A 55,512-nucleotide genomic window follows, 5' to 3' on the forward strand; every position below is an offset into this window, starting at 1 on the left:
TTTTTATATAAAAAAAGGGAGATTTATATTTTTTGTAGGTGATGAAATCCTTGAGGTAAATGAAAACGAGTACGTTTTTGCTCCTAAAGGAATTCCACATCGATTTGAGGCCGGAATTGACGGTGGAGAAATGATTGTCACAGCATCACCAGCCAAATTTGACAGCTTTGTAAAAGAATTAGGCTTACAAGTTCCAAAAGATTCTGGGCTACCAGATTTCCAAGGTCCAACTCCAGAGCAGATGCAACAATTAGTTAATGTTGCGGAAAAATATAATTATAAATTCATCTTAGAATAAGCTTATATGCAAGTGAATTTCAGTTGATTTTCCTTTATATAAAAAATAGATGCGAAGTCTAAAAACACCTGATCCAACCTATAAAGCAAACGAAACAAAGGTAGGTACGAACTTAAGTAGTTCCCTGCATTGAAGTCAATCATCCAATGAATAAGAAGGTGAGGAACTTGTTATGAAAATGAAACGCTTACTGGCACTTCCGTTTTTAACACTAGGATTTTTGGCAGGCTGTGGGGAAGGTGCGCAAACATCTCAAGAAAATCAATCAAATACTGCAAAAAAAGAAATTACGTCATCTGACCAAACAGAGAGAGAGAGAAAGTTAAAAAAGAAGAAACAACCAACAATAAAACTAATTCAACTCATGTAGCGGAGCAGTCTCCAACGTATAAACAAGAGACACCTTCATCAAAAGAAGGAAACACTCCTGCAGGTAATGCCCATGGGTCCGCAACAGAACACCCTAAAAGTAATTCAGTAGAAAAGGAACAATCAAAGAGCTATCATTATTCTTCAGAATCCTCCCTACAAGGAGAAGACAAGACTGTTCCCTCTGAAGAAGAAGCACCATTGTGGGAAGATTCAGCAGCTATCGCGAAACATGCAGAAGAGGAGCAAGAACGAACTAGAAAAGCGGAAGAAAAAAGTGAACGTGATCGTGCCGAAGGTGAAGAAAAGTCTATTGCCGAAGATGGGTTATTCATTAAAGTAACACCCGTCATGGTAGAAGAAGAAAAAGCAGCGGCTTATCTTATTCCAAAATTACCTACTGAAACACAGAAAAAAGTGGCAGAGGAAAAGAAGGAAAACCCTTCTGGATTTAGTAGAACTTTATGGAAGTGTTCACAAGTTCGGTACGCGCTAGATAATGGTATGCAGGAAGTGGATGATTCAGGTTTTTGCGGATTAACGAAATAATTAAAAATAGCACATGGTGTTCTGGTTACACCATGTGCTATTTTCCACTTAATGTTCAATCAGTTTGTATTCTTAATGAATTACCATTGTTTACTTACAAAAGAAATAAATTTGGGCTATTTGATAAAATTCATGACTACGATTAGGAAACGTACCTTAGTGAGTGAAGCCTTGAAACTAGTAACTCGAAAAGTTTGTATGACAAGCGGATGGAGGGGAAGAAGTTGTTCTTTTTCCTTTTTTTCGCTTCTACATTAAATCAACTAATATCACACTGATTCATAGCTACTTTAAACTTGGGATGCAAAATTGTAAAGTTCTAGGATAAAGCATAAGGCATTACTTAATTACATATAAAATGATACGTACTGGCGTATTCAGGAGATTGCGATTAAGTGAGCGGTCATTTTAACCATTTCTAAGATATAATCTATCCATAGCTTGTACATAATTTAATTCATTTGACCTTAAGCGCGTCATTCAGGCGATCTTTGAGAGTTCTGTTCACAACCCAAAAATTAAAATTCCGAAAGCAAAAACAGCTGATTTAAAAGAAACCTACACATTTTAAAGGAAAAGCAAAGTATTCCAAGGATCTAAGAGCAAGGGAGACCCTAACGATTTTATTTCTTTTTCTAGTTTACATAATATATATTCTAGGAACCAATTGATAAAACACAAATTTCGTCTCATTATAAAAGTATACTTATTATAGTGAGACGAAATTTAAAAATGAGATAGGGTTCGTATTTATATGATCTAACTCACTAAACTAATTAACATCAATATTTGTTCTAATTGAACAATTGCAGATATGATTTTATAGAAATACATATGAATTTCACCAGTTTATTTTTAGGATTGATCAGTTCGATTGATATTTAGATTATATTTAGAGAGTTTGAAAAATGAATGACTTATATAAATTAAATTTTACACTCATTCATTTTTTCTCATCGTATTCTCAATGAACCTTTTGCAAAACGATGAAATCTGTTTGTAATTAATATATTAAGGATTTATTTGCCACTGAACGTATATTTTTCATTTAGTACATAAGTTTGCATTAAATGGATTTTTATTCATCAACAAAAGTGAAAACCTCGTATTTTCTGTAATAAAATACAGTTATAAGTATTTTTATTCCACCTAATTCCTTGTTAAAATCACTATAAACCCCTTTCCTATCAGCTTTTTAGTGATTTTAGTTGTAGTTTCCTTTTTCATCGGGTATAATATTAAACAAATAGATGACGGTATAAATTGGATGTCATTATCCAGTTTTAAAGGAGCGATACTCATGAACATTACAATTTATTATGGAAATCATGAAGATAAAACAATTCACACAATGGATTGTCACGTAGATATCGATTTAGATGATGAAGATATGGTAGCTTTAACAGAAGCTCGTTAATGAATATATAAAAGGCTGTGGATGCTTTTCATCTGCAGCCTTTTATTTTTTTGCTCCCCCTCTTCTTTTCCACCTTTTAATGACCGCTGCGTTTTAAGATCATTAGCTACTTTTATTATAAAATTTCAAATTCTCCGTTAACTTCTCTTTACTTTTCGACACATTTTTTGTATCATTAGATAAGAACATACGTTCGATTTATTTTTTATCGTATTGATGATCACAAGGAGTGTTTTTGAATGACGGTACGAAAAAGAAAAAGAAAGAAGCTCCCTCCTACCCTATCCAATACAGGCTTTATTGGAGCAACGTTTGCTGATACAGATGAATTAGCACGCAACGAATATCACTTTCCTCGTAAACAAATGAAAATTACCCATCATGTCTTAGATGCTTTGCTTCAAGGGGCAACGCACTTATTTCAACAGCATAAAGTTGAAGCCGCTATCTCATGCGTGTATCTGCCTAAGTACAAAAAGATCGGTTTGGTTCTTTCTAAACAACCTTTTGGCCGCGATGAAGGCATTGGGTATTTTATTAATTACTTAAAGGAAATCGGACATATTGAATGGGATGAAAAAACGAAAGACTACGAAATACATAATACGAGTTTTATCGGCGTGGTATTTGCAGATCTAGAAAAAATTGCTAAGTTCACCTTCGACTTTGAGTTAGAATTACTGTCGAAGTTCGTCAAGGACTTAATTATTCCTGCTAAAGAGCTATTCTTGCAGCATAATGTAAAAGCGTATCTCTCAGGCGTTGAAAATGAAGATCAGCATAAAGTAGGGTTTGTTTTATCGATTAAGCCTTATGATGAACGTAAGGAAGCAGACTTATATTTTGTGGAATACTTAAAAGAACGTGGTTTATACGAAGAGGACGAGTCTGAAGAAGAGCTAGTACCTATTCATACAAAATGGAGCTTATTTAAATAACATATGTTATACCCGCTGTCGTAATAAGACAAGCGGGTCTTTTTTTGCTTTTTTACTAAAACCCAAAACAAATTAGTAGCAAGTACTAATAGTTAGTAATATAATAATAGTAATGATAAAAAATCATTGATATCTATAATATAAGGAGTCGTTTTTATGATTCAACTAAAAGATTTAGTTCCAAGTGAACATTACAACTTAACAGAGGAAATTGAAAAACATGCATCCAATCAGCTTGCGCTAAAGTGGCAGGACGCTGACGGTGTGCGTGAGGAAATTACATATAACCAGCTGTTAGCAAAAGCAAATAAGGTGGCAAACGGGCTAACGGAGCTAGGATTAACAAAAGGCGATCACGTGTTGGTTATCGCACCTCGCCTTATTGAATCGTATGCTATTTACTTAGCATGTTTAAAAGCAGGTATTATTGTAATTCCTTCTTCAGAACTATTACGCGCAAAAGATATCCAATATCGTTTACATCACGCTGAAGCAAAAGCGATTATTTCTTACCATCCTTTCTGCAATGAGATCGATAAGATTGAAAACTTCCCTACTTCTCTACAACATAAAATTACATTTGGTGCTGATGTTACGTCGTGGACGCGCTTAGAGTCACTTACAGCGGATGCATCAGAACAGTTCCAAGCAGCTAAAACAACTAAGGATGATACGGCATTCCTTCCTTATACATCTGGTACAACAGGACAGCCAAAAGGCGTTGTTCATACTCATGGATGGGCTTATGCTCACCTTCGTATCGCTGCTGCTGAATGGTTAGATATTAAAAAAGGCGATACGGTCTGGGCAACAGCAGGTCCTGGTTGGCAAAAATGGATTTGGACTCCGTTTTTATCTGTACTTGGACAAGGTGCAACAGGCATTATCTATAACGGACGTTTTGAACCTAAAAAGTTTTTAGAAATTTTACAGGATGAAAAAGTAAATGTACTGTGCTGCACGCCAACAGAGTATCGCTTTATGGCTAAAATTGATGAGCTTGAACGTTTTGACCTGTCTCACCTTCACAGCGCTGTATCTGCAGGAGAACCGCTAAACGAAGAAGTTATTAATGTGTTTAAAAAATATTTTAACATCCAAGTACGTGATGGATACGGCCAAACGGAGAATACCCTTTTGATTGGTACCTTAAAAGGTGTAAAAACGAAGATTGGTTCGATGGGTAAACCGATGCTTGAAGGGTTTGTAGAAATCATTAATGAAGACGGCGAACCTTGTGAGCCTGGAGAAGTTGGAGACATTGCCGTTCGTAGAGACCTCCCTTCTCTTTTCAAGCACTACTACAAAGATATGGAGCGCACTGAGAAAACGTATAAAGGAAACTACTATTTAACAGGTGACCGCGCTTCTAAAGATGAAGAGAACTATTACTGGTTCCAAGGACGCGGAGATGATATCATTATCAGTTCCGGCTATACAATTGGGCCGTTTGAAGTTGAAGATGCATTAATTAAGCATCCAGCTGTTAAAGAATGTGCCGTTGTAGCTAGCCCAGATGCTGATCGCGGCCATGTAGTAAAAGCGTATGTGGTTCTTGTTGATCATGTAAAAACAACAGATGCAGGGTTTATTAAAGAGCTGCAAAATCACGTAAAAACTCTAACTGCACCTTATAAGTATCCTCGCGTAATTGAATTTATTGATGAATTGCCAAAAACTAATTCAGGTAAAATTCGACGTGTGGAACTTCGTGAACGCGAGCAACAACAAGCATAATAAATAAATGAAAAAAAGACGTATCTGTGAGGATACGTCTTTTTTTATTAGATAGAACGCTGTGAAGTACGAACATCTACCGTTAAAACACCGGTATTTACATTTGCATATGCTTTAATGATGACAGGATAATCTTTGTTGTTTGTGAACTTAAAATCAGGTCCTCCCCACGATACGGTCGCATCTCTTCCCGCAGGTACATAACCTACATGTTTTGAATGGTGAGACCTAGCTGTCACTTGAAGACCAGCGCCGTCAATCGCATTAAATAACGTAGAAGATGTTTGACAAATACCTCCGCCAATTCCCATCACCAGCTGTTTATTGATAATTTCAGGAGCAGGCTGATAGCCTCTTTCTGCTGTGCGCTCCCCAACTGTTTGATTATAAGAAAATGAATCTCCTGGTCCTAACACAACGTTATTAATTGCTTCTGCTGATAGCTGAACATTTCTGTTTCTGCTTGTATCACTTGGACGAAAACGTGTAGAATACGAAGCTAATGATACATCAGCGATTCCCTGAGCAGATGCTGCCGTTACATTTGGAGCGGTTTCGTAAATCGGAACCTTTACCTCCAGTTGTTTCGTATTTAAGTTCTGCAGATTTTTAACAAGTTCTGCTTCTTTTAAGATGATTTGCTTGGACCCGCCAGTCAACGATCCATTTTCATCTATTTTTATGTTTTGCATAGGTGTATCAATCCCTTTTGCCAGCTCAGACGCTAACTGTTTAATTTCTTGATCATATACACCTTTATCCTTGTAATGAACCGGCTTGAATTCTTTCATTACTTCTCCTGTACGGGAATCTTTTAACTGATACGTCAGTTCTTCGACTTTAAGGACTGGCTTTTTCTTTTTCTCAGCCTTTTTTTCTGGTTTTTTAGCCGCTTGTTTTTGTTCTATCGCAGCTGTTTGCTTTGCAGAATGATTTGTATACATACCGTACGCAATAAACGCACTAACAATTGTCGCGCCAAGCAAAAGCGCCCCTAAGACTTTCTTCATGTAATTGAATCCCCCCATATCTCGGCTTTACCTCAATATGTTTTTTCTATAAAAATATGTATACATTCATTTTATACAAACACCGTCTAAAAGACGATACGTCAAAGTGAATAATCACCATTTTTTATATTTTTTTCTTTGTTCAACACATGAGATAAAGCGGATTGATGTTCATAGACCCCATTTTCCAGAAAACATATGTTGTATACGTTTCCTAATATTACTATTCTTATATATAATAGCACGAAAACAAGGATTTTTTAACGAATTATGGTAATTATTTTTAAATTTTTCTGACAATTTTCGCGGTGTTGTTCATTTTTCTATGGCCATTATACATGGTATAATGGTAAAAATGGAATTTGTTTTATGAGGAGGATTTACGCTTGACTGAACGTTATAGCAAAGAAGAGATTAGTCATCAGCTAGAAAGTATAGATCATGTAAAAGAAGCTCTTTTAAAATATAAAAACACCGTAATCGGTGAGAAATATGATTTGCTTCCCTACCATTTAACTTCAACAAAAGAGGCAATCTTAAAGACTATTCACGATAAAAAAAGCTGTATTGTTAGCGATATCACAAAAGTACTTGGGCTCTCACCCGGTGCTATCACCATTGTATTAAATCAATTAGAAGATGATGAGCTTGTGAATCGTATTTATAAAAAGCAAAACCGCCGAAGCGTGTGGGTAGAGCTGACAGAAAAAGGCGAAAAAGTTGTCGAAATATTGCAAGCTACTCGTGTCGATTTTTGGTCAGATTTACTTTCACACTTATCAGAAGAAGAAAGAGATCAATACTTTCACATTATGAAAAAAATATCTCAAAAATTACAGCAATAAATAATAAAAAAGCGGCTATAAAGGCCGCTTTTTTATTATGCGTGTGCTAAGGCTTGTTTTTTCACTTCGTTTTTTAACACTTTTCCTACGCTGTTTTTAGGAAGTGATGAAACAAATACAACAGTTGGCACTTTATATGGTGCTAATCGTTCTTTACAGAAGTTCACTACATCTTCTTCAGTTAGAGCTGACTCTGCTTGTTTAACAACAAATGCATATGGAACTTCGCCGTACACCTCATCAGGCATGCCGACAACTGTCGCTTCTAACACGCCATCTGCTGCTAAGACAACTTCTTCTACTTGATCTGGGTAGATGTTATCTCCTCCATACACAATTACATCTTTATAGCGTCCTTCAATATAAAGAAATCCGTCTTCGTCTAATCGCCCTGCATCGCCCATCGCTAACCAGCCGTCTTGTAAGACAGCGTTTGTTGCTTCTTCGTTTTGCCAGTAGCCTTTGAACAGATAAGGGCTTCGCACGAGTACTTCACCTTTTTCTCCAGTTGGTACTTCTTGACGTGTCTCTGGATCTACAATTTTAACTTCTACATGGGGAGCAGGTTTTCCAGCAGAGCTTACTTTCTTCCATCCCATTTGAGGGTGCCATGAACTGATAATCCAAGCCTCTGTGCTTCCGTATCCTTGAGCTAAAATCATACCGTTACGATCATATTGTTCGATTAAAGACTCAGATACTTTTGTGCCGCCTGACACCGCAAGTTTTAGAGGGAAATCATAGTGATCTCCTTTTTCAAGCTCTTCTACGATGTATTTTAATGCTGGTGGTAGTGCAAACAGCATTTTAATGTTTTCTTTTTCGATTACCTCAATTACTTTAGCTGGATCTGTTTCTTCAGAACATACCATTGTGTTTCCTGTGTTAATGCACATAAATAAAATGCTCATCGAACTCATGTGGAAGAATGGATGAACAAATAAATAGCGCATGCTTTTATCAATATTTGCACGTTCTTCCTGTCCGCCAGAGTTTAAAAAGGCACTTATCGATCCGTGTGCAATCATACATCCTTTTGATTTACCTGTTGTACCTGATGTAAACATCATTAATGCTAAATCTTCAGGAAGTACTTCAGGAAGTGCTTCTGGTGTATTTGTATTGTACGCTGAGAATTGAGTTGTAAATTCTTTTGCATCCTCAATTTTTAACGTAAAGCTAAGTCCATCCGTTTGTTCCGCTTTTTCTAATACAGACGTAAATTCATTGTGGTGGATAATCGCTTTTAACTGTCCGCTCGTAATAATGCTGTCAAGTTCATAAGGTGTCATGCTTTTACTTAATGGAACAACGACTGCTCCTACTTGTAAAATCCCCATTGTAACGACTGGGTAAGCAATGCTTGTATGAGCTAAAATACCAATACGATCTCCTTTTTGAATGCCTTTCTCTAAGAAGTAATGAGACAATTGATTTACTTTTCCATGAAATTCATTAAATGTATAACGTTCATTATGTTCAACTAGTGCTTCATGTTGAGGAGAAATCTCTGCACGTTCTGCGACTAAGTATTGTAATGTGTTCATTTTATCCTCTCCTTTGTCTGCTCGGACTAAATATTTCGTTCATGAATATTTTAATGACTAAAACATAATAACAAAAAATTTTTCCGAAGTAAAAGTTTAAAATTATCAAAATGTGTTTATATAGGTTGTATCGGGAAATGTTAAAAGAGATACTGTTTTTAAGAAGTGTTGTATTACCAAGGGTTTGAGAAAATTTCACAAAATTTAAATAGTTCAGACACTGGGTTTAACGAACTATTTTTTTCCTTTTTTTGTTTGTAAATTAGTTTTTATTTCTTGTTTTTCATTTTTTTAATATATTTTCTTACTTTCCCCTTATTCACCGGATTTTGAGCTCATTTATTGAATGAAAACGATGAATATGAAACAATAATATATAAGCATTTGGATTTGAAAGGAGCAAATTTAGACATGAAAGTTCTTGTAATTGGTGCGAATGGTCAAGTAGGCCAACATATTGTAAACATTTTGAATGAAAGTGATGTACACACTGTACGTGCGATGGTTCGTAAAGAAGAACAAGCAAAAGAACTTGAAGCCAGAGGTGTAGAAACGACTTTTGCAAGCTTAGAAGGCACTGTGCATGAAATTAAGGAAGTGATGAAAGGCTGTGACGCCGTTATCTTTAGCGCAGGATCAGGCGGCAGCACAGGTCATGATAAGACACTTTTAATTGATTTAGATGGAGCAGTAAAAGCGATGGAAGCTGCAGAAGATTTAGGAATTAAACGATTTGTGATGGTAAGCGCCCTTCAAGCACATCACCGTGAAAACTGGAATACTTCACTAATTCCTTACTATGTAGCCAAACATTATGCAGATAAAATCTTAGAAGCAAGCGGATTAACATATACAATTGTTCGTCCAGGCGGATTGTTAAACGAACCAGGAACAGGACGTGTAGATGCCGGTGAGAACAAAGAGCGCGGATCCATTCCTCGTGAAGATGTCGCGCGTGTGGTAGTAGAAACGTTAAGTGAAGATCATACATTCGGACGTTCTTTTGATTTAGTTTCAGGTGATACACCTATCACAGAAGCTATTCAATCTATTTAATATAAAAAAGCAGCGAATGCGTATTCGCTGCTTTTTATTTATCATTTAATACATGTATTAAATGATAAATTACTTTTGCTGTCAGTCCCCATATGACTCGATCTTCATAGTAATAAAAATGTTCTTCCATCTCTCTTGTTTGCCAATTATAATTTTCACCACCAATAATCGCGTCATAAGGAAAATTATGTTCGGGTTCTACTCTGAAATTAATATTGTGTATATCAGGTTCGGTACGCTGAAAAAAAGAAAGAGGCACGGTAAATACTTCTGCTACTTCCGAAGGATTCGGTCGAAGTTCAAGCGACTCATCAATGAAACCTACATAAGGATAAATGATTGTTCCGAATTGAGAAACAATATAATCTAAAGCTTGTACGTGCTGAATAGATTGGGGTGTAATCCCTAACTCTTCAGAGGTTTCACGGATAGCCGTTTCTTTTTCATCTACATCCGTCTTTTCAACACGCCCTCCTGGAAAACAAATTTCTCCGGGCTGTCTACGTAAATCGAGCGCTCTTACTTCAAATAAGACTTGTAGTTCCCCTTGTTTTTCAATAAGCGGAACAAGAATGCCGAAGCGGGAGAACTGCTCCATCCCAAGGATTGTCGGCATCCGGTTTTCTAACTTAGCTATAATGCGGGATGCATCCATACGTCCACTTCCTTTCACAAAATGAATTATCAAAAGAATAGCGAGTTATAAGCTGCGATGTCAACTAACCTGCAAAAGAAAGCTGTTATCTTTATTATATGAAGAGATGTATTGAATTGACACTACAATTGATAAAAATATATAACATAAATATAAATAAAAACAGATAGCACCGGCTACCTGTCTTTTTGTCTTGTTTTTAACAAACCATAAATAAGTAAAAAGAATGCCACCACACTGATAAGCAATCCTCCTACTTGCTTATCAGTGAGTCCAAAACGAAGCTGAAGCCAAAAGATAACCAAGCAAATCAAAATGACGCTGGTAGCTAAATAAAAGTAAATGCTGTAGAAAAACGGATTCGTTCTTTTCCGTTTGTAGACAAGTAGTGAGATGCCTATATACGTACCCAATAGTGTGAGTAATACAACAATTTCCGTTAGTGTTCTCACCGCATTCTCCCCTCTCCCTTTTTTCTTCTATACCCCGTTTCTTCTTTCATCAAAAGGAAGTTTGACTAAGGTATTTACAAAAAACCGCCTTATGCCATAAGGCGGTTTCCTTCAATACGCTTATACATCAAGAGCAAAGGTAATGACCGCTTCACAAGCTAATTCGCTGTCTACAAATGCTTTTCCTTTTCCTTTTACAATCTTTCCGCGCTGTTTAAGAATCTCAAATTCTAAGCGTAGTGTATCTCCTGGCCTTACTTGACGCTTAAAGCGACATTCATCTATTCCTGCTAAAAAAGCAAGTCTTCCTTTTTGGTGGTCATCCGTAGCCATGGCAAATCCGCCGAGCTGAGCAAGAGCCTCCACAATAAGTACACCAGGCATTACCATGTAGTCCGGGAAGTGACCTTGAAAAAAAGGTTCATTTGCTGTTACTTGTTTGATTCCTACAGCAAGCTTTCCTTCTTCTTGCTCTAAGATGCGATCAACAAGTGAAAAAGGATAGCGGTGTTGAAGGGTATGTTTTATTTGTTCAATATCTTTCATATGTATCGCTCCTTTTTCTTATAATAAAGGGTCCTTACCGTCAAATGCAGGAAACGTATCTGGATGAAGAAGCGGCGCGAGTTTTTTTAACCCTAACAGCAATCGAGGTGAAGGACGACAATACAGCCATTCTTCTAGTACATATACACGATGTTCTTTTATGGCCGGCATGTCAGACCAGTTCGGTCTCTTGTGTAAAATCGTTGGATTTACTTTGTTTGTCTGTACGCCTACCCAAGCCAAACACACGTGATGTGGATTTCGTTGGAGCACTTCTTCCCAATCACTCTGTACATTTGCTTCTTTGTGATCAGCAAATATATTTTCTCCTCCCGCTAACTCACTAATTTCAGTCAGCCAGTTTGCTTTGCCAGGAGTAAAGACAGGTTTTGGCCACCATTCCCAGTATACAGTGGCTTTTTCGTCAATTTGATTTGCAATCCCTTTATATGTAGAAAGAAACTGATCATAACGCTTTAACAGTTCAGCTGCTTTTGTTTCAATGTTTAATCGCTGACCTAAATCCTGTAGATTTTGACGGATATCTTCTAGCGAATTAGGATTATATACGACGTAAGGAAGCTTTCGTTTTTTTAGTTCTTCAATATTTCGCTCCATTCCAGGAACGCTTAGTGATGCTAGGACTAAATCTGGTTTAGCTTCTTCCACCGCATCCATATTAATAGATAAATCGGGACCTAAACGCGGCAGACTCTGAATAGACTGCGGCCAATCGGAATAATCATCAATTGCTACGAGCAAATGCTCACATTTTAAATACGCTATTAGTTCTGTATTGCTTGGACAAAGCGAAACAATTCGCATATTTCCCCTCCTGCATCCATTTCTTTTTTTTCTATTATACAATAGATTTCCATATAAAAAGCAGAGACTTTCACTGAAGTCTCTGCTTTTGGTGCTCTTTCTTATCCACCCATCGCACGATAAAAGAAATAAAAGAAACCCAAACAGCCTAGTGAACTAATGCTTGTAGTTAAAATACCGATTGAAAGCAGCACCTGTCCGTCTCTTTTTTGTTTGTATCGCAGCATATAATAAAAAGCTAAAAGGGTGCCAATAAGTAAATAAATAGCCCATATGTAAGGTAGATTCTTTAGTTGAAAGATGTATCCTTGATTAAATAATAAACAGTAAATAAAAAAAAGATTTACGATAAAAAAGATAGGAAGTACACTTTTATTCATCTATTAAACCCTCTTCTATTCTTTATTTTCTGCTATAGTTATCTTGTTTTGATTTCTCAGTTCATCCCGTATTTCACGTAAATATTGATTTCTCTCTTTCATTCGCTGTAACACTATAACAATAACAGCTATCATACCAGCAATGATTCCTATATAAAGAACTCCAAACACTAAGATAGGTACTACACCCCAAAGCTCCATCTCATCCCTCCTACTTTTTGGTTATTACCTTATTTTACCGTATTTTGTAAAGATGTCACGTCTTTTATCCATGAAAAAGGGAGTTTGAATATACATTCAAACTCCCTAAAGAGATAATAAAAAATAATATTTATTATAGCGCTTTGCTTTTGACACTTGCTCCCGTTCCGAAGAACTTATCAAAAATTTGATAAAGAGCAGACAGGCCAACTAACCAATAAATCGTTGTTACTAACCAATCCCAAGAGCCAAATAGCTCTTCTACTACATTCACGCCTAATGCTACAGCTAACCAATTTAAACCGCCTAAAATCACAAGAAGAGTCGTTAAACCTGAAAGAAATTTCACGTTGTCACCTCCTTGCGAACTGCATTAGGAAAAGCAGCTCATGTTACATCTTATGCGCTGTATAGATCAGTATATGCATAGGCGCTATGTAAAATAGTTATAAAGAATATGTGATTTATTCTTTTTTATTTCCTTATTGTGCAGCTGCTGCTTTCCCAATTTGCTTAATCGTTTCTACATGCATCGCTTCGTGATAGAAACTGAATAAAAACGTTTCGCCAACTGTTGTAAAGTTGATACCCGCTTTATTTGTAAAAGGTGTGATTAACTGCTTATCAAACTGCCCCGGCATGAACTCTTTAATACGATGTGCTTGGTCTTTCAACACATTCGCAATTTCTTCAAGAGATGGAGCAGCCTCCGTCCAATCGGCAGGTTTTGTTCCTGCGCCGAAAAAGCTTTCATAACTCTCTGGCGTTTGCATCGGTTCACCAGCTAAGCCAAACACAAGTTTTTCTTGAATAAAGGCAATGTGTCCGAGATTCCAGCGGATATTGTTATTGAATCCTTTTGGTGTGATGTCCGCTACCTCTTCTGTTGTTTTTTCGAGGATACTAATCGTAATCCCTCTTACAACGTCCATATGTTTTAAAATCATGTTTTCCATCGTCTAATCTCTCCTTACGTTGTCGTATTAGATAAACTATTCAATGTCTATTGTGCACAAATTAATCTTTAAATGCCACTCATAACATTTAAAGATTAAAATAAAAGAAAATTCAAAAGAAAATCCCCCTATATAAAAACTAGGGGGATGTTTTAAGCAGAAGACTTTAAATTTGAGACAGGTCCTTTGTTTGGCTTCGGTTTTAGCTGACCAAGCTTATTTTTCAGATAATCTTTTAATGCGCCGCGTTTTCTCTTGCGTCTTTTATCACGATTTTTAATAGTAATCTCCTCCTTTCCTTTTAGTTTTAAGACCTGTGTATTAAATGGATTCTTCTTTTATACATAAAATCCTTTTGAATTCTCAAATTTACCTTCATGTAATTCTTTCCTTTTTACAAAAAAAGACCAAAGTATCAAAACTTTGATCATTCAAGCTACATACGTAATCGATCCAATAGTGGAAATAATAGCGCTGTTTCTGTCATACCAAACAACAGGTTCGTATCTAACCGCCAAATAACTGAGGTGAGCGGTGTGAAGCCTGACAATTTCATCTGACAGGTAAGCTGATTGCTTTGCGTTGTCTTTTCTCTTTAAATTTAACACTTCAATAATTCTTTCCCGCGTCGTAATTCCAATTCCATGACCAAAATATAGAGTTTCATCTAATACAATGGTGTTTTCACCTTTCCACTGGGGAGTATTAGGGTTATAATCAGGGTTTTTAAAATACGCACAGTCTCCGGGCAAGTAGTCAGATCCTTTATAACCATGGAGCTCAAGATCTTCATCGTATTGCCAATCGTGTAAGTAAAGATCAGCAAAAAGCCTGTTAAAGTTTGCTTTTCCAATATTATTTAATACAGCTTTGTAAAAGATGATGATAACAGCCGTCGCGCACTCAAACGCGTATTCGTGTCCGTTGTAAAAAATATCATCGATGGCCTGATGAGGAGAAACGGTAGGCAGTAGCTGAAACCCTCCGTTATCGGTTCGTTTCCAATACTTTTCGTTGCACCTAGAACGGGCGAATGTAGCAAACCTAGCGCCGCTTTTGCGCAGCAACACAGACGATTCAATAATTTGTAATTTAACAGATACATCAAAATCAAGCTGGTCAAATGTAGCATACTCATACACTTCCCTATAGGCATCCATTTGTTTTAAAATGTCTGCTTTTTCTTTTGTTAACGAACTATTATTTAAATCGCTTATTTTCACAATTTGTTGATTAACTTTAATCATAGACGTTCTCTCCTTTACAGAAAATGATATCAATCACCTTCTCTAACAGGATATTGATAAAAATTTTTTTTGTGTATCTTCATTTATTTAAAATCGTGAAGATTAGGGAAAACGATGAAAAAAGTAAGTTAACCGCTAATTTTTTCATTTGTTCCTTTTTGTCCTTTTGTCACCTTTTTAAATATAAAGCGAGCAACTAACACGTACAGTGGTAACACAATAATGACGGCAATAACATTTAAAATCCAAGGTATTGTCCCCATAAAAACGTTTGAAGATGCTTTATCATACCAGCTCACAATAATTATTAAAAAGACAACACTGGATATAAAAGTACTTACATATCCCTTCTTATAGTTTGTACTTCTCACAGCAACAACAAAGCCAATTACCAATGAAATGCCTGCTGAAATTAAGACAAAAATCAAAAATAAATTTGCTACCTTTTGAACGTCCATTACTTCCCTCTTTCTTATAAGATTTTCACTCTAGAATTTTCGTTGCGTCACTTATAAAAAAAGTAAATTTAAGTACTTTAAACTTCTAAAACAATTAACGCCTTTTTCTAGATACAATTCCTACAGTATTTTGATTAACCGCTTCATTTTGTTTTTGATCAAAAGTTACTATTAAATTGTATATAAAAATTAACAAACCACACCCAACCATAATCCAACGCATACTTCCTTGGAATGCAGAATTAAAAATGTTTGCTAAAGCTATTATAAGTCCTGTTGACATGTTAAGATAATTCCAAAACAAGCAAATCGCCCCTCCTTAACCATTGCTTCTTCTTTTCTTAGGTCTTAATATAAATTCGTAGATGAACCAATAAATTAGAGGAAATAAAACGATAACGAGAAACCCGTTTTCAGCCGGTATATATTTGTAGATTAATAGCATAATAATTGCAAACACAAGGTAAGCTATCCAAAACCCTTTATCTCTTTTACGCATACTTACCACCTCTCTCTGAACTGAAATAGCATCCTAACGTCTAACGTATTTTCTATATACACAACCAAATCCTTTCTTAAAAGTACGTTATTAGCGAACGCCATGCCAAGATAAGCCTAATTTTTAAGTCTAGGCCTATCTTGGTACTACCTATTTAGCAAGAAATACTTCTTCATTCACATTTTCAAAAAACGACTTCAACCTAGAAAAGTCCTCCTTGTTTCCCCGTGTAGAGAAAACTTCTTGATCATCATGAACAACAACCATCGTAAGAGTTGATTTGAAAATTGTAAGGATTTGCTTTCCTGTTTTTATTTCCCTGATTTTATTAAATGGGATATGTAATACAATAGGCAGCTTAGAGAAAACTTCTCCGTAAAAAAGTAGGCTTTTTTCTGTATAAGCTAAAACACCTCGAATAGGTACAGAATTTCCATTTGGTACACCTACAAGTCCCGAAAATCCACTTTCACATTCATAGTAAGTTAAAATAGATTCTCTAATTTCTTCGTCGCTATCTACCCTTTCTTTAAACTCTTTAGTTGCTCTCTCTTTTAAACTCATACTATCCCCCCTATAGAAATTACTTCTGTTTAACGTACACCTAACTAAATTTTATAATAATTACACTTTTTTGTAAATTTTAGGTACCTTCCACCTAATTAATCTTTCTAGTTAAAATAATTCATACAAAAAAGTGCGTGGATATTTAAATATCCACGCACTTTTTGTTAATCCCCTCAAACTCCAAAAACTTTATAGGAAAGATACGTTTTTTGGAGCTACAGGAGGTTTACTAACCGCGTAATCTTTCTCAATTTTTATTTTACTTGTTTTTCTAAATATGTTTTAATTATACACTAGTAACATCTTAATTGAATGCGTAAGAACTCTATCAGTTAAACTTGGTTTATTTGTGTAACTACGCTCTTATAATTAAGAGAAAGGAAAATGCTAATGGCCTTCGTAAAAAAAATAAACATCTCGTCCGAAGCTAAATCAATGGGTATGGACTTCTATGTACCTTTTTTTATTGTTTTAATTGCAATACTTTATACGTGCTTTTCCCCTGATCTAGAAAGTCTTCAATATATATCAAGAATAATAGAATTTGTTGTATGTCCTATAGCCACTTGGTGGTCCATATACTTATTTTTAGATCACTCTTTTGATAAAGATAAAACAGCTGAGTTAACACCTAACTCCCCGATACCTGTTTTGTCTTACGGCCTGATTAGAGTGACATATTTCTTTCTTATTTTTCTAGCGGCATTTTTTGTACTACTAATTTCTATTACATTAAGGTACCCTTATCCTTACATATCATTATTTAATTTAACTATTATTTATGTTCCTCAAACTGTGTTGTACTGTTACTTAGGATTTTTCCTTATGGTATTATCACGAAACATTGCTATTCCGCTATTTATTTTATTAACATATATAGCGGTCAAGTATTGGACGACTAGGGACATTCCGGTATATAACGTAATGTCATTCTCTATAGATATGCAGTTGTATCCACGGATTATCCTATTAGCTGTAAAGAATATTGCATTAGCTCTTGCTTTAGCGATTGCAGGACATTTCATTTTGGTCAGACGAAAGAAGATATAAATATTAGTATATACTAAAAAAGCTGAGCTCCTCTCTACACTAGATCTCAGCTTTTTTATTTCTCTTTGGGCTTCTTCTTGTTTTGTACTTTTGCTAAATGGATTATTTTAACTATTTATATTAAGATTAAAGAAATTAATAAAATGGGGGTTTGTATGAAAAAGTTATATTCTGCATTACTCGCAGCTCTACTGTCAGCAAGTATACTAACGGCTTGTTCAGCAATGAACGTAAACGGTAAAAAAGACGGAGAATTTTATTCGAGTGAAGATGAAGCCTTTGAAAATGCCAAAAAAGAGTCTACAGGAATACAAGATATTATCGGTGAAAGCAAATATGTAGATAACGAAAAGATTGTTATCTATACAATTAAAGAAAAATCGAATGTAGGTATAGGAACAGCTACATTAACTCAAAAGGATCAAAAAATCCGTTGGTATTTTAATGGGAATCCAGCTATTATTAAACAATCAAAGGGAACTACAGATATCACTAGTGAAATAACGACTCCAAAAGGTGTAAAGTACGATTTTTATGCCGGTACCCCAACAAAATCAAATATGACAATTGAAACCCGTACCGATACTGAAGCAGTCCCTCATATTGATAAAGAATATGATATTTATTATTACCTCTCCCCTGTTCCAAGCAATTAAGCAGCAATTTTTTTATTAGTCGCAACTAACTAAGGGGGACATTATATATGAAAGAGTTTATAAAATTATCTCTGTTTACGTTTATTATCGTTGGATTATCAGGGTGTATAGGCGAAGAATATGACTTCTCTCCCCCTACGGTTACATTATCGGCCAATGATGTTTTGGATGTTGAACTGAAAGAAACTAATGTAGATTGGCGCGGTGAAGAGGGAAAACAGTACAGAAAGGAAACAAATACAAGGAATGGTATAAATAGAGCTAAAAAGCAGCAACAGCTAGCTGTAGCCCCTGAAACACCAGGAAATTTAAGGTTTGACAGCGAAGATTTTCTTGTTAATGACATTAGTTCTTATACAATAAGCACTAGTAATGCGAAGCAAGATATTAGAATAAACGAACAAGATAGAACTTTTACGTTCCCAAAGAAAAAAGGGAATTATGTTTATGTGCTAGAACTTCAAACTGATAGAGGCTACGCACAATATGTAGGGAACGTTGTTGTTAAATAAATAACATAGAAAGTAATAAACCCCAACCTCTACAAAGAGATTGGGGTTTATTACTATTATAGTATTCTACTATACCTACATGAGAGGTCACTTATTGTCATTAGTAAGCTCTATAGAAAGATCTTGTCCAGATATTTTTCGACTTACGTATGAGAATAAAAAAGTGCTAACTACAAGCATTGATACTACTACAGAAAGAATTGTTTTATAATCTATAACAAACTTCCCTGGATCCATTAATAGCAGAATTAATGTTATTAAAAGTCCCATTACAATTCCATATATTACTCCAATCGTAATATATAAATTCACTTGTGAAAGAATGACTTTACGAATGGATTTTGGCGTCATGCCCATCGCGCGTAAAACAGCAAATTCTTTTCGTTTTGAATAAATATTATTTGCCAATGAATTAAATACTCCTAACATGGTAGAAATAACCAATGTGGAAATAACAACTATAAAAATTCCCCAACGCTGATAAAACATTTCGTTTGTCTCTTTAAAAGATTGATCATAGCTGCTTACCTTTAATTCGGGATACTGGCTTTTTAAGCCCTCAATTTCTTTTACAGCGGCCTTTACATTCTTTGAATCCACATATAATCGATAGAACTCTAAACCTTCAAAGTTGTTCTTTAAGTCTAAAAATGCTTGGTTATGGTCAAGAAGGTGGTCAGGTGTAGCGGATATTACATAATCGCCTTTAGGTATTATTTGTTCCGTTATATAAAATCCGTTTTGATTTTGTGCGTATAATCCTAAATGTATTGTCTGTCCTAATTTTAAGTTATTCTTTTCAGCAAACTTTTTTGAAAGTACAATCTTGTTATTTGAAGTTGTTTTTTTACTGTAAGGAAACTGTTCTAACAGACCTTGTTGTTGTAACCTTTTAATATCGACTACCGAGTAATTAATACCTGTGTTTTTTTCTGACGTTAGAAGTCGAGCTGTACTTTGAGAACTAATATTACTAACACTCTTTACATTAGGTAACTCTTCTACCTTTTTAATCAGTTCTTCCGTATCTATCTTTAAATTGTCAGAACGAGCTTCCACAATAATCGGCATTACATATTCTTTTTTTAAGTAGGTTAGTCCATTATTTTGAATGGTTCTAAATGTAATTGACCCAAATACAGTAATGACCATTAATCCGCATATTATTAAGATAATCATTGTATTTTTTCTAACTTGAGGAATTAGATTTTTAACGGAAATATAAAATTCTTTCCCAAATAGTTTTTTTCCATATGGTAAAAACCACTTTAATCCTTTAGTCACTAGGATAGGAAAGATTAGTATAAAGGCAAACAAGACTAAAATAACTGTAATTAGTAACATCCCAGGTCCGTATGTGCCTCTTGTAGGAAATACCTGGCTTCCTATAACTAAAAATAAGGACATTGCTATTAGTACCTTGAAAATTACTATTCTTGTCTTGGAAAAACCATAGTTAATTTTCTCGTTCTTCTGCATTGTTTTTAGTGGCAATACTTTTGTACTTCGATAAGCTGGAATGAGTAAAAAGAATTGAATAATAACAAACATTACAACTGTAATGATAACGGCAGTACCTACGTTAAAATCAGATGGAGAGGAAGCTATTTTCGACACTTTTCCTAACCAGCTGTATAAGTACCTTTGACTGCAAAAGGTTAGCAAAAACCCGACACCTGTACCTACGGTGTTTATAACGGTGCTTTGAAGTGTGATAATCTCTCTAATCTGTTTAGCAGTGGCTCCTATCGACCGCATAATGGCGAACTGATTTCTCATTTTGTAAAGCAAAAGCTCAAAGTTTGAAATGAGAATAAGAGACGTGATGATTAATACCAATGCCGATAAAACCATAATAAATGTATGTAAGGATTGTAAATTATTTTGCACGCCTGCATCTTGTTCAGCTATATCAATACGTAAGTCCTTGTTATATGATTTAATATGATTGGCCAACTTTAAGGCGCTCTCGTTTTTTTGTGCCTTTATTAATAAATAAGTCGCTTCTGCGCTGCTTTTTTCTTTTGTTTGAATATAGCGTTTTACATTCTTTTGATTAAGTATCAGCATATCCGGTGCTACTCCAGTAGCGGATAAATCATTTACGGTTTCCGCTAATGTGTATGTTCTGTTTTCAATAAGGACTTTATCTCCAGTTTTTATGTCTAAATCTTGGGCTAAGCTCTTATTCATTGCCACAGAGCTACTATTTAGAGGTTTGGAAAAGTGATATCGACTTTTAGCTAAGTAATCATTTTCAACACCTACTGTATAGATAGAGGCATGTAGTTGATTTAGGTTTAAATGAGCAATAGATACTTTTGATACCTTATCTACCATTTTATCCTGGTGAATTTCTTCAACTAAAGTTGATGTCAAAATTTTGCCTTGATTCATATCAAACCCTACGGACAAATCCATCGCACCGTAAGTTTGTTTTAATTGACTTTTTAATGTGTCCTGCGCATTAAAAGAGAATAAAACCATACTAAGTACAAGCATGGTAGAAATAGCTATACTTACAATAGACGAAAACACAATGAATTTATTGGACTTAAATAAACGAAAAGCTAAACCTCGTCGTGTTTTCATATCTTAAGACTCTCGGCTTTTGTAATCAGCTTAAACTTCTCTAGTATATGATCCAAATCACTATTTCCACTACAGATATACGTATCGACAATAGAGCCATCATGAAAGAATAGAACGCGATCTGCATAAGTAGCTACATTAGGGTCGTGAGTAACAAGAAGTATGCTTTGGCTAAGTTCGTTTTTTGTGGTTACCAGTGTGTCTAGTATGCCTTCGGAAGTATTAAAATCAAGGTTACCTGTAGGTTCATCTGCCAGAATAATAGGTGGGTCAGTTATAATAGCCCTTCCTATAGCTACGCGCTGCTGTTGTCCACCTGATAGTTGTACAGGACGGTGTTTTTTCCAAGCTGTTAAGCCCAAGAGCTCGACAACGTTATTTACTTTTAAATCAATTACATCCGATGTAAGTCCCTTTAAAACAAGCGGCAGAGCTATGTTTTCTTCTACAGATAAATCCTTTAATAAGTGGAATGATTGAAAGATAAATCCAATATTATCTCTTCTGTACGCTGAAGCTTGAGGTTCTTGGAACATATCTTTTGAAAACATTCCTTTTAATTTAATTGTTCCACTAGTTGGTTCATCCAGTGCTCCTAAAATGTTCAGCAGTGTGCTTTTTCCTGAACCACTTGTTCCCATAACAGCAACCATTTCACCTACCCTTAACTGAAAGGATATATTATTTAGTGCAGTAACTTCATAACCCTCTCCTTTATAAACTTTAGTTAAATTTTTCACCTCTAAAATATGTTTATTTTTCACGCCTTCACCTCGAAGTAAGTTTTTTTCTGTAGTAACAAAGATAGTTAACTCTTATATCGCCTCTCCTTTTGTAAATTTCTACTATATCTAGTACGTTTCAAAACAGGAATAGTTTTACATTTTAAAGAAAATAGGTAAAAAAGTTTTAATTATTTATAAGAAACACAACAAGATATCGTCTCTTTAGTTCGCTTTTAGTATAAAAAAGATAGTGGTATGAAGTAAGCCGCTATCTTCTAATCAGACACTTTTCAATTGAGTTGGTTCTGTACCAGTTTGTTTGTACTTATTTTTAAACTTGTCCAACATAGAGATTTCGGGAAGTACACCAGTTGTAAACAATAGCAAAGTAATTGAGGAAAAACCGTAACTGACAAAAGGAAGTGTTACTCCGGTGATTGGTAAGATTCCTGACACTGCACTAAGATTAACAAATGTTTGGATGCCAATCATAGTAGAGATACCAATAGCTAGTAACAAATAAAAAAGATACGAGCATCTCTTAGCTATTAGTAATCCTGCAAAAAGATAATGAAAAGGAGTTTTTCATACTTCTCGAGAAGAACAAAGTTTAGTAAAGATGACACAAAAGCACAGTATGAAGATATATTAGATGCCTGTATTAATCGTTTTTAAAGAATACGAAAACAGACAAAACAAGCTGCGCATTTAAAATGCCAGCTTGTTTTGTTTTTTAGGGTATAAGATATTTATAAAAAATTGGGGATAAGAACGGTCATCCTTACTACTATTTTGTTCCTGATTGTAAATTTATTCCTAGTCATTATAAAAAGTTAAATAAATATATCTTTAATCTTAAAAATGTATTCATCCGGTAATTTGTCAGCTCTCCTTGAAATCTCTGCTCTCTGGCTCTTTCTCCCGTTAATAACAACTGAATTTTTTTTTATATTTATGCTTCCGAAGCTATACGGGCACCAAAATAAATTAATATCATCTATTTTTGTAGTTTTAACAACGTTAGAATTAAGGTCCGTAACACGCAGTTTAAATGGAGCATTTGTAAGATGAGATTTGGGCACTGTATAAATGACCTCGGCTAAATACTTACCATTTTGTTTCGAGAAGTATGTGAGCTCAATGTCGGTGCCTTCTTCTTTTATTTTTTCAATAACAGATTCTATTTTATGCTCTTCTAAGTGATCAAACTTCGTAATGCTTCTTAATGCTGAAACTATACTATTAAACATCATATTTGATTTAGTTTCGTTGTCACTCGCCATATATTTTTTAGTATCTATTATCGAAAATGCATCTTTTATCCGGTGATTCGGGGCAAACTCTTGTTTTGCTTCCACTAGTGTATCCGCTAAATGTATAAAGATGTGACTATAACCCGGCAGCATCACTTCTGCTTTCCTTAGCAGGTTGCTGAAAACTTCGGTGTAGATAAAAGAGTGGTTTGGTTCTGTTTCTTCGATAGGAGCAGAAATACTAATCGTTGTTAATGGCTTTGTTAGCGGTTTTGGATTAGTCAAAGACCTTTTCATTGAAAGGTCAGCTAGTTTAGCCCAGTTACTTTGAGCTGTTTGCTTTTGCTTCTTGAAGTATGCCTTTAGCTCCTCGAGTGTACGCGGTGCATCTTTTATCGATTGTTGAAACTCTAATAGAAGTTTATCTTCACTAATGTCGAGTTCTGACTTTAGTTTTATAGTTTTAACTAGCACAATAGCCTCTTCAACTCTATGTAGACCTGTTAAGAAATCCTCTATATTAAGATTTTTGTTATTGATAAAATTTCCAGGCAACTCAATTTCGGCTATATTTTCATAGAGAACACGTAATTTGTACTTCTTCTTAGAGGTAGGATTGTTTATAAAACGGATTAAAATACACTCAAACGTGCTTCCGTGAAACTCTCCTATTAAATGTTCATTTAAAAAAGTATCTAATAATTGCAAAGAAAAGTTATTTTCTTCTTTCGTTTTAAAATCCTTATACTCAATCAAAAATCTCATTGGAATCACCTTGGAATATACAGTATATTTTTACTATACATTATATTTAAAAAAGCAGTCAATGCAAAGCATACAGCCAGTAAAGGACAGCTTTATATAGGATCAAGCAAACTTCACTTCTAGATAGAGGTTATTCACCTGCAACACATTGAGATAGAATTGAACTATGATTCCGTTCCATATATTAAGATATTAAAAAGTTATACAATAACTTTGAAGAAAAAAAGCAGCGGTTACTTAGCTTGGAATTTTAAATTTTATTGACACTCCTCCCCTTTTCACCCCGTTAAAAATAGCCCCTACCTAAGTCTAGGCAAGAGCTATTTTTAAATTACGACGACAGAGATACAGGTTAGTCACTCGGGAGAATAAGATGTTATGAACTGTTTTATCGGTTCCTAACCATTATCTTTTCTACTATTCAATTTTATAAATAAGTTATGGGACGAATATCAGAGCTCCTAAAATCATGTAAGCAAAGGGAAATGATAACATAATGGCACATAAAATTATTCCCCTTACCCAAAGAGACTACCTCCATCTATTGCTTCTGTAAAGGAATTAACTATCAGTAAAGCGTTAATTACAAAGTAAACAAAAGAAAAATATCTAAGGTATCTTATCTTTCTCTTTTGTTGTTTTATCATAAATAATCATTTGATATTCCCGTTAAGTTCCCTTCTGCCACTTCTTAAAAACAATAAAAAAGACAGCTCACAATTGTATAAGTGACTGCCCCTTTTTACTTTAATATTTATAGAAACACAGGAAGAACCTTTTAACGATACCAAATCGTTTTATCTTGATATGGAATACGTTTTGATGAAGCTTCTTTATTAGGGTGTCCGACGTAAATTAAGCCTAAGAGCTTATCGTCTTCTTCTAGAGATAAAAAGTCATTCAGTTCTGACTGATAGACAATATCACCCGTTCTCCAAATTGTAGCCAAACCTTGTTCTTCCGCTACTAATAGCATATTTTGTATGCTTGCCGCTACGGCAGAGATTTCTTCAATTTCAGGCACTTTTCCTGAAGGACTTACTGCTACAGCAATAATGACAGGAGCACGAAGCGGGCCTTTTTTAGCTTTTGTTGTTTTTTTCAACGCTTCTTCCTCACTTAAGTGAGCAGTTTTTTGCTTCATAATACGTTCCATTTCGTCTCCTAAACGAACGCGTGAATCCCCCGTAAACACTCGGAATTTCCAAGGCTCTGTCTTTTTATGGTTAGGAGCCCAAGTGCCTGCTTCTAACATAAGGTTGATAGCATTTTCTGATACGTCTTTATCTTGCATAGCCCCAATCGTTCTTCTGGCTTTAATAATATCTAATACACTCATGCTTTCTGTCTCCTTTTCTACATTCAATTTATTAGTATAGGTATGTATATATCTTATATATAGAATAATTGAAAATCATTCTCACTGTCAATTGTTTTGCCATCATTCGGGTTGCGATAAATAAATATGCCAATTTTTTATGCATGTTTGTTTTTTTAGCAGGTTTTCTTTTAATTATTTGGCAGTTCCGGTAAATAAAAAACGATTTGGAACATGTAGTCCAAATCGTTTTTTTATCTTATACCCAGCCGCGGAAACGAGAAGCTTCAGCTGATTTTTTGATTCCTGCCATGTAAGCAGCAAGTCTCATGTCTACATCATTTTCTTGAGCGATTTGATAGATCGTTTCAAATGAATCCACCATTACCTTGCGTAATTTGTAAGCTACTTCCTCTTCAGACCAGTAGTAGCCTTGATTATTTTGCACCCATTCGAAGTATGAAACCGTTACGCCTCCAGCACTCGCTAAAATATCTGGCACTAAAAGCACGCCTTTTTCGTCTAAAATGCGCGTAGCCTCAAGTGTAGTCGGTCCGTTCGCTGCTTCGACTACAATAGAAGCTTTAATGCGATGAGCGTTACGAACCGTAATTTGATTCGAAATGGCTGCGGGTACTAAAATATCACATTCTTTTTCTAATAGTTCTTCGTTTGTTATCACATTTGTAAATAAATTCGTTACGGTACCAAAACTGTCGCGTCGATCAAGCAGGTAATCAATATCAAGACCAAGCGGATCATAAAGAGCTCCGTACGCGTCTGAAATGCCAATTACTTTTGCTCCTGCGTCATGCATGAACTTAGCAAGAAAACTGCCGGCATTTCCGAAGCCTTGAATAATAATCCGTGCTTCTTGCAAGTTAAGGTTTTTCTTTTTAACAGCTTCTTCTATACAAATGGTTACTCCTTTAGCCGTTGCAGTTTCGCGTCCTTGAGATCCTCCGAGTACGATAGGTTTTCCGGTAATAAAACCAGGGGAATCGAACTCACGCAGTCGGCTATATTCGTCCATCATCCACGCCATGATTTGAGAATTTGTATAGACATCCGGTGCAGGAATATCTTTAGTAGGCCCAACTATTTGACTGATGGCTCTTACATAGCCGCGGCTGAGTCGCTCTAGTTCACCAAACGACATGTTTCTTGGGTCACATACAATTCCGCCTTTACCTCCGCCGTACGGAAGGTCGACAATCCCGCATTTTAAACTCATCCAAATGGATAATGCCTTCACTTCTTCTTCATTTACTTCAGGATGAAAGCGTACGCCTCCTTTAGTAGGCCCGACAGCATCATTATGCTGAGAGCGGTAGCCCGTAAATACTTTTACCGATCCGTTATCCATTTTAACTGGAATACGAACCGTCATCATGCGCAGCGGTTCTTTCAACAAATGATACATTTCTTCACCATACCCTAGTTTTTGAAGCGCTTCTTGAATAACGGTTTGAGTAGATAAAAATAAATTAAGTGATTCCTGTTCTTGCTGCTGTTCTTTTTTTAATTCACTAGCTGTTTTTGTAATGGACATTCTGTTCACCTCATATTAATCATTCAAATTTCTCAATGATTTAATATGCAATTCCTGTGCCAATTTCGGCGGTTTTACAACGCTTTTATTTTATAAATAATCTGCATTAGCAAGCCTTATATTCCCTGCATAGGCTGATATTAGTATATACTTAAAGAAATAAGACAAACTATTTATACTGAAAAGGAGGAAAGTGCTATGTTACATGAAAGAAAAGAACAAGAGCGAAACAATCACTATATAGAATGCTGTTCCATCTGTGGAGAAAGGCTAACATCTTTTCAAGAAAAAGAAATCTTCACATGCGACAGCTGTTTTGAACAAAAAGTCAACGATGTGCTTTCTGAGCTGTAATCAGGTACTCTATTTTTTAGAAACAGGTGTCACAATATTAAAGTTTGGATCAATAGAATCCTGACAAAACAAAAAAAAATCCCATTTTGATTTATCTCCTTGAACAAATATGACCGAGCTATAAGAGTGATCATTTGTAGTTGTTAGCCGGTATAAGGTATCTTGCCACATCGTTACCGTCACCTCAGCTTTCTTTCGCGTATCTCCAAGATACCTAAAGATTCCATGCTTAAGTTCTGTGAGAGCTACTTCATTACGATCGGGTATCACAAACAATATACGATAGTTACATGCGCCCGCCTTTAATCCATCTACGCGAATGCTAAATAGTTCTAAAATATTTTTCAAAGGAAGTGTATCCCATACTTCTTTTGTAATAATGTTGACTGGCAGCGGTATATTACCTAAACGAAGTTCTTTGGCTCCTGTTAAATATTCATTTCGCCAAGGACCAGATTCAGCTATATACCCTAATTGTTCAAGCGCGTCTGCGCATAAAAGTTTTGCCTTCACATGGTGAGGATCAGCGTAAATAACTTGTTTGGTCACTTCAGCTACCCATTGATAGTCGCCTTGTTGAAAACAGCGCTGTGCTTTTTGGACAATGTTGTCCGCTCCGCCCATATACTCTACATATTTCTTAGCTGACTCTTCAGGAAACAGTTTATTTAAATCTACAGGATTGCTGTTATACCAGCCCATATAGCGCTGATAAACCGCTTTTGCGTTATGGTTAACCGTTCCATAAAAGCCGTTTGTATACCACTCGTGAGATAGGGTTTCCGGTAGCTTCATCATTCGACCGACGTGGTCGATGGTATAACCTTGATTCACCAGCCTTAATGTTTGGTCATGAATATATTGATAAACATCTCGTTGATTTTCGATATAGGTAATACACGACTCATTTCCGAACCTTGGCCAATTATGTACCCCAAATACAGTTGTTAGTTCTTGGCCAAATAAATCGATTGCTTGCTGCAAGTACCTTGCCCACGCTGCTGCGTCTCTTACTTTTGCTCCTCTAAGGGTATAGAGGTTGTGCTGAGTGGCCGTACAGTTTTCTGCAATACAAAGAGCCTTTTCACTAGGAATATAGATGTTCATTTCAGCAGGCGCCTCCGTCCCTGGCGTAAGCTGAAACTGAAATGAGGCGCCGTCAATTTTCTTACTTACATAAGAATGATGTTCGGAAGGATGAATTTCTTCTATTCCTTTAATAAGCGTGATTGTTCCAAATGAAATTTCTTTTCCGATGCCGTTGTCAATTAGGCCTTTTTCATCGCGTCGCAGTCGAATACCGTACATGTATTGACTTCTTCGTGTCATTGCTGTTGCCGCCGTGACGTTTTCATCAATAACCGCATCCATAAATCCAGCAGGAGCATAAACTTTACTAGTTTTATTTTGTGTTGAGTCAGGTAATATCCCTAGAACTCCGCCGTAATGATCTATATGCGAATGAGAGAAGATAACAGCTCTAACAGGACGCTTACCGCACTGCTGGTTTACTAGTTCAAGCGCTTTTTCTGCCGTTTCTTTGGATGTTAAGCAATCAATAACAATCCACCCCGTTTTCCCTTTAACAAATGTAATATTAGCCATATCAAAGCCTCTTACTTGAAAGATGTTTTCAGTTACTTGATATAAACCGGCTTGTACATTTAATTTTCCTTGTTCCCACAGTTTAGGGTGGACAGTAGCAGGTGTAGATTGTTCAAATAAAAAAGCGTACTTTCTTAAATCCCATACAGGATACAGCTGATTTTTTTTGAAAATCAGCGGAAAAGGTACGCGTACAAGGGCTTGGTCATCCGCAAGATTTTGTTCTGATTTCACTTGTTCCCAGTCTATTTTTTTATAAGTCTCAGCATTAGTGACTGCAGTCTTTTGAGTAGCATCTTTTCGGTCAATCGTTAACTCCCGTTCATAATCAAACAGCATAACCCCCTCCTTTTTATTATTTTATGCGTAAAAATAAGACGAAGTACAAAAGAGAGAGAAAATAGAGTCAACAAAAAAGAAGATGCGCTTAGCACGCATCTTCTTTTTCATACTGAATGTTATGTTTGAATAGAATAGTCGAGTATTCTGTCTGAATTAGACAGCCTAGCACTTAGTATAACGATTGTTTACCAATGTTCCTTTTGTAATTAAAGCAAATCTTCCTTCTAAGGTGCTCAATACGTTTCTTGAAGTCGCTGTAAAACAATGCATGTGTACAGTCTCTCCTTTCCTGTATTGGCCTTACATAGAATATATACCCGGGGAAAAATAATTAAAACTTGATTTGGGTATTTTTTCAAAAATAATAATAAATCCATTCCGGTGTTTTTTTTAGAGAACGTTCCCATTTAGGGATTTCATCTATTACTGTTTTGGTTAATCTGCGGCTGTTTGTTTTATCTTCATTAATTTCTCGTTCTATGTGTGCAATCATCTCGCGATCATAAATAAGACAGCTCGCTTCATCATTTAAATAAAAACTTCGGGGATCCCAGTTGGCTGTGCTAATATTGGCAATCGTATGATCGATGACCATTACTTTTCCGTGAAAAAACCCCTTTTTATATAAGAAAATTCGAATACCTTTGTTTAATAGTTGCTCTGTTTTAGGGTAACTAGGCGGTTTAGTGAACCACGCATCGGTATTGTCCGGAAGTATAATATCGATTAAAACGCCTTTTTCTTTTGCTGAAATAAGTGCATTCATTAAATGTTCACTTGGAATAAAATAAGGGGTAGCAATGGTAAGCTTTACTTTGGCACGGTTGATTAGATCAATCATCTTTTGCTCAAGTTCTTCTCCAGTTGAAAACAATAGCTGATAGTTTGCTCCGTGAGAGCGAGCGATAGGAACTCGCTGAGCAGATATATGTTGTCCCGTGTCTTCTTCCCAATCTTTCAAAAATTGCTTTTCAATTTCAAAAATACCTTCTCCTTTAATTCGCAAGTGGTAATCACGCCAATAGCCCAATTTTTTATGCTTCCCTAAGTATTCTTCTCCTATATTAAAACCTCCGAGATAGGCTTCTTGGCCATCTACTACGACAAACTTTCGATGATTTCGATGATTAATGCTATAAAAAAAGTGCTGCCTGCTTGCTTTTCGACTAAAGGTAAACTCAACTCCATTTTTCTTAAGATCATCTATGAGTGTTCGGGAGAGATCGTTTCCTCCAAAACGATCTACAGAAAGTTTAATCTTTACCCCTTCAGCTGCTTTCTCTTTCAATAGCTCAAATAGCTTTATGCTGATGTTGTCCGCTCGAATAATAAAAAATTGAATGTACACGTACTTTTTTGCTTTTTTAATATCCTCAAATAAAGTAGGATATAAACTACTTCCTTGTGTATACAGCGCTATCTTTCCTTGGTAAACAGGCGTTTCGATAAGCGGATGTACACGAACATAAGCGTTATAGCCTTTTTTTATGTCCCATTGAAAAAACAAACACAAACAAAGCCCGCATACTAAAATAAACAGCATTTTTTTAACCATACTGTACTCCTGATTTGTCTAATATGTATATATAGGCTTTGGAGGTTTGTTTTATTTTATATGAGGAAATGTATGGAAATATAAAACGTGTAACACGAAAAGCTTAATCATTTTTTGATTAAGCCTTTGTGTACTTCGCTAGCATTTAGTAAATATAGTCCTTATACAAGTCAGACTGAATAACCTTTTTATAAGCGAGACCGTGTTTCTTAGTAAGAGCTTTTACCTCATCTACACAGCTTTGAGCGCTTCTTGGCGATACGTAAATATCGTTGATAAGCTGATGTAAATTACATGTAAGGAGGTTGCCATGCTCGTGAGAAAACTCATACGATCTTTTTTCGAGGATATCCATTCGTTTTTGCCATTGATTTGCGGAAATACCTTGAATTTCGAATAGCTTTTGCAGCTTCCAAGCGTGTATACGACTTGCTACAATAACAAGCCTCAATTCATTTTCATGCTGATAGGATTTGCGCTTGTAAAATAACGTGTCATATACAGAGTGACTGATCATTTCTTTTTGGAAGTCTATGTACTGCACTTTTCCAGAGAAGATTTTATAGCGTAAATCTTTAATACTGCACAATAAATTTTCATAGGTGGTTTTAATAGCTACGCCATCATTCCCTTTTAAATATAGATCCCACATTCCAGCGGCTTCGTAATCATTGATATGCCAGGATGAAACAGCAGAAAATTCATGGATTTTTCTTATATAGGTTCTAGAGGTACGGTTATGACGTTCGCCTTTTTTTCTTAACTCTTCTATGTTCCACATCGAAGAGCATCCTTCAAGGGGATCCGAAAATGCATCAGGTTTTGCGAAAAAAAGCGCATTGGTTTCTAGTAAATCTTGAAAATCAGCCAGCGGCATAAATCGCCATACCGTCGGATTATTGTGCACCTTATAGCGTTCATCATAATCGTCATAGCTAGATTCAAATCTTTTGGCATATTCGTACGCTTTCTCTCTATAAGCTAAATCCATTGGTTTTCCTCCTCTGAATGCATATTCACACTTGAATTATAGCACTTAATTGTTGTAATTTTCAAAATTATCCACCTGCATTAAGTTCTATTATCAGAAAAGAAGACACACCTCAACATCTACAGCGTGTCTTCTTATTTAATGAAATGAATGTTTTGCTTAACACTTTCACTTTCTGGCTGATTTAATTCCAATAAATAAATTTCATCCGCTCGAAAATCTGTCTTCTTCATTTCTTTTTTTAAGGTACGAATAAAGGCAGCTGAACTTTTTCCATAGGCTTCAAAATAATGAAACGTGTGTACAACAAATAAAATGGATGCGCCACTATAATCTTTTTTGCTCTTTTTTTGAATGTTCTCTAGCACTTTTTCTATATACTCTTCCACAGAACCTTCCGTCTGGATACGGGGTAGAGCAAAATTTCCTGAATTGACCCTCTGTGCATCTTCAAATTCCAGTTTCCCATCTTTGTAAGAAGTAATTTCAATTCGTTTTTCAGTACCATCCGGCTGAATAATTAATCCGTCGTATCCTTGACTTCCAATAATAAGCTTCAATTTTGAATTCCTCGGACAATAAGAAGATTGGCTGAAGCAATAAAGCGGATAAAACTCTTCAAAAAACTTTTTGAAACGCCCTTTTTTAAGTCTGGCTAATTTTATATACTCTTTGTTTTGATGAATCATTTGCTGCGTATGTTCAAAATACTTCTTCATTTCTTCTTGCGTTCTGTACAGATCAAGATCTTTAAATAATTCATCCATCTTTTTCACCTTCAATCCCACCAACTAAAAAAGTCTTCTTACTTAGTAGATACATATTCATAAATGTGTGTGACAATTTTCTTTTTTTAAAGATATAGCTTTTTTAAAACAAAACGTGCACACTTTTCATTTTTTTGCATATCCTGTTATTCGTGCGTTCAATCATGAGCGTACGTTTCAGCCTTTAGTTGTAAAAGACAAACCGTAAAGTTACAGCTGATGGCCGATGATATGCGTCTGCTGATTTCATAAACTATAACAAACAGGAAACTTAACAATAATTGAGGTGTTGGAAATGTTTGATAATGATTACGTAGTTAAAACCGTTCACGATTTACATGTAAAACGTACAGAAAGTCAATTAAAAGTTTTATTAACTTATTTTTTCCATAAAAAATAACACGTATTATAGATGGTAATATATAGTCAGTTATTACTTGAAGTTTTTTATAAGAAGAGAAGAATAGTTTGATACAAATAAAAAGGAATAGTGGATTACCCACTATTCCTTACTTGCAATTCCCGAATCAGTTCAGCAAGAATTTTAATGCTTCTATCGATATCTGGTAAAGAGGCATAGGCGTAAGAAAGCCGAAGATAACTGCCGGTTTCTTGTGCATAAATACTTCCAGAGTTAAGCAATATCCCTCTTTTTAAAGCACGAGAGTATAAAGATTTCATTAAAATAGAAGGTTGAATATGCACCCATATAAAAAAGCCTCCTTCAGGATTCGTCCATGTTGCTATATCTCCTGCGTATGTTTCCAAAGCATTCAGCATCACTTTTCTTCTTGTTCGCAATTCCGTTCGTACAGTTTCCATATGCTGTTGATATAAGCCATTTTTAAACCATTCTGCTGCTACTCTTTGAGATAATGAGCTAGATCCATAATCTGTTTGCATTTTAATATCCGCCAAACGCTCAATGACTGGTTCTGGGCCGACTATCCATCCGATCCGTAATCCTGGGCTTAGTGTTTTTGAAAGACTGCTAACATATAACACGTGTCCATTTTTATCTAAAGCTTTTAATGGCAGTGGAGGCCGTTTATCTAGCCATAATTCGCGGTATAAATCATCTTCAATAATAGGAAGCTGATGTTCCTCACATTCTTTCAACAAATCGTAACGCCTATTTTGTGACATTAATGTTCCCGTTGGGTTATGGAAACATGGATTTGTATATAAAATAGCTTGCCCTTCTTGAGGGTCGGCGCGTTTTATAGCTGTTACTTTTATTCCTTCCTCATCCATAGCAAGGCCTTTGAGTTTCATTCCGGCTGATTGAAATACATGTAAGGAATATAGATAAGAAGGTTTTTCGAGCAAAACCGAAGAGTTTCTTTGCAGCAGTCCAATTGAAATAAGCTGAAGAGCTTGAAGAGCGCCGGAAACAATTAAAATAGAATCTGGAGAAGATTCAATCCCTATTGTTTTCATATATGCACTTAACTCTTTTCGTAAAGGCAAATACCCCTTTGGTTCTTCGTATCCTAGAACCTCCATATTTTCTGCTACTTTTTCTACGGCGTATTTCATTTTGTTTTTAGGAAATATGTCAGGTGAAAGCTCTCCTTTGCTTAATTGAATAAGGTTTGAGTTAAATTCGGATTCATTAATATCTTGTACCATTGCTTGACTCGGATGATGCATGCCTGATTTCACATGAACATCCCAATCGGGCGGAGTTGTAGCCAAAAGTGTCCACGTATTATTTATAACGATGGTTCCCTTTCCCATCTTACCTTCAATTAAACCGTCCGCTGTTAATTCCTCTAATGCGGTGATGACCGTACTTCGGTTAACATCAAACATAGCAGCAAGCTTTCGCTGACTAGGAATTTTACTTCCAATCGGCCATTCTCCACGCGCAATTTTCTCTTTCATAAAATCAATGATTTGCTTGTATTTTGGATAACTCGAACTGTTCTCTTGATTCATACACGTACTCCTGTTTTTAAAGTGGTTGGGTTAATTGCTTTCAAACTGGTTGAAGACATTTTATCAAATGTTTATTAACATGGGAACCACAATAGATACTGGTTGGATTCAAAATGAAAAATGGAGATGAATAGGTATGAAATTAACGTTTAGTCTGGTGTTCTTACATATACTGATGATTAGCTTATGGGCTTCAGCATTTCCAGTTATTCAAATAGGGCTGGAATCGTTTTCTCCTCAGCACCTCGCTTTTGTTCGGTTAAGTATTGCTTCTGTAGTGCTGTTAGTTATTGCAATAGCCACACGCATGCCCTTGCCTGACATAAAAGATATTCCACTTCTTTTAGCTCTCGGTTTTTTAGGTTTTGCCGTCTATCACACGGCCTTAAACATTGGAGAAAAAACGGTAAGTGCGGGTATTGCGAGTTTACTGATCTCGACTACTCCTATTTTTTCTTCGCTTTTAGCTATTTTTCTTTTTCAGGAGGAGTTCGGAAAAAGAAAATGGATTGGATCTGCAGTAAGCTTTGCGGGTATTGTACTTTTAACCTTCAGCAAAGAGAATTTTGTACACTCAGTTAATGGAATCTTACTGGTTCTGCTAGCTGCCCTTGCAGAAAGCGTCTATATAGTATGTCAAAAAAATTTATTAAAAAAATATGGTTTCCTTTCTTTTGTGACGTACAGTATTTGGGGGGCTACAATTTCTATGCTTGTTTTTTTACCTGGGTTAGAAACAGAACTTGCACATATCTCTGTCAGATCAGCAATAAGCGTGATATATTTAGGATTATTTCCAACCGTTATTCCCTATATGGTACTCGCTTATCTGACATCGCGTATAGGTTCTGCTGAGGCTGCCATCTCTCTTTACTTAACTCCTGCGCTGTCCTTTTTCTTAGCGTGGCTGCTTTTAAAAGATATCCCGAGTGCAGCTTCCATTGTTGGAAGCATCATTACGTTATGCGGCGTGTTGCTTACACATAGTAAAAGAGAGAAAGTTCACAATGCAAAGGTAATGCGTAGGGCTTAGGGAATTCTCTTAGATGCTATGTTTTTTATTTATATATTTTATTTAGAACATACTTTAATTTCTTCTTTTTGCAGTTTAATTAATAATTAATATAAAAAAGTGCCTTTCTTTAATGTTTGAAATTTAAAGAAAGGCGCTTTTTTATGTAGTTTCTAATTCTGCTTTTATTTTCCCAGCCACTGCGTGAGTCAGCTGCTGAAGATCGTAAATCTCTTCTCCTGAAAGTACTACGTGCCCGTTTAAAACGTGGTTATGTTTATATGCTCGATACGTCACTTCAATACTTTTTATCGCACGCTCTACTTCATTATTCACCATAATGCTTTCATAGTGATAGGATAGTGTTTCAATTCGAATCTGCGTATTTTTCATATTCATTCACCCTCCATGAGCCATTGACTAAAAATATGACTGTTAGAGGTCGACTATACATAAAAACTTTTTTGTTGCCACCTAATTTGTTATTTAGAACATATTTTAATTACTTAATTGATGTCTGCTCTTCTTTTTTATAAAACCTCAAAATAAACCCCTACTCTTCAGAGCGGGGGTTTATTGCTTGTAGTACCAGCCTTTTTTATCTAAAAATTGCTTAACTTTTACAAAATCCAGTCCAGCTGCTGTGAGTTCAGCTGACGGATTACCTATTGCATGTACGTTTAATTCACTGTCAATTCCTTCATTTTTTAAGAAAGCACGAAACTCTGTTTCCATGTCTTTACTTAATCCGCCTGTTTTAATTGTAACTGGGATAGGTTCTACGTCTTTCATTTGCACGAATCCGCCTGGAACAGCCCATGCTGCACTCGTATAGCCATATACGCTAAATACCGTGCCTTTTTTTATAGTTCTGAAATTCTCTGTTACATTCGCATACTTGTAGACTCCAATATCCTTCTTCGCTTTTACTTGAAAAGAATATTTATCTCCGAGTGAAGTAACCTTTGGTAATGATTCTTCTATAGGATTACTTACACCCTTAAGCAATTCCATCATTTTAGCTAATGTTTTCTCATCAGCTTTTCCAGTTGACGTTAATCCATACTTTTCTTGAAAAGCTTTAACAGCTGCAACAGTTTCACTGCCATATTGGCCATCGGTTCCTTGCTGGGAAAGCTCAAATCCTAATTTAATTAAGTTTTGCTGCAGTTCTTTTACAGCTAGTCCGCTATCACCTTGCTGCAATTGTGCTGATGGCTGATTATTTTCCACCACCGCCACCCCTGTGTTAATACTATTAAAGAAATCCAGATCCATTTCATTGATATCAACATTGCCTTTAATCCCGTTTACTTTTCCTTGATCTGTATATTGAAACATAGACCATCTATCCCAAATGGCCGTATCACCTGGATTAGTAAATCCCTTGGAACGGTTACTTCCACTGTAACGAGCTATCCATAGCGGATATCTTGCCACGGCGCTTGTAAAATTGGATTTAATAAAACTATACCCGGTGTAAAGAATAGGCGTAATGCTTGTTTTCCTTTCAATATATTCCATCCATCTAACTGCAAAGGCTGTGACCTGCGCTTTTGTTTTCCCTTTATTTTCTTCCAAATCTAAGCAATGAGGCAAATCAACCTTCATGCTGCCTAATTTATTTAAAAAGAAATTAACTTCTGCAATAGGATCATTATCAGCATGAGCAAAGTGATAAAAGCCTACACGTAGACCTGCATTTTTTGCTCCTATATAATTATCATATGATTTTTTATCTAAGAAGGTTGTACCTTCTGTTAATTTAATATACGCGCCTTTTACCCCATCCGACGCCACTTTTGCCCAATTAATTGTTCCGTTGTGATGAGAAACATCAATGACCTTAATATTTTGATTATTACGGTTTTGCATTGCTATCACTCCTTCATACAAACTATGAATAAAAAAGGAAATGGCAACTGATACAGGCCTATTAAATAGATATTAGGCTTTATAAAAAACCGTACAATAAGAAGGGCTTTTGGTAGCCTTACCTTATTATAAGAAATGAATTTGTGCAATTTCATAACGTTAGAAGAGCTATATTCGTTTATACTAATAATATGAAGATATACTGTATAAAAAATGGAGGAATATGATGTCTTTAATAAAAGAAGCACGTAGGTATGCAGAACATGCTCATACCGGCCAAATGCGTAAGCTGTCTGATAAACCTTATATCGTTCATCCTATTAACGTAGGTAATATTTTAGAAAAAGCAGGTTTTAGTGAAGAAGTAATTGCAGCAGCTTATCTGCATGATGCTGTAGAAGATACAAGTTTAACACTCGAAGAAATTGTACAAAGATTTGGCTTAGAGGTAGCGGAGATTGTTGAAGCTCATACAGAAGACAAATCCAAAAGCTGGGAAGAACGTAAACAGCATACAATTCAAATTGTGAAAACTGGTTCTCTTGAAGTGAAATCTTTAATTGTAGCAGATAAATTAGACAATTTACGGTCTTTAAAAGAAAGCTACGATCAGCAAGGAGATACAATTTGGAATAGTTTTAAAAGAGGATTCGAAAAACAGAAATGGTACTACGAGTCCATCAGCAAATACGCTGAAAAAGGATTGGAACCAAGCCAAATTCCAAGTTTTTTTAATACGTACAAACAAGAAGTAAATGATTTTTTTAGAAGTTAATATTCATATGAAGAAATTAGAAAACACTGAAAATAACTATTGCGAACGTGCGTCATACGTATTAAAATATAGTAGAGTCAACAGGCAATAAAGACTCTACATAAGCGGGACTGTAGTTCAGTGGGAGAATACTTGTCTGGCAGACAAGGGGTCGTGGGTTCGAATCCCATCAGTTCCATAAAACCAGTCGCATCAAGAGTTTAAAACACTTTAAAACTCTGCCGGATGGAATGGGTGTAATACTATTTCATCTGACCTCTTCATGATTTTCATGAAGAGGTTTTTTATTTTCTTTTTACGATTGATCCTCATGATTTTTATAATTATTCTTTTCACTGCTCCTGCTTACAATTTCTCTAAGTTCGCCCTCATCGCCTTTTGCATTGATGATTTCAAAAAGCTGATTCAGCCCTTCACTTGTTTCATCGTTTGGTTCTTTGCCCATTTTATCCCCTCCTTTTGCTTTTAGGGTGCCCATCTTTTTCGCATTGTTTCATGTAAAAAGCAATTTATCAATATTAATCGGCCATAAAAGTATACCTTTACGATCCTTGTACGATTACTGGTTGTACAGATATACTCAATCAATCCTTGAAATTTTGCAGCGTTTTATAAGGTTTCTAATACTCATCTATAATGAAATGATCATCACAAACTTCGTTAAAATCGTTCTCTTCTTGGAGATCTCCTTCTTTATCTTTAGATATCTCGGTTTCTTGTGTAAATAGTCTAAAAAGCTTGTTTAACATTGTTTCACCTCGTATCTTTCATTAATACATTCAGTATGATTCATTTATATGAAGCCAGTATGAATTGAAACTTAAGATAATGTGAATGTAGACATGAACGTGAGATGTTAAGCATGCTTATATCCTGGACAAAAAAGTTACTTCATTCTACTTATGTATTATCGCTTTGCTTCTTGAGTCCTCAACTTCTTTAAATGCCGTTCAAATCGCTTGCGTAATCGGAATTATACGTTTGCTTGTTTTTCTTTAGTTATATCTACAATCAAACGAAAAAACGCAAGCTATAAAAAAGAACTTTGGATGCTACTGCAAAGTTCTTTTCATAAACACTTACCGTTTGTTAAGAACTGTATTAAATATGAAATAGCTCATACACTTCTCATACAATCGCTAAGACCTATTCAGTTAACAGTCCTTCTTACGTTTTTTCTCGAACCATCCATATGCAATTTCAGCTTCAATTTCTTTATTTCCTGGAGAAACTAAGAAAATAACGTATGAACCGTTGTTTGGAAAGATAAATTTGCCGTCTTCATCACTTACTAATGTACTTTTCGGCGGAACAACACGGTTAAATACGTTTACCCCTTTAGCAGGAACGCCTTTTACCATTTCTGCAAATTTAATTTTTTCTTTTGGCTTTGAACGTATTGTAGTATTTGCTGGACTCACATTATCTGAAGTTGTTCCTTTTCCAGGGGGGATAGAATTAAACCAAATTTCAGCAGTAAAAGGTTCGTTTGAATAGTTAGTGATAGTAAAAGCATTCACAAATAAATCTACTCCGGAGCCGGAAGGGTTCACTAATCCGCCCGAAGCGTTTCTATTTCCATCAAAACGAATAGGCTCAGTTTGTCCAACAAAATAGTCTCCTTTTAACGATTGATATAAAGGATTAGGTATATTAACGGATTTAATATACGGTTTGCTCGACTCGTAATTTGACATACAATCGTCTCCTTTCTGGACTATATTTTAGGAGTTTTTTCTGTAAATGCTTGGACACATGCATATATAAATATATTTAATCTCTATATAAACGCAAAAAGATAGACCCGGTACTGAGCCTATCTTTTTCTATCGTTTTTACAAAAAATTTCCCCTTGGCCCTTTCCTTACTAATGCCCTCGTCGACTGCTGGCGTATAAACGGATTGTTTTTTGACCTTATATTCCGATTCTTTTTTAATCCGTCTACTACCCCTTCTTAAAGTAGTAATCACCTATTCTTTTTTAGTCATAAAATGAAGAATCCTTACCTTTTTTTCACAATACTCAATAATTTCATAACAGGTTGTGAGGATATCATGTCTAGACAGTTCTATTTCATCCAATACAAACTTTGAAAGCTGCTTTTGCAGAACCTCCAGCTTTTTGCTGTCTTCTTCATCGATCCACAGTCCTTCCGTAATACATACATCTGCTAGTTTGTTAATAGATTGGGCCGTCCAGTTTAAGCCGGCTGAAGAAACGGTTATTGTCAGTAAATCATTTTTTATAGCTAAAATAACCTGACACACATGGGTATAGGCATCAACTTTCTTTTGGATAAATGCTTTGCGAAGCTCTTGCTTGTATTGCTCTTTCGACATCGCTATAGCTACGACAGACGTAATGAATGTTCCTGCCAGCGCGATGAGTGACCCTATCAAAATCCCTATCATTTCTTCTGACAAAACGTTCACCTCTTTAAAGGTATTTCTATATGCTATGGGACTGAAGGAAATGATATGAGGATAAATACCATGTAAAAACAGCCCTAACTTAGAAAAGTTAGGGCTGAAACACTAAAATATGATGATAACCAAATTAGATAATACGACTTGTAATAATCCCTTCAATTTGACCAATTTTTTCTTCTAGCTCAGGCACAATCTCGTCACTTACTTGATTGTCAATATCGATCATTGTATACGCATATTCACCGCGGCTTCTGTTCACCATATCTGCGATGTTTAAATTGTAGTTTGAGAATACTTGCGTAAGCTGTCCTACCATATTCGGCACGTTGTGATGGAAAGCAGCTACGCGTTTTTTCCCAGTGTAAGGTAGAGATGCATTCGGGAAGTTCACTGAATTTTTAACGTTTCCTGTTTCTAAGAAATTTTTCACTTGACGTGCTGCCATTACCGCACAGTTTTCTTCTGATTCTTGAGTTGATGCCCCTAAATGAGGAATTGGCACAACATTTTTCATGTTCAAGACATTTTGATTTGGGAAATCTGTAATATATCGACCAACTTTTCCACTTTCAAGAGCAGCTTTCATATCTTCTTCGTTTACAAGCTCACCGCGTGAGAAGTTCAAAATATGAACATCAGGTTTCATGATGCTAAACGTTTCTTTATTGAAAACACCTTTTGTGTCGTCCGTTAATGGAACGTGAACCGTAATATAGTCAGATGCTGCAAATAGTTCTTCTAGAGACATTGCACGCTGTACGTTGCGAGACAAATTCCAAGCTGTATTAACAGAAATGAATGGATCAAAACCAATTACGTCCATATCTAAATCAAGCGCGTCGTTTGCTACAAGAGCACCAATTGCACCTAAACCAATAACGCCTAATGTTTTACCTTTGATTTCTTTTCCAACAAACTGTTTTTTACCTGCTTCAACTAACTTAGGAATTTGATCACCTTGGCCGTCTAATCCTTTTGTCCATTCAACTCCAGCAAATAAGTTACGAGAAGAAGCCATAATTGTAGTTAAAACCATTTCTTTTACTGCGTTTGCATTAGCTCCTGGCGTATTAAATACAACGATACCTTGCTCTGTGCAAGCGTCCACCGGTATATTATTAACCCCTGCTCCAGCTCGTGCAATAGCTTTTAAATTTTGGTCAAATGCCATGCTGTGCATGTTAAAGCTACGCACGACAATCGCATCTGGATTTTCGCTGTCGTTGTCAATTTGATAACCTTCTTGATTAAAAACATTTAGACCTTTTTGTGCAATGTTGTTTAATGTTTTGATTGTTTGTACTTTTTCTAATGTTAATGTGCTCATTTTGTACTCTCCTCTGATTATCATCGTAGTTTTACATGTTTTTACCTTTGGATAAAGGAACTTCATTTTTAATTTTTTTAAAAGTCTGGTTTTTTAGCCTACATGTCTGATAACTTCTATATCCTCTCCCCCTAAACAGAAAGAGGTAAGAGATATGTATTAATCCCTTACCTCTGCCCAGGCGAACGGCTACGTCACTATATGCTTCCTCACGGTTATCCGCGTTTCGCCAGTCACATATAGTCTTTGAAATTAAGTATATTCTAGCAAACTCTTTCAGAACGTTCAACCTTTTTTTAAAAGTTTGCTTTTTTCAGTCAAATTTTTAATCTCTTTAGTGAATCTCCTAATATATTGACAAATATCCTAATACATGTTAAATAAAAAGAGTGATTAGCACTCTATCCACTCAAGTGCTAATTATTTTATAAGCCCTATTTGGAAAGGAGAACTTCTTATGTCAAAAAAAGAATTCAAAGCCGAATCAAAGCGATTATTAGAGATGATGATTAATTCCATCTATTCTCAAAAAGAAGTATTTTTGAGAGAACTTCTATCAAATTCAAGCGATGCAATCGATAAAATTTATTACAAAGCCTTAACAGACGACTCCTTGCGTTTTAACAAAGAAAGCTATTACATAAAAGTAACACCAGATAAAACTAACCGTACCTTAACCATTACAGATACTGGGATTGGTATGACGCAAGAAGAGCTTGAAAGCAGCTTGGGCACAATTGCGCGAAGCGGTTCCCTTGCGTTTAAAAATGAAAATGAAACAAAGGACGGACACACGATTATTGGCCAATTCGGCGTTGGGTTTTACGCAGCGTTTATGGTGGCAGATGTCGTAACGGTGATTAGTAAAGCGTTAGGCAGCAATGAAGCCTATAAATGGGAATCTACTGGTGCTGATGGTTATACAATCGAACCTTGCGAAAAAGAAACGGTTGGAACTCAAATCATTTTAAAAATCAAAGAAAATACAGAAGATGAAACATATGATGAGTATCTAGAAGAGTATCGTTTAAAAGAGATCATTAAAAAGTATTCAGACTTTATCCGCTACCCAATTAAAATGGACATAACGGAAAAACGTCCTAAAGAAGGTTCTGATAACGAGCTAGAAGATTATACAGAAGAGCAAGTTATCAACATTATGGTACCGATCTGGAAGAAAAATAAAAATGAATTGACTTCAGAAGACTATGAGCAATTTTATTCAGAAAAGCGCTACGGGTTTGATAAACCGCTCACTCACCTTCACATTAATGTGGATGGAACGATTCGCTACAATGCTATTTTATTTATTCCAGAAAATAGTCCGTTTGATTACTACTCAAAAGAATTTGAAAAAGGACTTGAACTGTATTCAAACGGCGTATTAATTATGAATAAATGCGCAGATCTTCTTCCAGACTACTTTAGCTTCGTGAAAGGTATGGTAGATTCTGAAGATTTATCTCTTAATATTTCGCGTGAAATCTTACAGCAAGATCGCCAGCTTCAGCTGATTGCCAAAAACATCGGCAAGAAAATCAAAAATGAGTTAAAAAGTTTGCTTAAAAACGAACGTGAAAAGTACGAGAAGTTTTATGAATCATTTGGCCGTCAGCTAAAATACGGCGTTTACAGTGACTTTGGCAGCAACAAAGATGTATTAAAAGACCTGCTTTTATTCTATTCTTCTACAGAGAAAAAGCTCGTAACACTAGACGAGTATGTATCACGCATGCCTGAGGATCAAAAGTATATCTATTATGCATCAGGAGAATCGTACGACCGCATTGAAAAGCTTCCTCAAGCAGAATTAGTTGCAGATAAAGGGTACGAAATTCTGTATTTTACAGAAGATATCGATGAATTTGCGATTAAAATGTTAATGACGTACAAAGAAAAAGAATTTAAGTCTGTTTCAAGTAGTGACTTAGGGATTGAAGCAGAAGAAGAACAGCTCAATGAGTCTGAGGAAAAAGAGAATAAAGAGCTATTTGACTATATGAAAAAAGCTTTGGCGGGAAAAGTAGGAGATGTGCGCGCGTCTAAACGTTTAAAAACACACCCCGTTTGCTTATCAGCTGATGGTGAAGTAACGATTGAAATGGAGAAAATTTTAAGTGCTATGCCTGATAATCAGCAGGTAAAAGCAGAAAAAGTTTTAGAAATTAACGTAAATCATGATGTATTCGCTTCTTTAAAAGATGCATTTGAAAATGACAAAGAGAAACTAGACCTTTATACAAATTTATTATATAACCAAGCTCTTTTAATTGAAGGCTTATCTATTAGTGATCCCGTTGAATTCACAAATGATATTTGTAAAATCATGATATAAAAATCAGGCGCAGAATCATTCTGCGCCTGATTATATGTATGGCATAATAAAAGTAGTTATATAGTAAGAAGCGATAAAAATGGGTACGGGCAGTTCTTCTGTTACTCTTATTGAGTGTTTTCCTTGTTTAAAATGAAAAAGGTCTGATTTAAACTCCGCGACTTTTTCTCTTTTTTGATTAAAAATACACGCTTCCTCTACGGCTTCATGACTGCTTAACATGTAGACGTTATTTCCCCATCTAATTTCTTGTGCTCCTTCGTTTTTAATTATTCCTTTACCTAATAAATCCCCTATTATTTTTCCATTTTCTTTTATCACCCACCGGTGTTTTTTCACGTGATCAATAAACACCGTTCTTCCTTCCCATTGAACTTGTACATGTACCTTTAAGCCGCAGGAAAAGATAGGAAACCAAGAAATAGAATCTAACACTGGAAGTCCATCACGAGTTAAAAAATCAATACTTTTAGTCCACATGTTTTTATGCACTCTCTTAAGTTGTCCGACATTTTCTCCATTTTCATTTGTAACTGCTACGGTCTTTCCCGCTGATTTAAAATAGGGAAGATAAAAGATATATTCTTGCATATAAGCCTCCAAAGATTCTGTACCTTATATTAACAGCATGTACATAGTTATGTTTCTATCTTTCATATATTTCGTTTGTTTCTTCTGATTTCTTACTTTGTTTAAATTGATTTTGATTTTCTTTTAAATGCTTTAGTAAAGCAACAATCAAGAAACTAACAATCACAAGAAGAAGCCAAGAGCTAATTTTACTTATATGAACCATTGTCCACTGCTGCTGTTGATCTGGATACTGCCATGCTCCGAAAAATGTTGCGATATTTTCAGCGATCCAAATGAAAAAGCCAATCAGTACAAAAGACAATACTAAAGGCATGCGATATGTACGTTTGTTAACCGTAAAATATACAAAAGTTCGATAAAAAATAAGTAAAGTAAAAAGTTTTAAAAACCAGCGGAAGTCGTAAATAAAATGATGCGTGAAAAAATTAAGGTAAATAGCCATACTTAGTATACTGACAATCCACGTAGAAGGCCAATTCGTAAGCTTTAATTCAAGCCTTCTCCACACTTGGCACATGTAGCTGGCTACACTAGCATACATAAATCCGCTGTACAGCGGAACTCCCCAGACTTTAGTGAAAGCTTTTTCCGGATAGCTCCATGAGCCCATATGAACTTTGTAGAGTTCTAACGCTAGTCCAATTAAATGAAATACTGCAATGACTTTTACTTCATCAAGCGTTTCTCGTTTAAACATCACCATTAAAACTTGAGTTCCTAGACAGACTAATAAAATAAGGTCATATCTAGAAATAAACGGTACTTCAATTATTTTTGTCATGGCCAATGTAAGAAAAATAATAACAGGAAAAACACAAGATTTTGCTTGTTCTAAACCAAAATAGATTAATTGCTTCATTGTAACATCCTATCTTTATAGTATTCTTTAGTGTGTTCACAGAATGATTCCCTGAAAATTATTGCAGATTTTTCAAATTTATTCAATAAGCATCTCCGCTGTTTTTGTAACCAAACTATCATATCCAGCGGAGATTTGTTTTCTCCGTTAACTTTTCAAAAAATCGGTTACTGTCTGCACATAGCGCTCTTTATCGTAAGATAAGTACAGATAACTGGTTAATTGTACAGGCTCCCCAAAGAAAAAACGTTCATACAGTGTTTCCCTTGTGCCAAACGGACTCATAGTTAAATCCCACGCTAGTCGAAAAAGCTTAATTCGATCTTCTGCACCTCTAGATTTAGCTTGCAAATAACGTGTAATATCTTCTTTAACCAATGAGCGGCACGTATTTTCCGTTGGTATTGCCATTAGTCCGCTTGCACCTAAAAGCTGAATAATCTCTGTAAAGGTAGGATATGTTTTTGAAAATATATTTGCGGCAATACGAAGTGTAGTTTCATTCGGACGCATGTATCCCCATGGATCAATCTCCGCTTCTTCTTCTGCTTTCATCACGAGAGCTTTCATCGTTTCTAGCGCAATAATAAGCTCCGTTGCTTTTTCTCGCACATGCGGATAGTCCGCAATGTTAATGGTTTCAATCAGAGATTGTACAATCCCTAATACAAACTCTGTTTTGACAATTCTCCTTGAAGTTACTTGATGCAGAGCAAAGGCCGAGAAGGAACTAGAAGCAAGGAATGCATTGGATACATCTACATTTTCATAAAAAAACACGCGGTCCCACGGTACTAATACACGTTCAAAGACAACAATGGTATCCATTTCTTCAAATCTAGAGCTCAATGGATAATCAAACGTTGAATCTGTTCCTGCAAACGATTCTCTACAAATAAATTTAACTCCTTCTATATTACTTGGAATTGAAAAAGCAAACCCTTTTTCTTTTCCTTGAATGCCTGCTGAAGACAGTACGAGCAGCTCATCCGTCATGCCACCCTGTGTAGCAAGCAGTTTCGCACCTTGGATAACGATTCCCTCATTGTTTTTATCAACTATTTTTGCTGCTATCGGTTCATCGTTTTGCTCGTAATAAAATTGGATTCGATTGACTTGAGGATCGATGAATGTATGAGTGAGCGATAAATCGTGCTCTCTCACATATTCATAATAAGAAATGATGTTTTCAGGAAAGCAATTTTCTTCTCCTCTCAGGAGTTCTGCAGAGGATGCAAAAGCCATCAATACGGTATTCATATAATCTGGACTTCTCCCCATCATACCGTGAGTTAAGCGAGCCCACTCCTGAGTCATCTCTCGTCTCTTTTTTAACTCTTCTTTTGTTGTAGGCTGTAAATAAGATGTACCAAAAAAATCCTCGGAATCCGGAGATTGGTATGTCATGATATCTTTAATTTTTTTATCATGCTGAAGATCATAAAGTTTAGCTTGACTGTTAATGGCTCCTTTAAAAGCCGGATGTTCTGATATATTGCCTGTTACGAGTTTGCCATCAACCCATACATTTGCTTTTAATTGATTGATTCTCTCTACGTATTGCTTCCCATTAATTGCTGACATACTCCCACTCCCAGACTTTCAATAAATATTTTCACCTATTGCATTTTTATCATATTACGATGTCTTTTCCATGTTTCCTTCATACATCACAGCTTTGCGCATAAAAAAAAGAAGGTCACAATAACCTTCTTTTTTTATGATTTATTTATATTGAATATCATTTCTTAGGGATTCAACTTTACTTAATGCTTGGTCAATATCAGGCTCTTCAACATTAAAGTGAGCAAGTGCATCGTGAAGATGCTTAGCAATTGCATTAAAATGTTCGGGCTGAATATTCATATTTGCATGCGCTTTAGTCATCGACTTTCCTGAATATTGATTCGGTCCACCTAAGGCAAAGCTTATAAACTTAGCTTGATGTCGACGTTGTTTATCCATATCCGTGTGCTCGAAAAAGTGACTAACTGTTTCGTCTTTTAAAACAAGCTCAAAATAAAAATAGTCTACTACTTTTTCAATCGCTTCTTGTCCGCCCACTTTTTCATACAATGTTTGTTTCAAAACAATTCCTCCTTTTGTACCTTTAACCATTATTACCCGATACAAGTATTCATATTCTTTGAAAGGCTTCTTTATGGGAATTCGTTATCGTCATGTTTTATTCCTCTTCCTCATAATGAATAAAATGTAAAGGGAATGAACCCAGTGCAAAGGAGTTGTAGAAACTGCATTTAATATCTATCGTTACTGGTCTGAATCATTACATTTTGATAAGTGCTGGTCTAATATACGTAAGTATAAGCCGGTAAGCCTTTTACTCCTACTCGGCATGAAAAAAGAGAGCCGGCAGCTTCTTCGTATTTTTCTTCTTCCTTAGCTGTGGTGATAAATAAAGTTTGTAAATCGTCTCCTCCAAATGTACAGCAGGTTACATTGGAAACAGGAAGATGAATAGATTCTATAATTTCTCCTTTCTCTGGATCTACACAAATAACTTTCGAACCTCCCCAAAGCGCTACCCACAGTCGGTCGTGCTCATCAATTGTCATTCCATCAGGAAACCCGTCTATATCTGAAAGGTCAATCACCACTTTTTCATCTTCGAGCCTTGTTGTTTCTTTAGAAAATGAATAAGACATAATTTTATTTTTTGGGGAATCAACCAGAAAGAATTTGTCTCCTGTTCGATTCCAAGCTAGCCCGTTTGACACGCTTAATCCTTCTTTAGCACTCTTAATTACACCTTTTTCATCTACTACGTACAGCTGGGCTTTTCCTTCTTCATCTTCTTCACTCATCGTGCCAATCCAAAAGCGATTATATGGATCACATTTCCCGTCATTAAAACGCATGTTTTTTTCAAGAGTATCTAAACGGATATACTCTTCATGATTCTTTTTGTTCTTATCCACTAAAAGCAGCTGATTACGAGTGGAGACGACCAATTTTGAATGATTGGTTGTAGAAACGCTTGTAACAACTGAAGGAAGATCCATATCTTCTAATGTTGTCGTTTTTGGATCGTACGTAAGAAGTTTTTTATCTAAAATGTCTACTAGCACTAATCTTTGATTTTCTTCATCCCATAGGGGTCCTTCCAGTAAACGTCCATCGTACTTTTTTTCAATTTTCGCTTCCATTTTCAAGCTCCTTTATTGTTTTTATGTACAACCGTTTTTTAATCGCTTTCTAAAAAATATTCCTTTAAGTATGCAAAACAAAAAACAGGAATATGTTTCCTTTTTATAAATACCCGTTGCATAACCTTCTCTAAACACTAGGTTACAAGAGAATCTTTTCATAAAAAAACAGCACGCTGTATATAGCGTGCTGTTTTTTTATTATAAAGTTACGTGTTCGTTTTCTAACTCTTTAACACGTGCTGCAAATTCTTCCTCTGTTAAACCATGTTCTTTTACATAGCGGTTACGGGGACTTACTCGGCATTCATGTGAACAAGCGCGTAAATATTTGTGTTCGTTTTCTTCAGAAGCTAAGATTTTCTTATTGCATTCTGGGTTTGAGCAGTTAACATAACGTTCGCAAGGCTCGCCGGTAAAGTGATCCTTCCCGACAATCACATGCTCTTTTTGGTTAACTGGTACGCTGATGCGCTCATCAAATACATAGCACTGACCATCCCATAGTTCACCTTGTACTTCCGGATCTTTTCCGTATGTTACAATACCTCCGTGAAGCTGGCTTACATCTTCAAAACCTTCTTCAAGAAGCCATCCAGAGAATTTTTCACAGCGAATACCGCCTGTGCAGTACGTTAAGATTTTTTTATCTTCAAACTGATCTTTGTTGTCGCGAATCCATTCAGGAAGCTCACGGAAGTTTTGAATATCCGGACGAACAGCTCCTCGGAAGTGGCCTAGATCGTATTCATAATCGTTTCGTGCATCGATTACGACCGTATTTTCATCTTGCATCGCTTGATAAAATTCTTTTGGGCTTAAGTAATTACCCGTTACGCGAAGAGGATTCACATCTTCTTCTAATCGAAGAGTTACTAATTCTTTGCGGTGACGCACGTGCATTTTTTTGAACGCATGTTCATCTGCTTCGTCTATTTTAAATACAATACCTTCAAAACGAGGATCATTTTTCATCGTTTCCATGTATTTATCTGTTTGTTCAACTGTTCCTGATACTGTTCCATTGATCCCTTCAGCCGCAATTAAAATGCGTCCTTTTAGTTCAAGCTCTTTACAAAATGCCAAGTGCTGAGCTGTGAACTCTTCAGGATTTTCAATTGGAGTGTACAAATAATATAGTAGTACTTGATATGGTTTTCTTTCAGTCATGTTGCTTCTTCCACCTATCTGTTTATATTTGCAAGATATAATGCATGTAGGTCGGTTATTGTGAACCGAATTGATGGTAACAATTCATTACTTAAAGGTACATTACGACAAAAACAACATCCTTTTTATGAGGATGCTTCTATCTAAAAAGTATTACAGTGAATGATTGTTTCAAAAACATACAGTATTTAAGCCTGTAATAGTATAACATATCAAGGCGAACACTTCTAGGATTTGTTTTTTTATGAACATTTTCTTGCGGAGATACGTTCTACCTGAGCTTTTCTGCGCATACATGATGAGATATGAACCTTTGAGATTGGAGGCGGAAATGATGCCTTTTTATACATTAAAAGACGGTGCAACTTTATACTATGAACAACAAGGGGAAGGAACACCTATTATTTTCATTCACGGAGTTTGGATGAGCAGTCGTTTTTTTCACAACCAGCTTTCTTTTTTTTCGAAACAGTATCAAACTATTCTTTTGGATTTAAGAGGACATGGAAATTCAAGTCATACTCCATATGGCCACACAATTTCCACTTATGCTCGCGATGTGCATGAGTTTATAAATAATAATCGATTAAAAGACGTCATATTAGTAGGCTGGTCGATGGGTGCTTTTGTTGTGTGGGAATATTTGAAACAATTTGGTGAAGAAAATGTAAAAGGGAATATTATTGTAGATGAAATGGCTTCAGACTTTAAATGGTCAGACTTTCCAATCGGTGCATTTGATTTACCTGCCCTTATTTCGCTTATGCAAGGTATTCAGCTTGATCGAACAAGTACATTAGAAAGTTTTATTCCGCTTATGTTTAAGGATGAATTAACTGAAAAAGATAAACATTGGATTATGAAAGAAGTAACGAAAATGCCCGAGTCGATAGCTAGTGCTATTTTGTTTGATCAATCCATTGTGGACTATCGAGAATTCCTCCCGTTTATTACAATTCCTACTTTACTGTGCTTTGGAAAAGAAGAAAAACTCATTCCTGTAGCGGCTGGAAGGCATATTCAAAAGCTGGTTTCAGGTTCTGTACTTGAAGTTTTTGAGAACAGCTGTCACTGCCCTTTTCTCGAAGAAAGCGATCGGTTTAACAAAGTTGTGAGTGATTTTATCGAGCGCATCTAATTTACAACAAAAAAAGAATTGCCTTGTTTCTAACGGATTCGGTTGATAGAAAGAAGCATAAGTTAGAACTACAAATCAGCAATATAAATGGTAAGTAAAAGCGCTCGAAAAAAATCCGAGCGCTTTTACACTTAATGTTCTCCGCCCTCATTGAACTTAACTCTTCTACAGTTTGAGGCGATAACTTATAAGAATATCTTTTGGTTCAAAACCAACTTTCATATATACTCGATTTGCTTGACTATTTGCTCTATCAACGGTTAGTTTAATTTCATTAATTTGTGGAAATGAAAACATCTCTGTTAAAACTTCCTTTAACAACCTCGTTCCTAGACCTTGACTCTGAGCATTTTTTGAAACACCGATATACTCCAATGAAGCCTCTCGCATTTCAGTATCGACTTCAAAGTACGCATAGCCTTGCAACTCATTAGACATATTTTTAAGTATCTTTAACATATTTCTATCGTTAAGTCTCTCAATAATTGTTTTTCCATCATAATAAGTATTTTGAAACATTGCGTTATGCAGCATTTCAAATGCTTGAAAATCACTATGTTTAAATGGCTCGCTTTTCATTTCAATAACTTTATCAAAATTTTGTTCTTTAATTTCTAAGATCAAGTGTTCACCAGTCTTTTTTGCTTTTATTTCATTCATAAATACTTGTTGCAGCTCATTTTCTTCATTGATAAAAAAATGAAATTTTTGAATCAAAGGATTTTCATTAACTAACTGTTTCCATAATTGAGATTGCAAATAAATAGAAGATGTTTTATTAAAAGGTCCCCACACTTCTGCTACCGTTTCTTCGATATCAAATCCAATAGCCGCTAAAATTTCTCCTGTCCTATTTCTAGCGATTAAAAATTTAATATCGCCCTCGTCACTAATAAAAGCTCCTTTTAATGTCTGGTAGATTTCTTCTTCTTTTTCACCACAATAACCAATATGTGATGTTTTCTGACTATTTGTTTCTGATAGAAATCGAGATAACTCACCGAGGTTATTTGCTTTTTCTATAATAGCATCCATAACACTATCCCCTTCTTTAACTCCAATTTAGTGTCGTGTTCGTTCCTACTTCAAGCTATCCCTGCTTATTAACCCCTTTTACCTTCCTAGTTCGAAATTATTATTCTATATAATATTAATTAATCTCAACACAAATAAGGTAATGAAATCTCGCGTCCGTCATAGGCAAAGCTTACGTTTTTATCTAAAAGCATCTCAGCGTGCTTTCTGATATCGATATCATGTGATAAATGAGTAAACACCATGTTTTTTGCCTGTAGCTTCACTTTAATCTCCATTGCCTCTGTCACATCATATACGGATCTTTTTTCTTTTTGAAGATATTCTTTCCAGAAAGATGTACCGAATATCAGTAAATCTAAGTGGTAAAAAGGCTTCCACTGTTCATTTGTCACATTAAAAGAATCGGATACATACGCCCAGCGTTCGCCTTGTTTTTGATGAACCACAATGCCGTAGGAATAACCGTTAAATCCGTGATTTACTTTATGAAACGTAATGGCCGTTTCTTCGCTTTCCCACTTTAACGTGCCATTAAAGGTAAGCCCTTTTCTTTTTGCGAGATAAGGAAATCTTTTGATTAACTCATTGATGACTTCAGGCGCTCCTACGACTTCTGTACTTACATTATTCCAGTAGCATAAGTCGGCTAAATCCCCTAAACCAGCAACATGATCATTGTGAGGATGAGTAATAAACACGGTAGAAGGGATTTTTTTGTTATTGTATAAATGAAATTGATGTTTAAAATCAGGTGATACATCAATCAAACACACGTTACCGTCCAGTGTGAACTGTGCACTAGGTCTTGTGCGCTGATTTAATGGATCTTTTTGCGTGCATACTTTACAGTCACATAATAATCGAGGCACTCCTTGAGCATCGCTCGTCCCATAAAATAAAAGCTTGTTCATTGCTCTGTTTCCCCCTTTTTTTCTTCTAAAGGTCTATCTTTTTATTTTAAGAAATGCCCTATGGTGTTCTGCATCTTTCTTTTATTTGTCCTTCTAGAATAAAACCAGCTTTTATGTAAAACAGCCAGTCTTTTTAACGACTGGCTTTGCTATATTCCTTATAAAAAACGTTTTTATGCTTTTTCTATTGCTTTCTTTCTTCGTCTCTTTCAACAATATGCTGAAGAATAGATAATTTGTTTGTCCAAAATTGTTCGTAGTAAGAAAGCCAATCTTTTATCTCTTTCAAAGGCTCTGGCTGAAGATGATACACTTTTTCTCTGCCTTTTTTTTGTCCATGGACTAGGTCTGCTTCTGAAAGTATATGAAGATGCTTGACAACAGCGGTACGGCTTATTGAAAAATGGGACGTTATTTCTGAAATAGGCAATTCTTTTTCAGAAAGCAGCTCAAGTACTTTTCTTCGAGTAGGATCAGCAATGGCTTGAAAGATATCATGCTTGGCAGCTGATGAAGTCATTTAGTTTTCAACAACCTTTCGAAGTTTTTCATTCACGAGACTAGTCCACCCGTAGCTCATTCTATCTCGTACCACTGAACTCTTTTCGTTTGCTTTTTCAAGAAGTGTTTCAGCTTCTTTCCAGCCGCTATGAATAAGCGTAAATTCAGTTTGATTACCCATTTCTTTTAAGGTAAACGAAACGACCCATCCATCTGTATCCCAAGAGAAAGAAAGATAGTTTGGTGCATCTATTTCTAATACTTTACACGGAGATGGTCCAAAAGGCGATTGCAAATGAAATTCATATCCTACCTGAGGCTGAAAATCATTAGGCATGAACCATTGTTGGAGCCCTTCTGCGGTTGCTACTTTATCCCAAACTTTTTGAATCGGCGCGTTAAATATTATCGTCTGTTTTACATCTTCTACTACACTTTTATCATTCATCGTTGTCTTCATTCTCCTTTTCCAAAAATAACACCAAAAGGTTTTATATAAAAATAATATAACACCTTTTGGTTTCATGTCAATTTTTCTTTCGAAAAATGAAATCCTTCAATACATCTCCGTTCTTTGATAAAGAAATTTGTTATGATGTTGAATGAGTGCATTTTGTTATATTTCAAATATATCTTTTAAACGATGCTTCGTCCGCTTTGTGCCAATGCATAGTGAATACCGTGCTGCAATGTTTGAAAACAATCATATTTTGATAAATCAATATGAGTCTTTGATATAACTAAGCCTAAGTCAGCAGAAATTCCTACTAAAATTGTTTTCGTACCAATCAGGGACGCTGCTGCACCTAATTTTTCAATAAGACTTGCCGTATATTCAGTAAGTTCTTTATCCAATCCGGTTAAATCCAGCACAAGATAATTAGCCTGATGTTTTGGGAGGTTATTTAATGTATTGACAATCAAATCTTCCGTTCGATCCTCGTCGTACTTGCCAATCAAAGGAACGACGACTATGCCTTCCAAAACCGGAATAATAGGAGAAGAAAGCTTTTTAATAAGATCTTTTAACTCTGCTGTTTTTTCTGCTACAATGTTTTGCAAATGTTCTATTTTCTGCGCTTCTTTTCTTCTCGCTAATTGATGAATATTTTGAGTGATATCAATGTTGGAAGGGAAGTATTCTACTGTGGTGCATTCATGCCCTTCTATTTGATGTTGAATCACCTTGTACCAAATGTTTGTTCCGAATAGTCCTGTGAAAATCCCTGCGTAATGGGCCGGAAGAAAATTTCCTCCCTTTGTTTTCTTTTGGGCCACGTTAATTTTATGTTCCCAACTGTCTTTTAATTCAGCAGATAGAGTTTTACTTTCAGGATCTAAATATTTTATAGTAGTTTTTCCCCATCCAGCCGAAGCGTATGTATTTGTAATTAACTCAGCCGCTTCAAAAACCGTTACGCCCTTCATGTTTTGAAAGTACTCTCCTACTACTAATCCTTGTCGAAAACCAGTAGTTTCCAGTACTACCGAAGCTGCCTCTTCTCCAGATATTTCTTCGATTGTGTCAAACAATGTTTTCATCGCCGAAGAAATCCAAAAAAGAATCGCATCTTCTCCTTCAAAGCTAAATTTTCCTTTTTCTAAATCCCAAGCAAAACTAAGACCACCTATATCAATATTCTTTTTTTCACCCATGCCGGAATCTCCTTTTTATATAGTCTCTCTACTATAGTGGTTTTTACGTAAAAGTGAGTATGAATTATGAACTGCCCCCTGTCAAATAGACAGTGGAAATAAATAAAACTTTCTAAACGGCTTTAGCTCTGTATTCTAAGGGGCTAAGGCCGTTTAATCGTTTTTGTAAACGCTCATTATTATAAAAGTATATG

General features: G+C 35.7%; 57 protein-coding genes, 1 tRNA gene, 1 pseudogene and 1 riboswitch (1 of these 60 running past the window's edge). Of the genes and pseudogenes, 16 read left to right on the forward strand and 43 right to left on the reverse strand.

Annotation, left to right across the window (positions count from 1 at the left end; translation table 11 throughout):
• From ACNHOZ_RS25220 to mbcS, 5 genes are all read left to right on the forward strand, one after another.
• On the forward strand, window positions 1-298 hold the 3' portion of the coding sequence (locus ACNHOZ_RS25220) for a cupin domain-containing protein (protein ID WP_255901010.1). It extends 197 nt beyond the left edge of the window; the window shows 298 of its 495 coding nt (coding positions 198-495); its start codon lies beyond the left edge, outside the window; it ends in the stop codon at window positions 296-298.
• 172 nt (window positions 299-470) lie between these two features.
• Complete coding sequence (locus ACNHOZ_RS25225; protein WP_255901008.1) at window positions 471-668, forward strand: hypothetical protein; 198 nt, start codon at window positions 471-473, stop codon at window positions 666-668.
• 200 nt (window positions 669-868) lie between these two features.
• Window positions 869-1,216 (forward strand): hypothetical protein, encoded by a 348-nt coding sequence (locus ACNHOZ_RS25230; RefSeq protein ID WP_255901006.1) that lies wholly within the window; start codon window positions 869-871, stop codon window positions 1,214-1,216.
• A gap of 1,656 nt (window positions 1,217-2,872) precedes the next feature.
• A complete protein-coding gene (locus ACNHOZ_RS25235; protein ID WP_014459981.1) occupies window positions 2,873-3,571 on the forward strand; it encodes a hypothetical protein in 699 nt (232 codons plus the stop codon).
• A gap of 156 nt (window positions 3,572-3,727) precedes the next feature.
• Window positions 3,728-5,308 carry an acyl-CoA synthetase MbcS gene (gene mbcS, locus ACNHOZ_RS25240; protein ID WP_372780664.1) on the forward strand — a complete coding sequence of 527 codons (1,581 nt, stop codon included), beginning with the start codon at window positions 3,728-3,730 and terminating at the stop codon, window positions 5,306-5,308.
• Between the two features lie 47 nt (window positions 5,309-5,355).
• Here the strand turns inward: mbcS and ACNHOZ_RS25245 are convergent, their stop codons facing one another.
• Window positions 5,356-6,318: a VanW family protein gene (locus ACNHOZ_RS25245; RefSeq protein ID WP_367047172.1), complete on the reverse strand. Its 963-nt coding sequence runs from the start codon at window positions 6,316-6,318 to the stop codon at window positions 5,356-5,358.
• Between the two features lie 386 nt (window positions 6,319-6,704).
• Here ACNHOZ_RS25245 and ACNHOZ_RS25250 point away from each other — a divergent pair, with 386 nt between their 5' ends.
• Window positions 6,705-7,163: a MarR family winged helix-turn-helix transcriptional regulator gene (locus tag ACNHOZ_RS25250; RefSeq protein WP_013057155.1), complete on the forward strand. Its 459-nt coding sequence runs from the start codon at window positions 6,705-6,707 to the stop codon at window positions 7,161-7,163.
• 35 nt (window positions 7,164-7,198) lie between these two features.
• Here ACNHOZ_RS25250 and ACNHOZ_RS25255 read toward each other — a convergent pair whose 3' ends face one another.
• A complete protein-coding gene (locus tag ACNHOZ_RS25255; protein ID WP_255900999.1) occupies window positions 7,199-8,710 on the reverse strand; it encodes a class I adenylate-forming enzyme family protein in 1,512 nt (503 codons plus the stop codon).
• A gap of 411 nt (window positions 8,711-9,121) precedes the next feature.
• On the opposite strand from ACNHOZ_RS25255, the gene ACNHOZ_RS25260 reads away from it, so the two are divergent.
• Window positions 9,122-9,766 carry an SDR family oxidoreductase gene (locus ACNHOZ_RS25260; RefSeq protein ID WP_255900997.1) on the forward strand — a complete coding sequence of 215 codons (645 nt, stop codon included), beginning with the start codon at window positions 9,122-9,124 and terminating at the stop codon, window positions 9,764-9,766.
• 34 nt (window positions 9,767-9,800) lie between these two features.
• Here the strand turns inward: ACNHOZ_RS25260 and ACNHOZ_RS25265 are convergent, their stop codons facing one another.
• From ACNHOZ_RS25265 to ACNHOZ_RS25320, 12 genes are all read right to left on the reverse strand, one after another.
• Window positions 9,801-10,421, reverse strand: coding sequence for an NUDIX hydrolase (locus tag ACNHOZ_RS25265; RefSeq protein WP_048020811.1), 621 nt, complete (start codon window positions 10,419-10,421; stop codon window positions 9,801-9,803).
• A gap of 176 nt (window positions 10,422-10,597) precedes the next feature.
• On the reverse strand, window positions 10,598-10,873 hold the full coding sequence (locus ACNHOZ_RS25270) for a hypothetical protein (RefSeq protein ID WP_048020814.1): 276 nt from the start codon (window positions 10,871-10,873) through the stop codon (window positions 10,598-10,600).
• A gap of 120 nt (window positions 10,874-10,993) precedes the next feature.
• Entirely contained in the window at window positions 10,994-11,419 is a 426-nt protein-coding gene (gene fabZ, locus ACNHOZ_RS25275) for a 3-hydroxyacyl-ACP dehydratase FabZ (RefSeq protein WP_255900992.1), read from the reverse strand.
• A gap of 18 nt (window positions 11,420-11,437) precedes the next feature.
• Complete coding sequence (locus ACNHOZ_RS25280; RefSeq protein ID WP_255900990.1) at window positions 11,438-12,244, reverse strand: cobalamin-binding protein; 807 nt, start codon at window positions 12,242-12,244, stop codon at window positions 11,438-11,440.
• Window positions 12,245-12,345: 101 nt separating this feature from the next.
• The gene (locus ACNHOZ_RS25285) at window positions 12,346-12,624 is read right to left on the reverse strand and encodes a hypothetical protein (RefSeq protein WP_048020820.1); all 279 of its coding nucleotides are present in this window, start codon (window positions 12,622-12,624) and stop codon (window positions 12,346-12,348) included.
• 15 nt (window positions 12,625-12,639) lie between these two features.
• The gene (locus tag ACNHOZ_RS25290) at window positions 12,640-12,825 is read right to left on the reverse strand and encodes a hypothetical protein (RefSeq protein ID WP_255900987.1); all 186 of its coding nucleotides are present in this window, start codon (window positions 12,823-12,825) and stop codon (window positions 12,640-12,642) included.
• A 133-nt stretch (window positions 12,826-12,958) separates the two neighbouring features.
• A complete protein-coding gene (locus tag ACNHOZ_RS25295) occupies window positions 12,959-13,174 on the reverse strand; it encodes a DUF378 domain-containing protein (RefSeq protein WP_013057146.1) in 216 nt (71 codons plus the stop codon).
• A 133-nt stretch (window positions 13,175-13,307) separates the two neighbouring features.
• Window positions 13,308-13,781, reverse strand: a complete 474-nt coding sequence (locus ACNHOZ_RS25300; RefSeq protein ID WP_014459993.1) for a DinB family protein — start codon at window positions 13,779-13,781, stop codon at window positions 13,308-13,310.
• Between the two features lie 431 nt (window positions 13,782-14,212).
• A complete protein-coding gene (locus ACNHOZ_RS25305) occupies window positions 14,213-15,028 on the reverse strand; it encodes a protein-glutamine gamma-glutamyltransferase (protein ID WP_255900984.1) in 816 nt (271 codons plus the stop codon).
• A gap of 128 nt (window positions 15,029-15,156) precedes the next feature.
• Window positions 15,157-15,486, reverse strand: coding sequence for a hypothetical protein (locus ACNHOZ_RS25310; RefSeq protein ID WP_155017265.1), 330 nt, complete (start codon window positions 15,484-15,486; stop codon window positions 15,157-15,159).
• Between the two features lie 94 nt (window positions 15,487-15,580).
• Window positions 15,581-15,790 (reverse strand): hypothetical protein, encoded by a 210-nt coding sequence (locus tag ACNHOZ_RS25315; RefSeq protein WP_098626521.1) that lies wholly within the window; start codon window positions 15,788-15,790, stop codon window positions 15,581-15,583.
• Between the two features lie 345 nt (window positions 15,791-16,135).
• Window positions 16,136-16,549 carry a hypothetical protein gene (locus tag ACNHOZ_RS25320; RefSeq protein ID WP_255900977.1) on the reverse strand — a complete coding sequence of 138 codons (414 nt, stop codon included), beginning with the start codon at window positions 16,547-16,549 and terminating at the stop codon, window positions 16,136-16,138.
• A gap of 828 nt (window positions 16,550-17,377) precedes the next feature.
• Here ACNHOZ_RS25320 and ACNHOZ_RS25325 point away from each other — a divergent pair.
• The 3 genes from ACNHOZ_RS25325 to ACNHOZ_RS25335 all read left to right on the forward strand — a co-directional run bounded on the left by ACNHOZ_RS25325 (window position 17,378) and on the right by ACNHOZ_RS25335 (window position 18,770).
• Complete coding sequence (locus ACNHOZ_RS25325) at window positions 17,378-17,602, forward strand: hypothetical protein (protein WP_230683503.1); 225 nt, start codon at window positions 17,378-17,380, stop codon at window positions 17,600-17,602.
• 155 nt (window positions 17,603-17,757) lie between these two features.
• Window positions 17,758-18,258, forward strand: a complete 501-nt coding sequence (locus ACNHOZ_RS25330; RefSeq protein ID WP_255900975.1) for a hypothetical protein — start codon at window positions 17,758-17,760, stop codon at window positions 18,256-18,258.
• A 47-nt stretch (window positions 18,259-18,305) separates the two neighbouring features.
• Entirely contained in the window at window positions 18,306-18,770 is a 465-nt protein-coding gene (locus ACNHOZ_RS25335; protein WP_255900973.1) for a hypothetical protein, read from the forward strand.
• A gap of 87 nt (window positions 18,771-18,857) precedes the next feature.
• On the opposite strand, the gene ACNHOZ_RS25340 is transcribed toward ACNHOZ_RS25335, so the two are convergent.
• From ACNHOZ_RS25340 to ACNHOZ_RS25365, 6 genes and pseudogenes are all read right to left on the reverse strand, one after another.
• Entirely contained in the window at window positions 18,858-21,362 is a 2,505-nt protein-coding gene (locus tag ACNHOZ_RS25340) for an FtsX-like permease family protein (RefSeq protein WP_255900970.1), read from the reverse strand.
• Entirely contained in the window at window positions 21,359-22,126 is a 768-nt protein-coding gene (locus ACNHOZ_RS25345; protein WP_255900968.1) for an ABC transporter ATP-binding protein, read from the reverse strand. Before ACNHOZ_RS25345 ends, ACNHOZ_RS25340 begins: the two co-directional genes overlap by 4 nt.
• A 240-nt stretch (window positions 22,127-22,366) precedes the next feature.
• A pseudogene (locus tag ACNHOZ_RS25350) lies at window positions 22,367-22,642 on the reverse strand (FtsW/RodA/SpoVE family cell cycle protein); the annotation flags it as partial.
• A gap of 278 nt (window positions 22,643-22,920) precedes the next feature.
• A complete protein-coding gene (locus tag ACNHOZ_RS25355; protein ID WP_221833299.1) occupies window positions 22,921-24,105 on the reverse strand; it encodes a hypothetical protein in 1,185 nt (394 codons plus the stop codon).
• A gap of 778 nt (window positions 24,106-24,883) precedes the next feature.
• Complete coding sequence (locus tag ACNHOZ_RS25360) at window positions 24,884-25,444, reverse strand: nitroreductase family protein (protein WP_221833301.1); 561 nt, start codon at window positions 25,442-25,444, stop codon at window positions 24,884-24,886.
• Between the two features lie 238 nt (window positions 25,445-25,682).
• Window positions 25,683-26,975, reverse strand: a complete 1,293-nt coding sequence (locus ACNHOZ_RS25365; protein ID WP_048020841.1) for a Glu/Leu/Phe/Val family dehydrogenase — start codon at window positions 26,973-26,975, stop codon at window positions 25,683-25,685.
• Window positions 26,976-27,173: 198 nt separating this feature from the next.
• Between ACNHOZ_RS25365 and ACNHOZ_RS25370 the strand changes: the two genes are divergently transcribed.
• Window positions 27,174-27,329, forward strand: coding sequence for a hypothetical protein (locus tag ACNHOZ_RS25370; protein WP_162871471.1), 156 nt, complete (start codon window positions 27,174-27,176; stop codon window positions 27,327-27,329).
• A 9-nt stretch (window positions 27,330-27,338) separates the two neighbouring features.
• On the opposite strand, the gene ACNHOZ_RS25375 is transcribed toward ACNHOZ_RS25370, so the two are convergent.
• From ACNHOZ_RS25375 to pdxR, 5 genes are all read right to left on the reverse strand, one after another.
• Window positions 27,339-29,273, reverse strand: a complete 1,935-nt coding sequence (locus ACNHOZ_RS25375; protein WP_255900964.1) for an alkyl/aryl-sulfatase — start codon at window positions 29,271-29,273, stop codon at window positions 27,339-27,341.
• Window positions 29,274-29,631: 358 nt separating this feature from the next.
• Window positions 29,632-30,831, reverse strand: a complete 1,200-nt coding sequence (locus tag ACNHOZ_RS25380) for a phospholipase D-like domain-containing protein (protein WP_255900962.1) — start codon at window positions 30,829-30,831, stop codon at window positions 29,632-29,634.
• A gap of 145 nt (window positions 30,832-30,976) precedes the next feature.
• On the reverse strand, window positions 30,977-31,822 hold the full coding sequence (locus ACNHOZ_RS25385) for a DUF2971 domain-containing protein (RefSeq protein WP_028413295.1): 846 nt from the start codon (window positions 31,820-31,822) through the stop codon (window positions 30,977-30,979).
• Window positions 31,823-31,956: 134 nt separating this feature from the next.
• Window positions 31,957-32,589 carry a hypothetical protein gene (locus ACNHOZ_RS25390; protein WP_255900960.1) on the reverse strand — a complete coding sequence of 211 codons (633 nt, stop codon included), beginning with the start codon at window positions 32,587-32,589 and terminating at the stop codon, window positions 31,957-31,959.
• A 495-nt stretch (window positions 32,590-33,084) separates the two neighbouring features.
• Window positions 33,085-34,530: a MocR-like pyridoxine biosynthesis transcription factor PdxR gene (gene pdxR / locus ACNHOZ_RS25395; RefSeq protein WP_221833309.1), complete on the reverse strand. Its 1,446-nt coding sequence runs from the start codon at window positions 34,528-34,530 to the stop codon at window positions 33,085-33,087.
• 136 nt (window positions 34,531-34,666) lie between these two features.
• Between pdxR and ACNHOZ_RS25400 the strand changes: the two genes are divergently transcribed.
• A complete protein-coding gene (locus tag ACNHOZ_RS25400) occupies window positions 34,667-35,563 on the forward strand; it encodes a DMT family transporter (protein WP_063247974.1) in 897 nt (298 codons plus the stop codon).
• Window positions 35,564-35,704: 141 nt separating this feature from the next.
• Here the strand turns inward: ACNHOZ_RS25400 and ACNHOZ_RS25405 are convergent, their stop codons facing one another.
• Both ACNHOZ_RS25405 and ACNHOZ_RS25410 read right to left on the reverse strand, forming a co-directional pair.
• A complete protein-coding gene (locus ACNHOZ_RS25405; protein WP_231099237.1) occupies window positions 35,705-35,935 on the reverse strand; it encodes a hypothetical protein in 231 nt (76 codons plus the stop codon).
• 180 nt (window positions 35,936-36,115) lie between these two features.
• Window positions 36,116-37,417: a GH25 family lysozyme gene (locus ACNHOZ_RS25410; protein ID WP_048020852.1), complete on the reverse strand. Its 1,302-nt coding sequence runs from the start codon at window positions 37,415-37,417 to the stop codon at window positions 36,116-36,118.
• Between the two features lie 226 nt (window positions 37,418-37,643).
• Here ACNHOZ_RS25410 and ACNHOZ_RS25415 point away from each other — a divergent pair, with 226 nt between their 5' ends.
• Both ACNHOZ_RS25415 and ACNHOZ_RS25420 read left to right on the forward strand, forming a co-directional pair.
• On the forward strand, window positions 37,644-38,192 hold the full coding sequence (locus ACNHOZ_RS25415) for an HD domain-containing protein (protein WP_048020854.1): 549 nt from the start codon (window positions 37,644-37,646) through the stop codon (window positions 38,190-38,192).
• Between the two features lie 106 nt (window positions 38,193-38,298).
• Window positions 38,299-38,370, forward strand: a tRNA-Ala gene (locus tag ACNHOZ_RS25420).
• Between the two features lie 117 nt (window positions 38,371-38,487).
• Here the strand turns inward: ACNHOZ_RS25420 and ACNHOZ_RS25425 are convergent.
• From ACNHOZ_RS25425 to ACNHOZ_RS25440, 4 genes are all read right to left on the reverse strand, one after another.
• Entirely contained in the window at window positions 38,488-38,637 is a 150-nt protein-coding gene (locus ACNHOZ_RS25425; RefSeq protein ID WP_168760790.1) for a hypothetical protein, read from the reverse strand.
• A gap of 709 nt (window positions 38,638-39,346) precedes the next feature.
• Complete coding sequence (locus ACNHOZ_RS25430) at window positions 39,347-39,889, reverse strand: DUF6143 family protein (protein ID WP_255900951.1); 543 nt, start codon at window positions 39,887-39,889, stop codon at window positions 39,347-39,349.
• A gap of 274 nt (window positions 39,890-40,163) precedes the next feature.
• On the reverse strand, window positions 40,164-40,616 hold the full coding sequence (locus ACNHOZ_RS25435; RefSeq protein ID WP_048020859.1) for a hypothetical protein: 453 nt from the start codon (window positions 40,614-40,616) through the stop codon (window positions 40,164-40,166).
• A gap of 133 nt (window positions 40,617-40,749) precedes the next feature.
• Window positions 40,750-41,949 carry a phosphoglycerate dehydrogenase gene (locus tag ACNHOZ_RS25440; RefSeq protein WP_013057119.1) on the reverse strand — a complete coding sequence of 400 codons (1,200 nt, stop codon included), beginning with the start codon at window positions 41,947-41,949 and terminating at the stop codon, window positions 40,750-40,752.
• Window positions 41,950-42,117: 168 nt separating this feature from the next.
• Window positions 42,118-42,196, reverse strand: a riboswitch (ZMP/ZTP riboswitch).
• 210 nt (window positions 42,197-42,406) lie between these two features.
• Here ACNHOZ_RS25440 and htpG point away from each other — a divergent pair.
• The gene (gene htpG, locus ACNHOZ_RS25445) at window positions 42,407-44,284 is read left to right on the forward strand and encodes a molecular chaperone HtpG (protein ID WP_255900946.1); all 1,878 of its coding nucleotides are present in this window, start codon (window positions 42,407-42,409) and stop codon (window positions 44,282-44,284) included.
• A 30-nt stretch (window positions 44,285-44,314) separates the two neighbouring features.
• On the opposite strand, the gene ACNHOZ_RS25450 is transcribed toward htpG, so the two are convergent.
• From ACNHOZ_RS25450 to trhO, 6 genes are all read right to left on the reverse strand, one after another.
• Window positions 44,315-44,875, reverse strand: coding sequence for a tubby C-terminal domain-like protein (locus ACNHOZ_RS25450; RefSeq protein ID WP_048020863.1), 561 nt, complete (start codon window positions 44,873-44,875; stop codon window positions 44,315-44,317).
• A 55-nt stretch (window positions 44,876-44,930) separates the two neighbouring features.
• Window positions 44,931-45,737 carry a DUF817 domain-containing protein gene (locus tag ACNHOZ_RS25455; RefSeq protein WP_447697341.1) on the reverse strand — a complete coding sequence of 269 codons (807 nt, stop codon included), beginning with the start codon at window positions 45,735-45,737 and terminating at the stop codon, window positions 44,931-44,933.
• A 147-nt stretch (window positions 45,738-45,884) separates the two neighbouring features.
• Window positions 45,885-47,321 carry a 4-hydroxyphenylacetate 3-monooxygenase, oxygenase component gene (gene hpaB / locus ACNHOZ_RS25460; protein ID WP_168760783.1) on the reverse strand — a complete coding sequence of 479 codons (1,437 nt, stop codon included), beginning with the start codon at window positions 47,319-47,321 and terminating at the stop codon, window positions 45,885-45,887.
• 141 nt (window positions 47,322-47,462) lie between these two features.
• Window positions 47,463-47,825 (reverse strand): group I truncated hemoglobin, encoded by a 363-nt coding sequence (locus ACNHOZ_RS25465; RefSeq protein WP_255900943.1) that lies wholly within the window; start codon window positions 47,823-47,825, stop codon window positions 47,463-47,465.
• Between the two features lie 221 nt (window positions 47,826-48,046).
• A complete protein-coding gene (locus ACNHOZ_RS25470) occupies window positions 48,047-48,904 on the reverse strand; it encodes an SMP-30/gluconolactonase/LRE family protein (RefSeq protein ID WP_034266244.1) in 858 nt (285 codons plus the stop codon).
• Between the two features lie 201 nt (window positions 48,905-49,105).
• A complete protein-coding gene (trhO, locus tag ACNHOZ_RS25475) occupies window positions 49,106-50,074 on the reverse strand; it encodes an oxygen-dependent tRNA uridine(34) hydroxylase TrhO (protein WP_033579013.1) in 969 nt (322 codons plus the stop codon).
• A gap of 334 nt (window positions 50,075-50,408) precedes the next feature.
• On the opposite strand from trhO, the gene ACNHOZ_RS25480 reads away from it, so the two are divergent.
• Window positions 50,409-51,212, forward strand: a complete 804-nt coding sequence (locus ACNHOZ_RS25480) for an alpha/beta fold hydrolase (protein ID WP_230683506.1) — start codon at window positions 50,409-50,411, stop codon at window positions 51,210-51,212.
• Window positions 51,213-51,377: 165 nt separating this feature from the next.
• On the opposite strand, the gene ACNHOZ_RS25485 is transcribed toward ACNHOZ_RS25480, so the two are convergent.
• The 6 genes from ACNHOZ_RS25485 to ACNHOZ_RS25510 all read right to left on the reverse strand — a co-directional run bounded on the left by ACNHOZ_RS25485 (window position 51,378) and on the right by ACNHOZ_RS25510 (window position 55,511).
• Window positions 51,378-52,247 carry a GNAT family N-acetyltransferase gene (locus ACNHOZ_RS25485; RefSeq protein ID WP_255900938.1) on the reverse strand — a complete coding sequence of 290 codons (870 nt, stop codon included), beginning with the start codon at window positions 52,245-52,247 and terminating at the stop codon, window positions 51,378-51,380.
• A gap of 125 nt (window positions 52,248-52,372) precedes the next feature.
• Window positions 52,373-53,161, reverse strand: a complete 789-nt coding sequence (locus ACNHOZ_RS25490; protein WP_048020870.1) for an MBL fold metallo-hydrolase — start codon at window positions 53,159-53,161, stop codon at window positions 52,373-52,375.
• A 184-nt stretch (window positions 53,162-53,345) separates the two neighbouring features.
• Window positions 53,346-53,681 (reverse strand): ArsR/SmtB family transcription factor, encoded by a 336-nt coding sequence (locus ACNHOZ_RS25495; RefSeq protein WP_034266233.1) that lies wholly within the window; start codon window positions 53,679-53,681, stop codon window positions 53,346-53,348.
• Window positions 53,682-54,110, reverse strand: a complete 429-nt coding sequence (locus ACNHOZ_RS25500) for an SRPBCC family protein (protein WP_063247983.1) — start codon at window positions 54,108-54,110, stop codon at window positions 53,682-53,684. It lies immediately after the preceding gene.
• A gap of 188 nt (window positions 54,111-54,298) precedes the next feature.
• The gene (locus ACNHOZ_RS25505; RefSeq protein WP_034266230.1) at window positions 54,299-55,318 is read right to left on the reverse strand and encodes an STAS domain-containing protein; all 1,020 of its coding nucleotides are present in this window, start codon (window positions 55,316-55,318) and stop codon (window positions 54,299-54,301) included.
• Between the two features lie 112 nt (window positions 55,319-55,430).
• Window positions 55,431-55,511: an IS3 family transposase gene (locus ACNHOZ_RS25510; RefSeq protein ID WP_447697073.1), complete on the reverse strand. Its 81-nt coding sequence runs from the start codon at window positions 55,509-55,511 to the stop codon at window positions 55,431-55,433.
• Window position 55,512: the final 1 nt, after the last annotated feature.

The organism is Priestia sp. D51 (genome assembly GCF_053345675.1).

Coding starts and splice junctions, on each gene's coding strand:
- ACNHOZ_RS25225 (WP_255901008.1), top strand. CDS start 471: ATGAAAATGAAACGCTTACTGGCACTTCCGTTTTTAACACTAGGATTT.
- ACNHOZ_RS25235 (WP_014459981.1), top strand. CDS start 2,873: ATGACGGTACGAAAAAGAAAAAGAAAGAAGCTCCCTCCTACCCTATCC.
- mbcS (WP_372780664.1), top strand. CDS start 3,728: ATGATTCAACTAAAAGATTTAGTTCCAAGTGAACATTACAACTTAACA.
- ACNHOZ_RS25245 (WP_367047172.1), bottom strand. CDS start 6,318: ATGAAGAAAGTCTTAGGGGCGCTTTTGCTTGGCGCGACAATTGTTAGT.
- ACNHOZ_RS25255 (WP_255900999.1), bottom strand. CDS start 8,710: ATGAACACATTACAATACTTAGTCGCAGAACGTGCAGAGATTTCTCCT.
- ACNHOZ_RS25260 (WP_255900997.1), top strand. CDS start 9,122: ATGAAAGTTCTTGTAATTGGTGCGAATGGTCAAGTAGGCCAACATATT.
- ACNHOZ_RS25265 (WP_048020811.1), bottom strand. CDS start 10,421: ATGGATGCATCCCGCATTATAGCTAAGTTAGAAAACCGGATGCCGACA.
- fabZ (WP_255900992.1), bottom strand. CDS start 11,419: ATGAAAGATATTGAACAAATAAAACATACCCTTCAACACCGCTATCCT.
- ACNHOZ_RS25280 (WP_255900990.1), bottom strand. CDS start 12,244: ATGCGAATTGTTTCGCTTTGTCCAAGCAATACAGAACTAATAGCGTAT.
- ACNHOZ_RS25285 (WP_048020820.1), bottom strand. CDS start 12,624: ATGAATAAAAGTGTACTTCCTATCTTTTTTATCGTAAATCTTTTTTTT.
- ACNHOZ_RS25290 (WP_255900987.1), bottom strand. CDS start 12,825: ATGGAGCTTTGGGGTGTAGTACCTATCTTAGTGTTTGGAGTTCTTTAT.
- ACNHOZ_RS25300 (WP_014459993.1), bottom strand. CDS start 13,781: ATGGAAAACATGATTTTAAAACATATGGACGTTGTAAGAGGGATTACG.
- ACNHOZ_RS25305 (WP_255900984.1), bottom strand. CDS start 15,028: ATGATTAAAGTTAATCAACAAATTGTGAAAATAAGCGATTTAAATAAT.
- ACNHOZ_RS25310 (WP_155017265.1), bottom strand. CDS start 15,486: ATGGACGTTCAAAAGGTAGCAAATTTATTTTTGATTTTTGTCTTAATT.
- ACNHOZ_RS25320 (WP_255900977.1), bottom strand. CDS start 16,549: ATGAGTTTAAAAGAGAGAGCAACTAAAGAGTTTAAAGAAAGGGTAGAT.
- ACNHOZ_RS25325 (WP_230683503.1), top strand. CDS start 17,378: ATGGTATTATCACGAAACATTGCTATTCCGCTATTTATTTTATTAACA.
- ACNHOZ_RS25330 (WP_255900975.1), top strand. CDS start 17,758: ATGAAAAAGTTATATTCTGCATTACTCGCAGCTCTACTGTCAGCAAGT.
- ACNHOZ_RS25335 (WP_255900973.1), top strand. CDS start 18,306: ATGAAAGAGTTTATAAAATTATCTCTGTTTACGTTTATTATCGTTGGA.
- ACNHOZ_RS25340 (WP_255900970.1), bottom strand. CDS start 21,362: ATGAAAACACGACGAGGTTTAGCTTTTCGTTTATTTAAGTCCAATAAA.
- ACNHOZ_RS25355 (WP_221833299.1), bottom strand. CDS start 24,105: ATGAGATTTTTGATTGAGTATAAGGATTTTAAAACGAAAGAAGAAAAT.
- ACNHOZ_RS25360 (WP_221833301.1), bottom strand. CDS start 25,444: ATGAGTGTATTAGATATTATTAAAGCCAGAAGAACGATTGGGGCTATG.
- ACNHOZ_RS25365 (WP_048020841.1), bottom strand. CDS start 26,975: ATGTCCATTACAAAAACAGCTAGTGAATTAAAAAAAGAACAGCAGCAA.
- ACNHOZ_RS25370 (WP_162871471.1), top strand. CDS start 27,174: ATGTTACATGAAAGAAAAGAACAAGAGCGAAACAATCACTATATAGAA.
- ACNHOZ_RS25375 (WP_255900964.1), bottom strand. CDS start 29,273: ATGCTGTTTGATTATGAACGGGAGTTAACGATTGACCGAAAAGATGCT.
- ACNHOZ_RS25380 (WP_255900962.1), bottom strand. CDS start 30,831: ATGGTTAAAAAAATGCTGTTTATTTTAGTATGCGGGCTTTGTTTGTGT.
- ACNHOZ_RS25385 (WP_028413295.1), bottom strand. CDS start 31,822: ATGGATTTAGCTTATAGAGAGAAAGCGTACGAATATGCCAAAAGATTT.
- ACNHOZ_RS25390 (WP_255900960.1), bottom strand. CDS start 32,589: ATGGATGAATTATTTAAAGATCTTGATCTGTACAGAACGCAAGAAGAA.
- pdxR (WP_221833309.1), bottom strand. CDS start 34,530: ATGAATCAAGAGAACAGTTCGAGTTATCCAAAATACAAGCAAATCATT.
- ACNHOZ_RS25400 (WP_063247974.1), top strand. CDS start 34,667: ATGAAATTAACGTTTAGTCTGGTGTTCTTACATATACTGATGATTAGC.
- ACNHOZ_RS25405 (WP_231099237.1), bottom strand. CDS start 35,935: ATGAAAAATACGCAGATTCGAATTGAAACACTATCCTATCACTATGAA.
- ACNHOZ_RS25410 (WP_048020852.1), bottom strand. CDS start 37,417: ATGCAAAACCGTAATAATCAAAATATTAAGGTCATTGATGTTTCTCAT.
- ACNHOZ_RS25415 (WP_048020854.1), top strand. CDS start 37,644: ATGTCTTTAATAAAAGAAGCACGTAGGTATGCAGAACATGCTCATACC.
- ACNHOZ_RS25425 (WP_168760790.1), bottom strand. CDS start 38,637: ATGGGCAAAGAACCAAACGATGAAACAAGTGAAGGGCTGAATCAGCTT.
- ACNHOZ_RS25430 (WP_255900951.1), bottom strand. CDS start 39,889: ATGTCAAATTACGAGTCGAGCAAACCGTATATTAAATCCGTTAATATA.
- ACNHOZ_RS25440 (WP_013057119.1), bottom strand. CDS start 41,949: ATGAGCACATTAACATTAGAAAAAGTACAAACAATCAAAACATTAAAC.
- htpG (WP_255900946.1), top strand. CDS start 42,407: ATGTCAAAAAAAGAATTCAAAGCCGAATCAAAGCGATTATTAGAGATG.
- ACNHOZ_RS25450 (WP_048020863.1), bottom strand. CDS start 44,875: ATGCAAGAATATATCTTTTATCTTCCCTATTTTAAATCAGCGGGAAAG.
- ACNHOZ_RS25455 (WP_447697341.1), bottom strand. CDS start 45,737: ATGAAGCAATTAATCTATTTTGGTTTAGAACAAGCAAAATCTTGTGTT.
- hpaB (WP_168760783.1), bottom strand. CDS start 47,321: ATGTCAGCAATTAATGGGAAGCAATACGTAGAGAGAATCAATCAATTA.
- ACNHOZ_RS25470 (WP_034266244.1), bottom strand. CDS start 48,904: ATGGAAGCGAAAATTGAAAAAAAGTACGATGGACGTTTACTGGAAGGA.
- trhO (WP_033579013.1), bottom strand. CDS start 50,074: ATGACTGAAAGAAAACCATATCAAGTACTACTATATTATTTGTACACT.
- ACNHOZ_RS25480 (WP_230683506.1), top strand. CDS start 50,409: ATGCCTTTTTATACATTAAAAGACGGTGCAACTTTATACTATGAACAA.
- ACNHOZ_RS25485 (WP_255900938.1), bottom strand. CDS start 52,247: ATGGATGCTATTATAGAAAAAGCAAATAACCTCGGTGAGTTATCTCGA.
- ACNHOZ_RS25490 (WP_048020870.1), bottom strand. CDS start 53,161: ATGAACAAGCTTTTATTTTATGGGACGAGCGATGCTCAAGGAGTGCCT.
- ACNHOZ_RS25495 (WP_034266233.1), bottom strand. CDS start 53,681: ATGACTTCATCAGCTGCCAAGCATGATATCTTTCAAGCCATTGCTGAT.
- ACNHOZ_RS25500 (WP_063247983.1), bottom strand. CDS start 54,110: ATGAATGATAAAAGTGTAGTAGAAGATGTAAAACAGACGATAATATTT.
- ACNHOZ_RS25505 (WP_034266230.1), bottom strand. CDS start 55,318: ATGGGTGAAAAAAAGAATATTGATATAGGTGGTCTTAGTTTTGCTTGG.